This window comes from Sphingomonas aurea, from assembly GCF_030678875.1.
GTDB classification, from domain to species: Bacteria; Pseudomonadota; Alphaproteobacteria; order Sphingomonadales; family Sphingomonadaceae; genus Sphingomonas; species Sphingomonas aurea.
Map to the genome: position 1 here is coordinate 111,599 of NZ_JAUUDS010000003.1, position 57,251 is coordinate 168,849.

The following is a 57,251-nucleotide window of genomic DNA, read 5'->3' on the forward strand; positions in this document are numbered from 1 at the left end:
GCATGACATATCACCCCTTCGGCGTCGGCGTAGCCGTCGGTGCCGGAGCGGGCGCAGTACCCGCACTCGCCCGCGCGTCCTGGCCGTCGCCGGCGGGGGCGGCGACTATGTCGCGGGTGGTTGTCCCCTTGTCGACGACATTGGTACCTGGATCACCGACGGAGGAGCGGATGCCGGGATCGGCGGCGTCGCTGCCAGTCTGGTCGAGCGCGGCGTTCTCGCCGGCGCTGCGCGGTGCGGCGCCGAAGATCGCGTCGAGCGTCTGCTGCTGGCCGACCGAGTCCTGCGGGCGGGCGGCGCCGGGCTGCGGCGGGACCAGCGCATAGTCGGGCGGGATCACCAGCGGCGCCTGGCGCGCCACCGCGAACTCGTCGGGTCGCGCACGATCGAGCGCGCTGCTCGCGCAGCCGGACAGGAGCATCAGCCCCGCGGCAAGGATGACGACGTTACGCATGGGGAGTCTCCGAAGGTGACGGGGCCGAGCATGCCGACTCGGCCGGAACAGGCGGTGTCTTGTCGCGGGTCAGCAGCGCGCGCAACAGCAGCAGCACCACGCCGATCGTAATCGCCGCATCGGCGACATTGAAGACCAGAAATGGTCGCCAGTCACCGATATGCAGGTCGGCGAAGTCGACGACATAGCCGAAGCGCATCCGGTCGAGGATGTTGCCCAGCGCCCCGCCCAGCACCAGGCCGAGCGCGACCTGATCGGTCGGGTTCTTCTCGCGCGTCATCCAGACAGCGACGCCGATCGCGATCGCGCCGGTCATCGCCACCAGCGCCCAGCGGGTGCCGTCGCCATCCGCCGGCAACAGCCCCAGCGACACGCCGATATTGGGCACGAACCGCAGTGAAAAGAATCCCGTGATCTCTCGCGAGGCACCCAGATGATCGATGCCGAGCGGCCCGGTGACCGCCCATTTGCTCAGCTGGTCGATCAGGAACAGCAAGAGAGCGGCGAGGAGGCCGCGCACGGGGAGCCTCATGCCACCACCTCCGCGCAGCGCGCGCACAGGGCGCCGTCTTCGACGACCTCGGGCAGGTGCCGCCAGCAGCGGCCGCATTTGTGGCGCGCGGTGCGCGTCACGGTGATCGCGTCGGCGGACGTGACGTCGGCGACGATGAAGATCTCCGCCAGCGCCTCGGCATCCAGCGGCAGCTCGGGCACGGTCACCTCGGCCTCCAGGCTCGATCGCACCGTCTTCTCGCGGCGCAGCGGCTCGATCGCCTCGGTCACCTGCTCGCGAAGCGCCCGCACCGCCTGCCAGCGGGTACCGAGCGGCACGTCGCCGGGCACCGCCGGCAGCTCGGGCCATTCCAGCAGATGCACCGACCCGTCGTCGGACGGGTAGCGCGCCTGCCACACCTCCTCGGCGGTGAAGCAAATCACCGGCGCGGCATAGCGGACCAGCGCGTGGAACAGCGTGTCGAGCACCGTGCGATAGCTGCGCCGCTTCACGCTGTCGGCCGCGTCGCAGTAGAGCGAGTCCTTGCGCACGTCGAAGAAGAAGGCCGACAGATCCTCGTTGGCGAAGTCGGTCAGCAGTCGGAGGTAGCGGTTGAATTCATACCCCGTCGCCGCCTCGCGCAGCTCGACGTCGAGCATGCCCAGCCGGTGGAGCACATACTGCTCCAGCTCGGGCATGGCGGCGACATCGACGCGTTCGGCATCGGTAAAGCCGTCGAGCGCGCCGAGCAGGTAGCGGAACGTGTTGCGCAGCTTGCGGTAGGCGTCGGAGGCGGTGGCCAGCACCTCCTTGCCGATACGGACGTCGTCGAAATAGTCGGTCGAGGCGACCCACATGCGCAGGATGTCCGCCCCGCTCTCGCCGATCACCTTCAGCGGATCGACGACGTTGCCGAGCGACTTCGACATCTTGCGCCCCTGCCCGTCGAGCGCGAAGCCGTGGGTCAGCACCGCGTCGTACGGCGCCCGACCGCGCGTGCCGCAGCTTTCCAGCAGCGAAGACTGGAACCAGCCGCGATGCTGGTCGGAGCCTTCGAGATACAGGTTCGCGCGCACGTCCTCTCCGAACCGCGCCTCGACGGTGAAGACATGGGTGCAACCCGAATCGAACCAGACGTCGAGAATGTCCTTCTGCGGCTCGTAATCCTCGAGCGCATGGCCATCGCCCAGCAGCGCCTGGTGATCGGCGGTGAACCACGCGTCCGCCCCGCCGTCGCGGAAAGCCTGGACGATGCGGGCATTGACCGCCGGATCGTTCAGATAGGCGCCGGTCTGGCGATGGACATACAGCGCGATCGGCACGCCCCACGCCCGCTGGCGGCTGATGACCCAGTCGGGCCGGCCCTGCACCATCGAGGTGATGCGGTTCTCCGCCCGCGCGGGCACCCAGCGGGTGGCGGCGATCGCGTCGAGCGCGATCTCGCGCAGCGTCGCGCCGTTGCTCCCGGGCGTCGCTCCTGCGGCGGCAGGGGCCTCCCGCGGCTCGCCCTGCGCACCGGCCTCCCCGGATTCGCTCCGGTCCATCGGGATGAACCATTGCGGCGTCGCGCGGAAGATCACCTTGGCCTTGGAGCGCCACGAGTGCGGATAGCTGTGCGCGAAATCGTCGCTGGCGGAGAGCAGCGCGCCGGCTTCACGCAGGTCCGAACAGATCGGACCGTCGGCGGCGACGAACTTCTTGTTGATGACGCTGCCCTGCCCGCCCAGCCACGCCCAGTCGGCGCGGTAGAGGCCGGCGGCGTCGACCGCGAACACCGGGTCGAGCCCATGCTGCTTGCACAGCAGGAAATCGTCCTCGCCATGGTCGGGCGCCATGTGGACCAGCCCGGTGCCGGCATCGGTGGTGACGAAGTCGCCCGCCAGGAACGGCCGCGGCTGCGCGAAGAAGCCGCCGAGACGGTGCATCGGATGCCGCGCGGTCGCGCCGGCGAACTCGGTGCCCTTCACCAGTCCCAGGAACTCGTCCATCGCCAGCCCGGTCCGCTTGGAGAAGGCGGGGAACAGCGCTTCGGCAACGACATACCGGCGCTCGCCGCTGCGGAACAGCAGGTAATCGTGCGCGGTGCCATAGGCGACCGCCTGGTTCACCGGAATCGTCCAGGGCGTCGTCGTCCAGATCACCGCATGGGCGCCGACCAGCTGCTCCCATTCCGCCGACACGATCTCGAACGCGACGTCGATCTGGGTGGAAACGATATCCTCATACTCGACCTCCGCCTCGGCCAGCGCGGTCTTCTCGACCGGGGACCACATGACGGGCTTGGCGCCGCGATACAGCTGGCCGCTCTCGGCGAACTTCAGCAACTCGCCGACGATCGCCGCCTCGGCGCCATAGGTCATGGTCAGATAGGGATCGTCCCAGTCGCCCATGATCCCCAGCCGCTCGAACTGGCCGCGCTGTACCGCCACCCATTTCTCGGCATAGCTGCGGCACTCGGCGCGAAACTGATCAACCGGCACGTCGTCCTTGTTCAGCTTCTTGGCGCGATACGCTTCCTCGACCTTCCACTCGATCGGCAGGCCGTGGCAGTCCCAGCCGGGGACGTAGGGGGCATCCTTGCCCATCAACGTCTGGCTGCGGACGATGATGTCCTTCAGCACCTTGTTCATGGCGTGACCCATATGGATGTCGCCATTGGCATAGGGCGGGCCGTCGTGGAGGATGAACCGCTCGCGCCCCGCGCGCTCTTCGCGCAGCCGCTGGTACAGGCCGATCCGCGCCCAGCGGTCGATGATCGCGGGCTCCTTGGCGGCCAGGCCCGCCTTCATCGGAAAGTCGGTCTGCGGCAGGAACACCGTGCCGCGCCAGTCGTTCGTTTCGGTCATCGCTCCGCGCTTAGGATGTCCCTTGCGCGCGCGCAATCGGCGTCCATCTGCGCGATCAGCGCGGGCAGCCCGTCGAACATCGCTTCCGGGCGGATATATTCGACCAGATCGACCTCCAGCACCTGTCCGTACAGGTCGCCGTCGAAGTCGAAGAAGTGCGGCTCCAGCAACTCCTTCAGCGGCGTGAACTGCGGCCGGATGCCCAGATTGGCGGCACCGTCCAGCACCCGCCCACCCGCCAGCCGTCCACGCACCGCGTAGATGCCGTAGGCGGGCCGCAGATACTGCGCCATATCGAGATTGGCGGTCGGATAGCCGATCGTCCGGCCGACCTTGTCGCCGTGCTGCACCACCCCCTCGATCGCGAACGGCCGGGTCAGCAGCCGCGCCGCCGCCCGCATCTCGCCCAGCCGCAGGTGCGCGCGGATGCGGCTGGAAGAGACAGGCTCGCCGTCCAGCGCCACCGGCCCGATCGCGGTCGCGTTGAAGCCGTGGCGCAGGCCCGCCTCGCGCAGCACCGCGATGTTGCCGCCCTTGTGCCGGCCGAAGGTGAAGTCCTCGCCGGTCACCACCCCGCTGACGCGCAGGCCGGCGACCAGCCGCTCGGCGACGAACGCCTCCGCGCTCAGCTGCGCCAGCGTCCCGTCGAAGCCGAACACCACCATCGCATCCGCCCCCGCCGCCGCGAACAGCCGCTCGCGCTGGGCGAGCGTGGTGAGGCGGAACGGCGGCGTGTCGGGCTGGAAGTGGCGAACCGGATGCGGGTCGAACGTCGCGACCAGCGCCGGCCGCCCCTCGGCCCGCGCCTGTGCGACGGCCGCCCCGACCACCGCCTGATGGCCGAGATGGAATCCGTCGAAATTACCGAGCGCGACGATCCCGCCGGCCAGCTCGGGGGGGATGGGCGCGCCGCCGTCTAGCCGCTGCATTCCCGCGCCTTAGCTTCGCGCGGTGCCGATGGCGAGTGGATTGGCCATCGGACCTTTTACCAAGTGAACGCATTGTCACGAACAAGAACGCGCGACACATATCGTGGCCTGCCGTTCCCCCGGGCGGCAAGAGGACGATGACTCCATGGATGATCGCGAGCAATCGGCGATATCGCGCCGCGGCGTGCTGGTCGGTGGCGCGGCGACGGTGGCGGTGACCGCTACTCCCGCCGCCGACGCGCAGGGAGTGCGCCCTGCCCCGCAGCCGGTGACGATGCCGCTGACGCTGGAAGTCAACGGCAAGCGCCGGACGATCGAAGTCGATACCCGCACCACCCTGCTCGATGCACTGCGCGAGAAGCTGGAGCTGACCGGCACCAAGAAGGGCTGCGACCATGGTCAGTGTGGCGCCTGCACGGTGCTGGTCGATGGCAAGCGGATCAATTCCTGCCTGACGCTCGCCGTGATGCACCAGGGCGACAAGGTGACGACGATCGAGGGGCTGGGCACGCCGGACAAGCTCCATCCGATGCAGGCGGCGTTCGTCCGCCACGACGGCTATCAGTGCGGCTATTGCACCCCCGGCCAGATCTGCTCGGCGGTCGCGGTACTCGGCGAGATCAAGGCCGGCGTGCCCAGTCACGTCACCGCCGACCTGACCGCCAGGCCCGGCCCCACCAACGACGAGATGCGCGAGCGGATGAGCGGCAATATCTGCCGCTGCGGCGCCTATTCCAACATCCTGGAAGCGATGGCCGACGTCGCGGGAGTGAAGGCATGAGGCCCTTTACCTATGAGCGTGCGACCAAGCCCGCCGACGCCGCCGCAGCTGCTGTCCGCAATCCGGGCGCGAAGTTCATCGCCGGCGGCACCAACCTGCTCGACCTGATGAAGCTGGAGATCGAGGTGCCGCGCCACCTGATCGACGTGAACGGCCTCGGCCTCGACACGATCCAGCCGACCGCGGAGGGCGGGCTGCGCATCGGTGCGCTGGTCACCAACACCGACCTCGCCGCCGACCAGCGCGTGCGGCGCGATTACGGGGTGCTGTCTCGTGCGATCGTCGCGGGCGCCTCCGGCCAGCTCCGCAACAAGGCGACGACTGCGGGCAACCTGCTCCAGCGGACCCGCTGCCCCTATTTCTACGACACCAACCAGGCCTGCAACAAGCGCCGCCCGGGGTCGGGCTGCGCGGCGATCGGCGGCTATAGCCGCCAGCTGGCGGTGATCGGGTCGAGCAGCGCGTGCATCGCCACCTACCCCGGTGACATGGCGGTCGCGATGCGGGCACTCGACGCCGCGGTCGAGACGGTGGCGCCGAACGGCGCCGTCCGGACCATTCCGATCGCCGACTTCCACCGCCTGCCCGGCGACACGCCGCACATCGAGACGGCACTGGCGCCCGGCGAGTTGATTATCGCCGTCACCCTGCCCCGCCCGCTCGGCGGTACGCACGTCTATCGCAAGGTCCGCGACCGCGCCTCCTACGCCTTCGCGCTCGTATCGGTCGCCGCCGTGATCCAGCGCGACGGCAGCGGGCGGGTCGCCGTTGGCGGCATCGCGCACAAGCCGTGGCGGGTCGAGGCGGCGGAGCGTCGTCTGGCGGAGGGGTCGAAGGTGGTCGCCGCCACCCTCCTCGCCGGCGCGAAGCCGACCCAGGACAACGCGTTCAAGGTACCGTTGGTCGAACGCACGCTCGCCGCGGCGCTTCACGACGCGAGGAACATGGCATGAAGTTCGACACGCCAGCCGGCACCAATCCGATCGACCAGCTGAAAGTCGTCGGCAAGCCTACCGACCGGATCGACGGGCCGCTGAAGACCACCGGCACCGCGCCCTATGCCTATGAACGCCACGATGTCGCGTCCGGCCAGGCCTATGGCTATGTTATCGGCGCGGGCATCGCCAAGGGCCGCATCCGCGCGATCGACCTAGCCGAGGCGAAGGCGGCACCCGGCGTGCTCGCGATCGTCACCGCCGACAATGCCGGCAAGCTCGGCAAGGGCCGGATGAACACCGCCAAGCTGCTCGGCGGGCCGGACATCGACCATTATCACCAGGCGATCGCGGTCGTGGTCGCCGAGACGTTCGAGCAGGCCCGTGCCGCCGCAGCATTGGTCCGCGTCGACTATGCCCGCGCCAAGGGTCGCTTCGACCTCGACGCCGCGCTGAAGGCCGCGCCGCTGAAGGGCGACAGCAGCGGAGAGGGCAGCTCGGCCCCGCCGATCGACCGGGTCGGCGACTTCGATGCCGCTTTCGCCGCCGCGCCGGTCAAGCTCGACGCGCGCTACACCACGCCCGACCAGAGCCACATGATGATGGAGCCGCATGCCAGCATCGCGGCGTGGAACGGCGACGAGCTGACGCTGTGGACCTCCAACCAGATGATCGCCTGGGGTCGTGGCGACGTGGCGCGGACGCTCGGCATCCCCAAGGAGAAGGTGCGGCTGATCTCGCCCTATATCGGCGGCGGGTTCGGCGGAAAGCTGTTCGTCCGCGCCGACGCGATCATGGCGGCGCTCGGCGCGAAGGCGGCGGGGCGGCCGGTCAAGGTCGCGCTCACCCGGCCGCTGATGGCCAACAACACCACGCACCGCCCCGCGACGACGCAGCGCATCCGGCTGGGCTGCTCCCGCGATGGCCGGATCACCGCGATCGCGCACGAGAGCGGCTCGGGCGACCTGCCCGGCGGCGGGCCGGAGACGGCCGTGTCGCAGACCAAGCTGCTCTATGCCGGCGCCAACCGGCTGACCGCGATGCGCCTCGCCGTGCTCGACCTGCCCGAAGGGAACGCGATGCGCGCGCCGGGCGAGGCGCCGGGGATGATGGCGCTCGAGATCGCGATGGACGAGATGGCGGAAAAGCTGGGCATCGACCCGGTCGAGTTCCGCATCCTCAACGACACCCAGGTCGATCCGGCCAAGCCCGAGCGTCGCTTCTCGCAGCGCCAGCTGGTCGAGTGCCTGAGGCTCGGCGCCACGCGCTTCGGCTGGGACGCGCGGAACCCGAAACCGGCGCAGGTGCGCGACGGCCGCTGGCTGGTCGGGATGGGCGTCGCGGCGGGCTTTCGCAACAACCTGCTGATGAAGTCGGCGGCGCGGGTCGGCATCGACGCCAAGGGCATGGTCACCGTCGCCACCGACATGACCGATATCGGCACCGGCACCTACACGATCATCGCCCAGACCGCGGCGGAGACGATGGGCGTGCCGCTCGACCGGGTTATCGTGCTGCTCGGCGACAGCAGCTTTCCGGAGTCCGCTGGCTCGGGTGGACAATGGGGCGCCAACAATTCGACCGCGGGCGTCTACGCCGCCTGCATGAAGCTGCGCGACAGCGTGGCGCAGCGGCTGGGCTTCAACTCCGCCGACGTGACCTTCGCGGGCGGCAAGGTGATGAGCGGCAACCGTAGCGTGCCGCTGGCCGAGGCGGCCGGTCCTGCGGGCCTGTCGGCGGAGGACGCGATCGAGTATGGCGACCTGGACAAGCGTTACCAGCAGTCGACCTTCGCCGGCCACTTCGTCGAGGTCGGCGTCGATGCCTGGACCGGAGAGGTCCGCGTCCGCCGCATGCTGGCGGTCTGCGCGGCGGGGCGCATCCTCAATCCCAAGGCAGCGCGCAGCCAGGTGATCGGCGCGATGACCATGGGCGTGGGTGCCGCGCTGATGGAGGAACTGGCAGTCGACAAGCGCTTCGGCTTCTTCGTCAACCATGACCTCGCCAGCTACGAAGTGCCCGTCCACGCCGACATCCCGCACCAGGACGTCATCTTCCTCGACGAGGTGGACCCGATCTCATCGCCGATGAAGGCCAAGGGCGTCGGCGAACTGGGGCTGTGCGGCGTCGGCGGGGCGATTGCCAATTCCATCTACAATGCGACTGGTGTGCGTGTCCGCGACTATCCGATCACCCTCGACAAGCATCTGCAATTCCTGCCTTCCGTAGCGTAAATGCCGGTTATGCGCCGGTTTTCATGCGGGATAGTTTTAGCAGTTATCCTGTCTCAAAGTAGAACAATGCGCCATCTGCACAACAGATGTTAAAGTGTTGCATCGTAACGTCTGGGCAAGCTCTCCAACATGCATTAAGCGGGATGCATGCCGGACCCATGGTTCTTTACGGCCTACCGATTTGTAACGAAATCGGGAGGGACAGTTCATGACACCGGTTTCAAATGTGCTTACACCTCCGCCTTGCCGCTCGACGCACGCTGGCGCCCCTCGCCTCTAGCCATTCCGCGACGGCCACTGTTCGGAACGTGGACCCGTGTTCAATAGAGATAACTACCCATTCGCCGTCAGAATCCAGTGGTCTGGACGATGCGATGCCGCAGCGACCCAGGCACAATGGGCGAAGCCGCTGGTCCATCTGGTCGACGACGATGATGACGATCGCGCCGGAACCGAAGCGCTGGTCCAGTCACATGGCTATCGGCTGCGCTGCTGGCCTTCGACCGCGTCTTTCCTCGCCGAGCTCGACGACGTGGAGGCGGGCTGCGTCCTGGCCGACCTGTGCCGCCCCGAGTTCGACGGACTGGCCGCGCTCCGCCGCCTGACCGAACTGCCCTGCGCACTGCCCACCATCATCCTGACCCGTCGCAACGATGCCCGCTGTGCCACCGCGGCTATGAAGGCGGGTGCCCTCGATTTCCTCGAAAAGCCTGCCGACGCCGCCGCACTCCGCTCCGCAATCGAAATCGGCGGGCAATATCTCGCCCGGTGGCGGCAGCAGGTGGTGGCGGTGCATGAGGCGCGCGGCCTCATCGACGCGCTGACCCCGCGGGAGAGCGACGTCCTGACCCGACTGATCGCAGGCTCCTCGAACAAGGCGATCGCCCACGATCTCGCAATTTCCGCCCGGACGGTAGAAATCCACCGTGCCAAGCTAATGGCCAAACTAAACGCCCGCTCGCTGGCCGAACTGATCCGCGTCGCATTTACGGCGGGGTTTCCGGATACTTGACAGACTTGTCCAGTTAGTCGAGAAGTTGTACGACAACTATTTTAGGATATTACGCAAAGCTACGTATAGGACCGGTCCGAATCGGATGATAACGATTGCGGATGTCATACCGTATACGCATCGCGCCGGCTGCCGACATCCCGCCGGTTGTTCGCCCAGGCGCAAATCGCCTTGGCCGCTGGTCCGCCATTCCGTTGAGCGCAACCTCGCCTGCGCTCGAACCGGCCCATGGCTTCGCCCTGCTGTGGACGACCGACGCGTTGCGCATCCAGCATGCCGGCCGCGATTTCGAGCTGCGAGACGGCGACCTCGCGATCATCGACCGCTCGCTGCCACTCGCCTGCGACGGCGGCCCGGGCTGGTCGGCGCGACTGCTGGAACTCGGCGACCGGCGGATCGGTGCGCGGATCGACGACCGCCAGCGGTTCGTCGGCGTTCCCATGGATGGAGGCTCCGACCTCGCCATGGTCGTCAAGCGGCTCTGGCTGATGCTGGAGGACACCGCCCGGTTGCAACTCGGCCGTAGCGAGCCGGGCGACGATCTGGTCGAGGCGCGGCTGATCGAGATCCTGACCGACCTGGCGGCGCGGCTCGCGGCACAGGTCGTCGATATCCGCCTGACCAGCCACGATGCCGCCACCATCGAGCGGGCACAGGTGCTGATCGCCGCCCACCTGTCCGATCCCGATTTCGGCGTGGCGGAGCTTGCCGCGTTGATGCGGGTATCGGCCCGCCACCTGTCGTCGCTGTTCGCGCGAGTGAACACCACGACCTCGCACGCGATCCTCACCGCGCGATTGACCCTGGCACGCCGCCTGCTGGTCGATCCGGTCAATGCGCGCCGGCCGATTTCCAGCGTCGCCCATGCCTGCGGGTTCGACGATCAGAGCTATTTCGCCCGGTGTTTCCGCCGCGAAATCGGCATGACGCCCCGCCGGTTCCGTGCCGAAGGGCAGGATTCATAAATATTCGGCTGTCTCTTTAAGAGGAATATGCCTTTCTAATCACCCTTTCCGTCTCCTTCACCTTTTGCGCCCGAAAGCGGCCTGTCAGCGGCACAGTAGAGTTTCCTGGGTCCGCATCACGGGTAAGGAGAGACAGGACGTGATTACCTGGTTCGAGAAAGATGCACCCATCCGGGCGAAGTTCCGGGTGATGTTGTTCGGCTATACGGGGCTATCCTCGGTATCGCTGGGCGCGATCGTCGCAGCCAATGCCGGCCACGGCACCGAGGCGCTGGCGATCGGCGGTACCATGGTGGCGCTGACGGCGCTGAGCGGCATCGTCACCTCCAAGCTGGTCACCACCCCTTACGTCAACACCGTCGTTCGCATGGAGGGCCTCGCATCGGGTGACCTGACCAGCCCGGTCGGCTATTCCGACCATGGCGACTGCGTCGGCCGCATGACCAAGGCGATGAGCGTGTTCCGCGACAACGCCCAGGCGGTCGCCGCCGCCGCCGCCGCGCAGGACCTGATCGTCCGCTCGCTTGGCGAGGGCCTCGGCCGACTGGCACAGGGCGACCTGTCGAGCCAGATTCATCAGAGCTTCCCGGCCGAATATGCCCAGCTGCGCAACGACTTCAACGCCGCCGTCGACGCGCTGAGCGATGCACTGACCGCGGTCACCCGCTCGACGACCGGCATCCGCACGGCCTCGTCCGAGATCAGCGCGGCGTCGGACGATCTGTCGCACCGCACCGAGCAGCAGGCCGCCAGCCTGGAGGAAACCGCCGCATCGATGGACGAGATCACCTCGACCGTCCGCGAGACCGCGGCCGGCGCCGCCCGCGTCAATGCGGTCGTCGGCGAGGCGAAGAACGATGCCGAAGCGAGCGGCCGCGTCGTTCGCCAGGCCGTCACCGCGATGGGCGGGATCGAGCGGTCCAGCCAGGAGATTTCCGAGATCATCAGCGTGATCGACGGCATCGCCTTTCAGACCAACCTGCTGGCGCTGAACGCCGGTGTCGAGGCGGCCCGCGCCGGTGACGCGGGCAAGGGTTTCGCCGTCGTCGCCTCCGAAGTCCGCGCGCTGGCACAGCGCTCGGCCGACGCCGCCAAGGATGTGAAGACCCGCATCCTCGCCAGCTCCGAGCAGGTCGAGAACGGGGTCGAGCTGGTCGGCGAGACGGGCAAGTCGCTGGAGCGGATCGTTACCCGGATCAACGAGATCAGCACGCTGGTATCCGCCATCGCCGCCTCTGCCGAGCAGCAAGCCGCCGGCCTTCAGCAGGTCAACACCGCGGTCGGCGAGATGGACAACGTGACCCAGCAGAACGCCGCGATGGTCGAGCAGTCGACCGCCGCCGCGCGCAGCCTGGCGAGCGAGGCGGACGAACTGGCCAATCACGTCGCACGGTTCCGGCTGGCCGGCGAGAGCCGCGCCACGGCGCCGGTGTCGTTCGTGCCACAGGCTCCCCGCGCACCCGCGCCTGCCAAGCTGGTCGCCAAGCCGCGCGCGCAGACCCGCGGCGCCCTGGCCCTGGCGGTCGAGCCGGACGAGGACGACTGGTCGAAATTCTGACCGGTCCCGCGGCCGCCGCGTCGCACCTTTGCCCACCCCCGCTCCGCTTCTCCGATCCAAGGATTGATCGATGACCGCCATTGTCTTGCCAGCCGTGGTCGACCTCGCCGCCGCCGTGGCGCTCGCCGAGACGCTGCGCGCGGCGACGGGAGCGATCACGATCAACGGTGGATTGGTGGAGCGGATCGGGGCGGCCGGAATCCAGCTGCTGCTGAGCGCGCGCGCCACCGCTGCGGCGGGCGGTCACGCGCTCACCATCGCCCCGGCCAGCGCACCGCTCGCCGCCGCCGTCGCAACCGCGGGCGCGTCCGTGCTTCTCGCATCCGATCGCTAAGGAATCAGCCGATGCAACTCGACGAAATTCAGGCGATCTTCTTCCAGGAGTGCGAGGAAGGGCTGGCAACGGTCGAAGCCAACCTCGCCGAGGCGCGCGACGCCGCGCCCGACCCGGAAACGATCAACACGATCTTTCGCGCCGTCCACTCGATCAAGGGCGGCGCCGGTGCCTTCGGCTTCGATGCGCTTCAGAGCTTCTCGCACCATCTCGAAACCGTGCTCGACCTGCTGCGCACCGGCGAGCGGGCACCGACGCCCGAGCTGATCGGGCTGCTGTTCGCCGCGTTCGACGTGCTGAGCGACCATGTCGCCGCCGCGCAGTCGGGCGGCCCCGCCCCCGCGGATGCGGCGGTGCTGGAGCGGCTGGAGGCCGTCGCCCACGGCTCCGCCGACGCCGCGCCTGCCGACGCCGCCACCGCAGAGGACGCAGGCGAGCCGGCCGAGGAGCCGATGGACTTCGACCTCGACGCGCTGCTCGCCTCGATCGACCTGCCCGGCGCGCCGGCGGCGCCCCAGGCGGACTGGCGTGTCACCTTCCGCCCCGGCCGCGGCGCGTTCGACAATGGCGGCGATCCGCTGCCGCTGCTCCGCGAGATGGAAGCGATGGGCGGCCGGGTCGTCGCGCTCGATCAGACCCAGTTGCCGCTGCTCGACGCGCTCGCGGTGGACGAGTGCTGGATCGGTTGGACCTTCATGCTGCCCGCCGCCGTATCGCGCGATGATATCGAGGCGATCTTCGATTTCGTTGCCGACAGCTGTACCCTGGTCATCGCCCGTGCCGACGAGGCGGAGCCCGAACCCGTGCCCGAGCCGGTGGCAGTGGCAACCGTGCCGGTCGCGCCTGTCGCCCCGCCGCCGCCGCCCGTCGCTGCGGCACCCGTTCCCGTCGCGGTTCCGGCCACCGAAGATCGCAACGCCGCGCCGTCGCCCACCATCCGCGTCGAACTCGACAAGCTCGACCGGCTGGTCAACCTGGTCGGCGAGCTGGTCATCACCCAGGCGATGCTGGCGCAGCGGCTGTCGCTGCACGGCGTCGGCACGATCGACGAGCTGTCCGATCTCGACCACCTGACCCGCGAGTTGCAGGACAGCGCGATGTCGATCCGCGCGCAGCCGGTGAAATCGGTCTTCAACCGCGTGCCCCGCATCATCCGCGAGCTGGAGGCCGGCACCGGCAAGCGCGTCCGCCTGGAGGTGGAGGGCGAGATGACCGAGGTCGACAAGACGGTGGTCGAGCGCATCGGCGAGCCGCTGACCCACATGATCCGCAACGCCGTCGATCACGGACTGGAGATGCCCGACGAACGGGTAGCGATCGGCAAGCCGGCCGAGGGCGTCGTCCGCCTGGCCGCCGAACACCGCTCGGGACGGATCGTCATCTCGGTCGCCGACGACGGCAAGGGCATCGACCTGCCCCGCGTCCGCGCCAAGGCGGTGGAGCGCGGCATCATCGCCCCCGACGCCAACCTGTCGGACGAGGAGATCGAGAACCTGATCTTCGCCCCCGGTTTCTCGACCGCGGCGACCGTGTCGAACATCTCCGGCCGCGGCGTCGGCATGGACGTGGTCCGCCGCAACGTGCAGGCGCTGGGCGGCCGGATCGGCATCACCTCGCGCTTCGGCAAGGGATCGACCTTTACCCTCACCCTGCCGCTGACCCTGGCGATCCTCGACGGCATGGTCGTCAGCGTCGGTGGCCAGACCTATGTCATTCCGCTGGCGCACATCGTCGAGAGCCTGCGCCCGCAGTCGGGCGAGGTGCGCGGCTTCGGCCCCGATGCCGGCGTGCTCGACGTGCGCGGCGCCTATCTGCCGATCCTGTCGGTCGGGCGGCTGCTCGGCGTCGCCGAGGCGTGCGTCGAGCCGACGGAATCGGTGCTGGTCGTGGTGGAAACCGATGCCGGCCAGGCGATCCTGATGGTCGACGGCATCCAGGACCAGCGCCAGGTCGTGGTGAAGAGCCTGGAGGCGAACTACGCCCCGGTGCCCGGCCTCGCCGGCGCGACGGTGCTGGGGGACGGACGCGTCGCGCTGATCCTCGACGTCGAGACGCTGGTCCAGCGCCACCGTGGCGACAGCTACCGGGCGCTCGCGGCATGAGCGTGATGACCCATTCCGCCGCCGACTATACGCTCGATCCCGCGAGCTTCGCGACCATCGCGCGCATCACCCATGCGCACGCGGGCATCACGCTGAACGATGGCAAGCGCCAGCTGGTCTACTCTCGGCTCGCCAAGCAGATCCGCAAGCGCGGGCTGTCGGGTTTCGGCGAGTTCGTGGAGTTGATGCAGTCGGACGCGCAGGTTCGGCGCGAGGCGATCTTCGCGCTCACCACCAATCACACCAAGCTGTTCCGCGAGAACCATCATTTCGACCATTTCGCTCAGGCCCTGCGCCCGCGCCTGATCGAGGCGGCGGAGCGTGGCCGGCCGGTCCGGCTCTGGTCGTCGGCCAGTTCCAGCGGCGAGGAGCCCTATTCGCTGGCGATGACGCTGCTCGGCGACAATCGTGCCGCCGGCGCCCGGCTGGTGCAGCGCGATGTCGCCATGCTCGCCACCGACCTGGCGCCGCACGTCCTGTCGGTCGCCAAGGCGGGTCGCTATCCGGGCGAGATGGCGAAGGACGTGCCCGAGCGGTACCGCCGCGTCTGGACGACGATGGAGGGCGACCAGATGGTCATGGCGCCCGAGCTGAAGCGGATCATCGCCTATCGTCAGCTGAACCTGCTCGACCCATGGCCGATGCAGGGCAAGTTCGACGCGATCTTCTGCCGCAACGTCATGATCTATTTCGACGAACCGACCAAGGCGCGCCTGATCGAGCGGTTCGCGGAGCTGCTCGCCCCCGGCAGCTTCCTGTACATCGGCCATTCCGAACGCGTCATCGGCCCGGCCACCGACGCGTTCGAGCCGGCCGGCAACACCATCTACCGGCGGCGGGGCTGACGATGTCGGTCAAGCCCCCCGCCCCCGTTCGCGTGCTGATCGTCGACGATTCGGCGACGATGCGTGGCCTGCTCTCCGCCATCCTGCGCCGCGACCCGGCGATCGAGGTCGTCGGCGAGGCGGCCGACGCGATGGAGGCGCGCACGAAGATCAAGACGCTCGATCCCGACGTACTGACCCTCGACATCGAGATGCCGGGAATGAACGGGCTGGATTTCCTCGACAAGATCATGGCGCTTCGACCGATGCCGGTCGTCATCGTCTCGTCGATGACCGAGCGGGGTGCGGCCGCGACGGTGCGCGCGCTGGCGGCGGGGGCGTTCGAATGCTTCCCCAAGCCCGCGTCGTTGCTGACGATCCGCGAGGATACGACACTGGCGCAGATGGTGAAGGCCGCCGCCCGCTGCCCCAACCGGGGCGTGCGTACCCAGCAGCGCCGCCAGATCGCGACGGCGGCGGCGGGCGGTGCGGGGCTGATCGCGATCGGCGCCTCGACCGGCGGGGTGGAGACGCTGCTCGAGGTGATCGGCGGCTTCCCGCCCAATTGCCCGCCGACGGTGATCGTACAGCACATGCCGGCGCTGTTCACCGCCAGCTTCGCCGATCGGCTCGATCGCTTCTGCCCGCCCAAGGTCGAGGAGGCGCGCAGCGGCACCATCCTGAAACCCGGCCATGTCTATCTGGCACCGGGTGGCGAGCAGCACATGGAGATCGTCGGTACCAGTGCGCCGCGCATCCGCCTCTATGCCGGCGATACCGTCAGCGGCCATCGTCCCTCGGTCGACGTGCTGTTCCGTTCGGTCGCGCGGCTGGGTCGGCCCGCGGTCGGCATCCTCCTGACCGGCATGGGCCAGGACGGCGCCGCCGGCCTGCTCGAGATGCGCCGCGCCGGCGCCCGGACCATCGGCCAGGACGAGGCGACCAGCGTCGTCTTCGGCATGCCCGCCGCCGCCCACGCCATCGGCGCGGTCGAGCAGCAGCTGCCGATGGGTCGCGTCGCCGGTGCCGCGATGGAGATGGCGGCATGAACGCGCAGGTCGGCATCGCCGGCACGGGTGCGAAGCCGGGCGCGAAGCCGGGCGCCCTGCGCGCCGACGGCTTCCGCCACATCGGCATCATCCAGGGCGATCGCGGTGTCTCCGCCGATCCGCAGATCATGTTCTCGACCGTGCTGGGCAGCTGCGTCGCCGCCTGCCTCTACGATCCCGAGGCGAAGGTCGGCGGCATCAACCATTTCCTGCTGGGCGAGCCGCAGCCGGGGCAGGTCGTCGATCCCGCCGCGCAGCACCGCTACGGCGTCCATGCGATGGAGCTGCTCATCAACGACATGCTCCGCCACGGCGCCCGGCGCGACCGGCTGCGCGCGCACCTGTACGGCGGCGCCAACCTGCACGCCGGGATGCGCGCGATCGGCAGCGACAATGCCGCCTTCGCGGTCCGCTTCCTCCAGCAGGATCGCATCCCGCTGATCGTGCGCGACCTGGGCGGCAACTCGGCGCGGCGGATCGATTTCCAGCCCGCGCTCGGTCGCTCGCGCGCCAAGCTGGTGCGCGACGCCGTGCCGGCCGCCCCCCGCCGCCCCGCTCCCATTTCCGCCCCCGTCCACGCCGTGGCCAGCGGCGATCTCGACCTGTTCTGAAGGAAGGCACCATGACGCGAACGATCATGACCGTTGACGACTCCCCCAGCATGCGGGCGCTGCTGCGCCACGCGCTGGCGGGCGAAGGCTATCAGGTCGAAACCGCGGAGGACGGCGTCGATGCGCTGGAGCGGATCGACGATGCCGAGCCCGACCTGGTCATCACCGACATCAACATGCCCCGCATGGACGGGTTCGAACTGATCGAGGCGGTGCGCGGCCACCATCGCTGGGGCAATCTGCCGATCCTGGTGCTGTCGACCGAGTTCTCCGACGAGAAGAAGCAGCGCGCGCGCAGTGCCGGCGCGACCGGCTGGATCGTCAAGCCGTTCGACCCCGTCAAGCTCTCTGCGGCCGTCCGCCGCGTCCTCGTCTGAAAGGTAGGTCCATGTCCCGCCAGCTCATCACCTTCGAACTCGGCGACCAGTCGCTGGGCATCGACATCATGGCGATCCGCGAGATCCGCGCCTGGTCGCCGGCGACCCCGTTGCCCAATGTGCCTGCGCATATCCGTGGCGTCGTCAACCTGCGCGGCGTCGTGTTGCCGGTATTCGACCTGCGCATGCGGCTGGGCTGGGGCCTGACCGACCCGACGACGCGCCACGTCATCATCGTCGTCCGGATCGGCGAGCAGTTGCAGGGCGTGATCGTCGACGCGGTCAACGACATCGTCACCATCCGGCCCGAAGACATGCAGCCGCTGCCCGATGTCGGCTCCAGCCAGGCCGCCGCCCTGCTGGAAGGGCTGGCGACGGTCGACGACCGCATGATCCTGATCCTCGACCTCGACCGGCTCGCCCCGCCGCTCGCGGACGCTGCATGACCCTGATTTACCCAAGGAACTGATATGGCCAAGGCCAAGGTACTCGTCGTCGACGACTCACTGACCATGCGAGCGCTGGTCGCGGGCATGCTGGAAAAGGACAAGGACATCCAGGTCGTCGGCCTCGCCGACGGCGCCGACGAGGCGCGCCAGATGTGCATCGACCTGAAACCGACGGTCATGACCCTCGACGTCGAAATGCCGGGGATGAGCGGCCTCGAATATCTCGCCGAGATCATGGAGAAGAACCCCATGCCGGTGGTCATGTTCTCGACCCTGACCGCCAAGGGAGCCGAAAGCTCGATCGAGGCGCTGCGCCTGGGCGCGCTCGACTGCTATCCCAAGCCGACCCGCGCCACGCCCGACGAGGTGCAGGCCGCGATCGGCAAGCTGGCCAAGACGGTGAAGGACGCGCCCAAGCGCTTCGCCGCCCTTCACGACGGCACCGCCAAGGCCGCCAAGCCCGCGTCGACCGCGCCGTTCAAGTGGAACGGCAAGCTGGTCGCGATCGGCTGCGACGTCGCCAGCACCAAGCCGCTGTTCGACCTGCTCGCCGGCTGGCCCGCCGACGGTCCGCCGGTGATCGTCATCCAGCACATGCGCCCCGAACTGGCCGACGGCATGATCGCCAAACTGTCCGACGCGATCGCGCCCAAGGTGGTCGAGGCGACCGAGGGGCTGAAGCTGGAACAGGGCATGGTCGTCTTCGCCCGTCCCGGCCCGACCCATGTCTATGTCGACCAGTGGCCGGGCGGCACCATCCGCCTGCTCGACAAGCCGCCCTTTGCCGGCCAGCGCCCGTCGATATCGCTGATGCTGGCCACGCTGGCCAAGACCGCGGCCGACCAGACCATCGGCGTGATGCTGGCCGGCGGCGAGGATGGCGGCCAGGGAGCTGCGGCACTGCGCAGCGCGCGCGGCTATGCCGTCGCGCCGGCCGAGGATGGTTCGGACCAGCTGGAAATGGGTCGGGGCATGGCGGTCCAGCCGATCAAGCTCGGCGACATCGCCCCCACCGTGCTCGACATGTGCCGTGGCTGACGGGCCGGCGCCCTCGTTTCACGACGCGCTCGCGGGCGAGCTGGAGGCGGTGAAGGCGTCGCTGGAAGAGGCGGCGGTGTCGCTGTGCCTCGACCCGGCGGTGTTCGCGCGCCATGCGGAGCCGCTGCAATGCTTCGACCGGCTGGCGCAGGTGATCGCCGAGGTCGCCACCCTGCTGCGCAGCCGCGCCGAACCCGAGGTCGCGATGGGCGCGATCCGGCTGGACGCGCTGCGCGAACGGCTGACGGCTAGAGTGTGATCCACTCGGACTGAACCAGCCACTTCGCCTCCCCGGCGGAGGCCGGGGCCCAGTTGGGAAGGCTGTCGTGACGACGTGCAACGCGCTTCGTCACCATCCTCCCAACTGGACCCCGGCCTTCGCCGGGGAGGTGCTTCAGTCTCGGTGGATCACACTCGAATTGCGCGACTGTGCAGTAGAGGTAACATCCTCCATCCGACCGTCATCCCGGCGAAGGCCGAGACCCATGGTTGCGGGCGGGTGAGTGGATTACGCAACGTCCGATGTTCCGTATCCATGGGTCCCGGCTTTCGCCGGGATGACGACAGTGTATGTCGCGCCCCCTAGAAAAACAGCTTGCGCACCGAAACCCGCACCGTCCGCCCCAGCGGATCGAGATAGTCCGGCTGGTAGCTCACCGGCGTCGCGCCGGTCGCGTCGGTCACCCGCTGGCGCCGGTTGAACAGATTGTCGACCGACACCGACACCCGCGCGCCGCGCAGCCACGGATGCGCGCGCACCCAGTCGAGCCGCCCACCCAGATCGGCGAACAGTCGCAGGTTCGCGGTGGCCAGCGCGCCGAAGCGCAGCGCATCGGTGCTGCTCAGCCCATTCACCTCGGTCGCGGTGCGGTAATTCACCGACAGCCGCGCGCCGAGCCCGTTGTTGGTATAGCCGGCCTGCCCTTCCAGCTCATGTCGCGACTGGCCGCCCGATGCGCCGATCGCGTCGCCGTTCAGCAGGTCCAGGCTCGGCCCGCCCCGCGCGATCAGCACCCGATCGGTGAAGTGCCAGGTGTGATAGAGTGCGAACTGCAACCGTCCGCCGCCGCCACCCGGACCGCCGCCACGCCCGCCGAAGCCGCCACCGCCGAACCCGCCCGGCCCGCGGCCGCCACCGCCAGCGCCCGGCGGTCCGCCGCCACCGCCCGGCCGTCCCTCGGCGGGAGGAGGCCCGCCCTCCGGCGGGCGCTCACCGCCGGGCGGACGCAGGCCCGCGAACGGATTGGGGCCGGTGCCGGCACGATACGCCTCCAGCTCGCGCTGGATGCGCGATTTCAGCGGCTTGGAGAAGTTGATGCCCCAGCGCAGCTGCGACTCCTCGGTCCGGGCGAAGTTGACCGGCCGGGTGTCGAGCCGGATCAGCTGGCCGTCGCCATTCCGCGTGAAGCGGTCGGGGAATGCCGCCTCGATCGCGGCGATCGCCGCCGGGAAGGTCGCGGTCGGATCGTCGACCGCGGTGCGGACGAAATTGGCGGTCAGGTTCAGGTCGCGGTCGGTCCAGGGCTTCAGCGTCAACCCCAGCTTCTCGACATGGCGGTTGCTCTCGGTCAGCAGCGGATTGCCGCCGGTCACCGTCGTCACCGTGGCGGTGGTGCCGCGGACATAGTCGAACACGCGCACGCCCGGCGTCACGATCGTCGCGCCGCCCAGCTGCTGCGCGCTCGGTGCCTGATCCTCGTCGGTCACCGATCCGATCAGCCGCACGCCCTCGATCGGCGACCAGTTCAACCCATAGCCGGTGGTGATGAGCGTGCCGAAGTCCGACAGCTGCTCCACCTCCATGTTCAGGTTCGCCGATAGCGAGCCCAGCGCCTCCAGCCCGCCGCGTGTGCGGTTGGCGATCGGCAGGTCCAGATTGGCCTGGGCGCTGGCGACGTCGCGGGCGATGCCGGCGACCTGGACCACGCCGAACCGCTCCGACCGGGAGTCGAGATCGCTGGTGCTCGCGCCGATGCGGATGCTGGTCGATGCGGTCCCTGCGGGCAGCTGGAAGAGCGATCCGTTCAGCAGGAAGTCGCCGCCGCCGCGCGTCGATACCGACCGCGCCCGGTTGGTCGCCACCGCCAGCGGATCGGCCGCGCCCGCGCTCGTCTGGGTCGCGGTATCGGTGCGATCGCGGTCGTAATTGCCGGTGAACGACCAGCGCCACTGGCCGAAATTGCCATTGACCGTGCTGCCCAGATGCACGGTCAGTTCGTCGCGATCCTGCACCAGCGGCGAGGTCGACGACGGATCGAGCAGTCCGAACAGCCCCTTGGTATCGGTCGATTCCACGCGCGCGTTGAACGTCGCCGAGGTGCCGAGCAGCGGCTGCGCGTAGATCGCGTTCGCGCTCAGGTTGCGGCTGGAGGGCAACAGCGTGCGGAACCGACGCTGGTCGAAGCCGGGGTTGGCGGGATCGTCGCTGGTCGCCGCGGCGATGTTCCGCTCCGATTCGAGCAGCGCGGTCGCGCCCTCATATTCCAGGTGCAGGTTGGCGCGCCCGTCGCGCTGGATGCGCAGCAGGTCCAGGTCCGCCTCGGGCAGGTGGCGCCCGCCCTCGGTCGCGACACGGTCCTGCAACTCGCCGGTCACCGCGCGGAAACGGCGGCGCAGGACGATATTCACCACCCGGCTATCGGCGGTATAGCCATATTTCAGCGCGACCTCCTCGGGCAGGATCTCGACCCGCTGGATCGCCTCGGTCGGGATGTCGCGGATCTCCTGGAAGCCGGAGATGCGCTTGCCGTTCAGCAGCACCACCGGGGCGCCGCCGCGCCCGCTGGTGGTCTGCGGCGCGAGTTCGGTCAGCAGGTCGTTGACCGAGCTGACGCCGTAGGAGCGGATATCGGCCGGGCTCAGCGTCTGGTCGGGCGGGATGTCGCCGATCACCGACCCCGGCGGGGTGCGCGATCCGGTGACGACGATGTCGCCTGCCTCCGACGCGTCCTCCTCGTCCTCGGTGGCGGGGGCGGGCGTCGCCTGGGCCGGGGAGGCGGCCGGCGGAGACGAAGGCTGGGGCGCCTGCTGCGCCACGGCCGAGGCGGGGACCAGACCCGCCGTCATCAACCACCCGATCGCCCGCATTACGCCGTCACTCCCATGTTCGCCGGCGCCGCTATCAGCCAATTGTCGCACAATTGTGCCCGGTCATCGCCGTCGCCCCGCGACCAGCGCCAGCCCGACCACCGCGATCCCCCAGCCGCGCCCCTTGCGCAGCAGCGCCAGCCCCGCCGCCGCGACCAGCGCCGGCAGCAGCGTGCCGCCGCCCGTCCGCTTCGCCACCACCGGCGCCCGCTCGCGCGGCAGGGACACGCCTCCCGCCGGCGCATCCGCCACCGCGGCATGACGGTTGCCGCGCGGGCGTGGCGGTCCGGTCGTCGTGTCCCGCCCGGTCTGCCGCTCCAGCTCCGCGTTCAGCTCGGCACCGAGCAGGAAGACATAGGCCGACAAGGACAGCCAGGTCAGCATCACCACGATCGCCCCCAGCGAGCCATAGGTCGCGTCGTAATTGCCGAAATTGGCGACATAGAGCCCGAAGCCCGTCGTCATCGCCAGCCAGATCAGCGTCGCGCCGACCGATCCCGGCGTCAGCCATACCCAGCGCGCGTGCGCCCGGTCGGGGCCGAAGCGGTACAGGCTTGCCGCCCCCGCCGCCGCCAGCCCGGCGAGCACCAGATAGCTCGTCAACCGGATCGCTCCCCGCACAAAGCCCGGCACGCCCGGCAGCAGGTCGTCGAGCAGCGCGACCGCCGCCACCGTGGTCATCGCCGCCAGCACCAGCACCACCGCCCCCAGGGTCACTGCCAACGCGACCAGCTTCACCCGGATGAAGCCGCGATCCTCATGCTCCTCATAGGCGATATTCAGCGCGGTCACGATCGCCCCCGCCCCGCTCATCGCGCCATAGAGGGCGAGGGCCAGCGCGATCACCAGCCCGAACCCCTTCGCCCCGCCCGACGTGGTGACGACCTGCAGCAGTTGCTCGCCGATCAGCCGGGCGACCTCGCGCGGCATCACCTCGGTCAGCGCGGCGACATTGGCGCCGACCGTCGCGGTGTCGGCGACCAGCCCGTACAGCATCACCACCGCGCCCAGCAGCGGCACGATCGACAGGAACGCGTAGAAGGCGACGCCCGCGGCGATCAGCCCGATATTGTCCTCCCCCGCCTCGTTCCAGGCGCGCAGCAACACCGCCTTCCACCCCGCTGCCGGGATGCCCCAGGGGCTGTCGGCGTCGGCGCCCGCCGCCCGCCCGGCCGTCGTGTCGCCAGCCATGTCGTTGTTCCCCCTTGGTTATTCCCGTCGAACGCCGGTGCACGCAGCGGTGTTCCCACTCGCCCGAACCGTCATCCCCGCGTAGGCGGGGATCCAGACGCGCAAAGCTGTCGCCTCTAGCCTCGAACGTCAGCGTCTATGGATCCCCGCCTACGCGGGGATGACGAGGTGGAGAAGGCGTCAGAGCAACGCCACCGCCACCGTCCGCGTCCGGAACAGCGTTACCGCCCGCCGCTCCGCGCCGTCGACCATCACGGCCGTGTCACCCCACCAGCCCGGCTCGCCGCCAGCGGCCATGCGCAGCGCCACCGCGACCAGCAGCCGCGCCTCGCCATCCTCGCGCAGGAAGGCGAGGACGTGGTCCGCCCGCTCCCCCTTAACCTCCACCGGCACATAGCGCCCGACGGCGAACAGCGCCGGGCGCTCGCGGCGCAGTGCCAACAGCTCCGCGATCAATGCCAGCTTCGACTCCCGCCCGGCCGACAGCGCGGCGGCGCGCGCGTCGTAATCGACCGGCGTGCGGTTGTCGGGATCGACCAGGCTCAGGTCCGCCAGTTCGGTCCCCTGATAGGTGTCCGGCACCCCCGGCACGGTCAGCCGCAGCGCCACCTGCGCCAGCATGTTCGCGCGCGCCGGCGCGGCGGTCGCGGTGCGGAAGACCGTCAGGTCATCGAGGAAGCCGGACGCATGCGCCGGATCGAGCAGCCGCTCGACCAGCGCCTTGCACAGCGCCTCATACTCTTCCTGCGGCGCCTCCCAGGACGAGCGCAGCTTGCCCTCGCGCAGCGCCTTTTCCTGCCACGCCACGATCCGCTCGGCAAAAGCGCGCAGCGCGGGCGCGTCGGTCGTCTCCAGCCCCACCGGCCATGCGGCGTAGAGCATCTGGTAGAGCATGTACGCGTCGGCCGGATCGACTCCCTCCAGCGCGTCCGCCGCCAGCCCGTTCCACCGCGCGACATGCTCCAGCCATAGCTCGGGCACCTCGCTCAGCACCGCGAGGCGCGCGCGCACGTCCTCGCCGCGCTTGTGGTCGTGGGTCGCGGTGGCGAGCAGCGCGCGCGGCCACTCCTCCGCCCGCGCCGCCATCGCTGCGTGGAAATCCTCGGTCGACCCGGCGAAGCGGCCGGCATCGAAGCCGACATCGTTGCGCGAGAGCAGCCGGCCGTAGCGATAGAAGGCGGTGTCCTCGACTCCCTTGGCCGCGACCGGCGCGGACAGCTGCTGGAACCGCCGCACCGCCTCGGCCGCCAGCGCGGCGTCGCCCGGCCCCTCACCCGCCAGCCAGCCGAGCACCGCATCGACGACGAAGTCCTCGCCCGGCGGCACCAGGGGTGCGACCCGTTCGCGCGCCTGCGCGCGGATCGCCGCGTCGGCGGCGGGCGCGGCGTCGCCGGTGCCATAGGTGCGATAGACCGGGAAGACCCACAGCAGCCGCTCGATCCCCCGGCGCAGCATCTCGGGCGTCAGGACGTTATCGGGGTCGGACTCCGCCAGCGCAACGAAGGCGCGCACGCACGCCTTCAGCTGCCCCTCGAACTGCCACGCCAGCACGTCCTGGCGCGCCTGCAATTCCTCGGGCGCGAAGTCGGCGCTGCGCCCGCTCAACGCCGCCCATGCCTCGCCCAGCGGTGCCTCGCCCGCCGGATCGTGGAGCAAGCCTGCGACCTCTTCCATGAAGTCGTAGCCGCTGGTCCCGTCGATGCCCCAGTCGGCCGCCAGCGGCTCGCCCGCGCCCAGAATCTTCTCGACCCAGATGATCGCCGGCACGCCGTCCGCTCGCGACATCGCGTCGAACCGCGCGCGCAGGCGGCGGCAATAGGTGGCCGGATCGGTCAGCCCGTCGACATGGTCGATGCGAACCCCGTCGATCAGCCCCTCCTGCCACAGCCGGAAAAAAAGCGCGTGCGTCCGCTCGAACACCGGCTCCTGCCCGACGCGGACGCCGGCCAGCTCGTTGACCGTGAAGAAGCGCCGCCAGTTCAGCTCGTCGTCGGCGGTCCGCCACCAGGCCAACCGGTAATGCTGCCGGTCGAGCAGCGCCGCCAGATCCTCGCCCTCGACGGCGCCGACGCCATGATCCTTCGGCCGCAGCGGGAAGCGATGCTCGCCGTAAGCGACCACCTCGTCTCCCTCGATCGCGATCGCCCCGTCGGCCAGTGCCTTGGGCAGCGGATCGCCCAGCACCGGCAGCACGATCGGTCGGGAGAAGTCGATGTCGAACACGCCGGCGAACTCGCTTGCCTCCCCCCTAGCCAGCACGTCGTTCCACCACGCATTCTCGCCGCCGGCGACGCCCATATGGTTCGGCACGATGTCGATGATCGTCCCCATGCCATGTTCGCGCAGCGCCGCGACCAGTGCGCGGAACCCCTCCTCGCCGCCCAGCTCCGGGTTGATCCGGGTCGGGTCGACGACGTCGTACCCGTGGGTCGAGCCCTTTGTCGCCACGGTGATCGGCGACAGATAGGCGTGGCTGATCCCCAGATCGGCCAGATAGGGGACGATCGCGGTCGCATCGGCGAAGGTGAATTCGCTGTGCATCTGCAGGCGATAGGTAGCGCGCGGAGTCATCGGGTTCGGGCCCCATTCAATCTGGTGGCGTTGATCGTGGCGAGGTGCGTGGCGGCGGGTTCGCTCGCCAGCAGCGCGGCCGTGTCGCCGGGCATGCGCCGGCGCCAATTGGGATGTTCGTCCATCGTGCCGGGCAGGTTGGGCTGCTCGACCAGCCCCAGCACGTCCTCGATCGGCAGGATGACGATGTCGCACGGCGTCTGCCCGACAAAGCCGATCGCCGCGTCGACCACCGGCTCCGGATCGTCGACGGCCGGCTGCTCGCCGCTCGCCACGCCGGCGGCGGTGAAGCTGCGCCACCAGCCCGCCCGCTGCGCCTCGCGCTCGCGGCGGTTGGCGGCGTGGTCGGGGCGGCCGCGCCCCAGCTTCTCCGCCCAGTCCATGTCGCGCCCGCACCACCAGCCTGCCATCGTCGGCAGGTCATGGGTGCCGGTCATCGCCGCCGCCTGCGCATTGTAGCGGTCGGGCGGGATCAGGTCGTCGCCCCACATCTCGAACGGCATCACCCGCATGCCGAGCATCCCGCGCGCGTCCATGCGCGGGCGGAACCCCTCGGGCACGGTGCCCAGATCCTCGCCGATCACCACCGCGCGCGCGGCGTGGCTCTCAATCGCCAGGACGCGCAGCATGTCGTCGACCGGATAGGAGAGATACGCCCCCTCCGCCGCCGAACAGCCATCGGGCACCACCCACAGCCGCTGCAATCCCATCGCATGGTCGATGCGGATGCCGCCGGCATGGGCCAGCGCGGCGCGGATCGTCGCGCGGAATGGCGCGAACCCGCGCGCCGCCAGCGCCTGGGGCGAAAAGCCGGTGATGCCCCAGTTCTGCCCCTCTGGCCCCAGGATGTCGGGCGGCGCGCCGATCGACAGGCCGGTGATGAGGTCCTCCGGCCGGCTCCACGCATGACTGCCGCCGGCATCCATGCCGACCGCCAGATCGGCGATCAGGCCCAGCGCCATGCCGGCGTCGGTCGCCGCCTTCTGCGCCTCGGCAAGGCTGCGGTCCGCCAGCCACTGGCAGAACAGGTAGAAGTCGACCTCTTGGCGGTTCGCCCGTGCCCATTCGGCGACGGCAGCACCGGCGGGATCGTGGAATGCCTCTGGCCACGCCTGCCACCCATAGGCGCCATCGGGCAGGAAATGCGCGTGCAGCGCGTCGAAGCGCGCATGGCGCAGCAGCTCCTCGCCGCCCGTTTCCGCGAACGCCGCCACCGCGTCGCGCACCGCATCCGGCCGCGCCTCATAGGCGGCGCGCAGCTTTGCCAGCCGCTGCGGGATCGCGCTGGCCCAGTCGATCAGGTCAGGCGCGTCCTCACCCGTCACCGGCAGCCCGACGATCGCGGGATCGGCGTAGAGGATATTCAGGAACAGCCGGCTCGACGGCGCATAGGGGCTGTATCGCCCGGCATCGGCGGGGAACAGCGCGTGGACCGGGCTGACCCCGACCAGATCCGCGCCCTTTTCGCCGAAGCTTGCCGCCGTCCGCGCCAGCGTGCCGAAGTCGCCGAACGCCGTGTCGCGTGCGTCGCGCAGCCCGGCGATCTGCACCGCCGGCCCCCACACCCGCCGACCCGGCGCCGCATCGCCGACCGCGAAGCACCGCGCCGGCGCGACCGCAACCGTCACCTCGCCGTCATCGGTCAGCAGCCGGTGATAGCCGGGGCGGTCGACCGCCGGCACCACTCCGCCCGCGACGTCGATCCGCGTGCCGTCGTCCAGCACCAGCACGCCGCGCGCATCCGGCAGGTGCAGTTCAGCTCCGACATCGGTAGACACGAACGCGCCGCGCCGGCTTGCCCGCTCCTCCGCCAGCCGCGCCCGCGAGTCCGAGATGGCGCCGTCATCCCCGGCCGGGTAGCCCAGCGCGTCAAGCACGCGTACGAGCGCGTCGTCGCTTACCCGCTGCGCCTGTCCGCCGGCATCGGTCCAGTCGACCTGCAGGCCGGCCGCCTCGGCCAGCTGGTGGAGGGCGCTCATGCCGCGCGCAGCCAGGCGGTGGCGCTCGCCGGCGCACCCGGCACGCCGATCGTGGCGAGCGGCGTCTCGCCCGACACCTCGACCGTATCGTCACCCAGGTTGATCGCGATGCTCAACCGGGCGCCTTCGCCCATTCGCCAGTGGGCGCAGACCGCCTTGTCGCCGATCACATCGGCCCCGTCCGCCATCGCGCCCTTCAGCCGCGGCACCACCTCCTCGCGCCGCACCGCCAGCAGGTCGCGATAGAGCGCGGCCCAGGCCGCCGCATCCTTGCCGTCGCCCGGCCGCGACCGCTCATAGGTCTGCGCCGCATTGGGATCGGGAATCCGCTCGCGCGCGTCCGGATCGTCGAAGCCCGGCGATCCCTTGAACTCGCCCCGCCGCCCCTCGCGCACCGCGTCGGCCAGCTCGTCATGGAAGTCGGTGAAGAACAGGAACGGCGTCCGCGATCCGCCGCTGTCGCCCATGAAGATCAGCGGGATCTGCGGGCAGAGCAGCAGCAGCAGCGTCGCCGCGCGCAGCCGATCCGGATCGGTCAGCACCGTCAGCCGCTCGCCCAGCGCGCGATTGCCGATCTGGTCGTGGTTCTGCAGGAACGACACGAACGCGGTCGGTGGCAGGTGTCCGCTCGGCTTGCCCCGCGTCGTGCCGGGATGGTTCACCGACTCCTCGCCCTGGTAGATGAAGCCCTGCGACAGGCACCGCGCCAGCCGCGCCGTCGCGTCCTCCGCGAAGTCGGCGTAATAGGCGTGATCCTCGCCGGTCAGCAGGACGTGCAGGACGTTGTGGAAATCATCGTTCCACTGCGCGTCGTACTTGCCGGGCGCCAGCCGGTCGGCATCGTTCTTCTCGTTCTCCAGCACCAGATGCACCGGCCGGTCGACCGCGGCGCGCAGTTCCGCCGCCATCGCGTCGAGAAAGGGATCGTTGGCGATCGCGTGCACCGCATCAAAGCGCAGCCCGTCGATCCGGTATTCCCGCAACCACATCAGCGCATTGTCGATGAAGAAGCGGCGTGGCGCCGCTTCGTCGACCGCCACCGCTCCGCCCCAGGGCGTCTGCACCTCGGGGTGGAAGAAGGCACTGGCATATTCGCCCAGGTAATTCCCGTCCGGGCCGAAATGGTTGTAGACGACGTCGAGGAACACGCTGACCCCCAGTTCATGGGCGCGGTCGACCAGCGCCCTCAGGTCGTCGGGCGTGCCATAGCTCTCGGCCGGGGCATAGGGCAGCACCCCGTCATAGCCCCAGTTGCGCGTGCCACCGAAGGCATTGACCGGCATCAGCTGCACCGCGGTGATCCCGCAGGCGGCGAGCCCCGGCAGCCGCTCCGCCACCCCCGCAAAGCCGCCGAGCAGCCCGGCATGGACCTCCTCGATCACCGTCTCTTCCCACGGCCGGCCGCGCCAGTCGGCGCTGCGCCAGTCATAGGCGTGCGGGTCGACGACGACGCTCCATCCATTCACCCCGCCGTCCTGCGCGCGCGACGCGGGATCGGGCACGCCCATGTCGCCGATGCGGAAGCGATAGCGCGCACCCGCCCCGACCGGCGCCGTTCCCTCGAACCAGCCCTCGCCCGCCGCGTCGAGCGGCTGCGGGCCGCGCCCGTTGATCTCCAGCGTCACCGCCTGAACATCGGGTGCCCATAGCCGGAACCGCGTACCGCCTTCGACCAGCTCCGCGCCCCAACGGCTCATGCCGCCGCGATCTTCCACGCGATCAGCGCGGCGCCGTGCGCGCCCAGCCGATACTCGTCCTCCACCTCGGCATCGCGCACGGTTGGATCGGTGCTGTCGATCAGCACGATCCGCTTCGCATGTTCGGGCGGCGGCAGGCGGAAGGCGATCTCGTCCTCCGACCCGTTCAGCAGCAGCGTCACCGCCTCGACCTCGCCGGTGTCCAGCTTCACCGCGCGGCGCATCACCAAGGCCCGGCCCTCGGGGTTGTTCCAGTCGTCTGCCGACAGCTGCGCGCCCCGCTCGTCCCACCATTCGATGTCGTTGACGCCCTCACCCGGCGAATCCTGCCCGTAGAGGAACGACTTCGACCGCAGCACCGGATAGCGCCGCCGCAATTCGGTCAGCCGGCTGGTGAAGTCGAACAGCGACTTGCCCTCGGGCGTGTCCATTTTCGACCAGTCGAGCCAGCTGATCCGGTCGTCATGGCAATAGGCATTGTTGTTGCCGCCCTGCGTCCGCCCGAACTCGTCGCCCGCCACCAGCATCGGCGTGCCGAGCGAGGCGAACAGCGTCGTCAGCATCGACCGCTGCACCGTCGCGCGGGTCGCGTTGATGCCCGCGTCGTCCGTCTCGCCCTCGGCGCCCCAGTTGCGGCTGTAATTTTCCGAATGGCCGTCGCGATTGTCTTCCTTGTTCGCCTCGTTGTGGCGCTGCTCGTAGGCGACCGTGTCGTAGAGCGTATAGCCGTCATGCGCGGCGAGCAGGTTGACGCTCGCCCAGGGCCGCCGCGCGCGCCGGTCGAACAGGTCGCCCGACCCCGACAGCCGCGCCGCCAGATCGCCGCGCTGACTGGGGTCGCCGCGCCAGAACTTGCGCACCGTGTCGCGATACTTGTCGTTCCACTCGGCGAAGCCCGGCGGGAAATTGCCCAGCTGGTAGCCACCCGGGCCGATGTCCCACGGCTCGGTCGACAGCTTCAGCCGACCCAGCACCGGGTCCTGCCGCAGCACGTCGAAGAAGGCATGGCCCGGATCGAACCCCGTCTCCGTCCGGCCGAGCGTCAGGCCGAGATCGAACCGGAAGCCGTCGATGCCATAGCTGGTCGCCCAGTGGCGCAGGCTGTCCGCGATCATCTGGATGACCCGCGACTTGTCGGTGTTCAGCGTGTTGCCGGTGCCGGTGTCGTTGATCGAGTAGCGCGGATCGTCCTTCACCGCGCGGTAATAAGTGGCGTTGTCCAGCCCGCGCCACGACAGGGTCGGCCCCTTCTCCGACCCCTCGCAGGTGTGGTTGTAGACCACGTCCAGGATCACCTCGATCCCGGCAGCGTGCAGCTTGCGCACGGCGCGGCGCAGCTCGTCCTGGCTGTCGGTCGCGAAATATCGCTGCTCGGGCGCGAAATAGGACAGGGTGTTGTAGCCCCAGTAGTTCGCCAACCCCTTCTCGACCAGGAACCGATCCTGGGTAAAGGCGTGGATCGGCAGCAGCTCCAGCGCGGTCACGCCCAGCCGCTTCAGGTGATCGATCACCTTGGGATGGCCCAGCGCCTTGTAGGTGCCGCGCTCCTGCGGGGGCACCAGCTCGAACAGCTTGGTCAGGCCCTTGACGTGCGCCTCATAGACGACGGTTTCCGACCAGGGCGTGTTCGGCCGCCGGTCCTGCGACCAGTCGAAATGATCGTCGACCACCACGCCCTTGGGCATCGCCGGCGCACTGTCACGCTTGTCGAAGGACAGGTCCTCCTTCTTCGAGCGCACCTGATAGCCGTGCAGCGCGTCGGTCCACTTGATTGTCCCGTGCAGCTTCCTGGCATAGGGATCGAGCAGCAGCTTGTGCGGATTGAACCGGTGCCCGCGCTCGGGCTCATAGGGGCCATAGGCGCGGTAGCCATAGAGCAGCCCCGGCCCCGCATCGGGCAGGAAGCCGTGCCACACCTCGTCGGTGCATTCGGGCAGCGCCAGCCGGCCCAGCTCGCGCTTGCCGCCATTGTCGAACAGGCACAGCTCGATCTTCTCGGCATTGGCGGAGAAGACCGCGAAGTTCACGCCCCCCTCCACGCACGTCGCGCCCAGCGGATAGGGAGAACCGGCCTCGAGCCGGTCAGGCAATGTCGTCACGTCGGCCCCCTGATCGTGAAATGTCGGCCCCTCAACGACATGCGCGCATCGCCGTTCCCGCATCGCGGCAAGATTGCCGTCGCGGGCGCGAACCGGCTATGGGACCGGACGACCAGCGCAGAAACGGATCACAGCCGATCGTCATTCGCCTTCCTTCGCCATGCCGGCCTTCTCCCGGCATCCAGGGTCATCGAGCACGCCGCTCGCGGCTCCTGATGCCGGGACGAGGCCGGCATGACCGGAGGCGCGCTCACCCATGACCCCCGATCCCGCCGCCCACGCGGCCACCTGGATCGCGGACTACCGCGCCCGTGCGGAAGCGACCGATATGCTCTGTGCCGCCACCGACACCGCCCCCTGGCAGGCGATGTTCGAGGAGCTGGCCGCGGTGGCGCCCGAGCTGGACCATGCGCGCGAGCGGGTGCAGCGCCACGCCACTGACATCGGCACAGGCTTTCGCATCATCGGCGAAACCGACGAGCGACCCTGGCCCGTCTCTCCCGTCCCGCTGCTGATCGACGCGGCCGAGTGGGCACAGATCGCCGCTGGCGCCGTCCAGCGCGCCACGCTGCTGGAGCAGATCGTCGCCGATCTCTACGGCCCCGGCCGGCTGGTGGCGGACGGCATCATCCCCGCCGCGCTGCCCACCGGCAGCCCGTATTTCCTGCGCCCGATGGTCGGGCTGGAGCCGCCCGGCGGCCGCCACCTCCATTTCATCGCCATCGACCTCGCCCGTGGCCCGACCGGCGAGTGGCGGGTGATTGCCGATCACCTGCGCGCGCCCGCCGGTGCCGGCTATGCGCTGGAGAACCGGCTGGCGGTCGGCCGGACGCTCGGCGGACTCCAGGCCAAGCTGAACATTCAGCGTCATGCCCCCTTCTTCGCCGCGTTTCGCGCCGGGCTGGCGGCCTTGTGCCGGCGCGCCGATCCGCGCATCGGGCTGCTGACGCCGGGCCGCTACAACCCGACCTATCCCGAGCAGGCGCACCTCGCCCGCTATCTCGGCCTGCTGCTGGTCGAGGGGGCCGACCTCGCCGCGCTGGAGGGCCGCGTCTATGTCCGCACCGTCGCCGGGCTGAAGCGGGTCGACGCGCTGTGGCGGCGGCTCGATCCGCGCCTGCTCGACCCGCTCGCCTTCGACACCCACTCGCAGATCGGCGTACCCGGGCTAATCGACGCGTACGAGGCGGGCAGCGTCGTCCTTGCCAATGCGCCCGGCGCCGGAGTGGTGGAGGCGCGCGCCTTCGCCGCGTTCATGCCCGCGCTCTGCCGCCACCTCCGCGGCGAGCCGCTGAAGCTGCCAAACATCGCCACCTGGTGGTGCGGCGGCGCGGCCGAGCAGGCGCATGTCGCCGCCGCGCTCGACCGGCTGACCATCGCCCCCGCCTTCGGCCCGGCGCCGCTCGGCCTGCCGGGGGGCGCCGCCGCGGGCGCCGCCATCACCGGGGCGGCGCGCGACGCGCTCCTCGCCGACATGGCGCGCCGGCCGCAGGATTATGTCGGGCAGGAGGAGGTGCGCCTCACCACCATCCCGACCGTCATCGGCGACCGGCTGGCGCCGCGCCCCTTCACGCTGCGCGTCTTCGTCGCGCGGGGCGGCGACGGCGACTGGGTGGTGATGCCGGGCGGCTTCGGCCGGATCGGCGAGGCGCCCGACGACAGTGCCGCGGCCATCGGCGAGGGGCTGTGGTCGACCGACGTCTGCGTCCACGGCGCCGATCCGGTCGCCCCGGTGTCGCTGCTGGCGGAACCCGGCTCGCTCCACGTCCGCCGCAATCCCGGCACCTTGCCCAGCCGGGTCGCCGACAATTTCTACTGGCTCGGCCGCTATCTCGAACGCGGTGAGGCGCTGCTCGGTGCGATCCGCGTGCTGATGGGCAACTCGATCGACGCCGATGGCGGCGCGGTGCTGCCGCCGGCCACGGTCGCGCGACTGGTCGGCATGATCGCCGGTGCCGGGGCCGCGACCTATCCGCCCGACCTCGGCCGCGCCGCGCTCACCACCTTCGCCCGTGCCGCGATGGAAGACGGCGCCACCGCGTCGGTCGCCGCGCTCAACCGCCACGCCCGCGCGATCGGCGAGGCGTCGCGCGATCGCCTGTCCGCCGACATGGTCCGCCTGCTAGAGGCGCCCTTCCCCACGCAGCGCGGAATGCTGGAACGCGCCGGCTCGCTGCAACGCCGCTACGCCGCCATCGCCGGCCTGTCGGCGGAGCATATGGTGCGCAACGACAGCTGGCGCTTCCACGACCTCGGCCGCCGGATCGAGCGGGCGATCGCCATAGCCCGCGTCGTCCGCCTGTTCGGGATGGACGGACTGGGCGCCGGCGCCGCGACCGACGATCTGTCGACCCTGCTCGACCTGGCCGACAGCCAGATCAGCTATCGCCAGCGTTATCCGGGCGGCCTCACGCGTGTCGCGGTCGTCGATCTGGTCGCGCTCGATCCCAACAACCCGCGCGGCCTCGCCTTTCAGGCCGAGCGCATCGCCCAGCGGCTCGCGCGGCTGCCGGTGCTCGGCGACGACGAGATGGCCGAGCCGCAACAGGCACAGGCTACCGCGCTCAACGCCCTGATCGCCACCGCGACGGCGGCGACGCTCGATGCGGACACGCTCGGCGATATCGAGCGCCGCCTGGCGACTCTGTCCGACGCTATCGCCCGCCGCTATTTCCTCCAGGGCGCCGAGCCCCTGCGCGCCGTGGGTCTGACCCTTGCTTGAGCCAGCTCCTAAATCCTCCCCTTGCAGGGGAGGGGGACCGTTCGGCGTAGCCGAATGGTGGAGGGGTGTCCCCGCCCGTGATGGCGCGCGCGCTCACGACCGGCTACACCCCTCCGTCACTCCTACGGAGTGCCACCTCCCCTGCCAGGGGAGGACTTCCAACCGATGATCTACGACATCCGCCACGTCACCCGCTTCGATTACGGCGCGCAGGTGAAGTTCGCGCGCTGCAACCTGCGCCTGAAGCCGGTCGACTGGCCGGGCCAGCGGCTCGACCATTATGCGCTCCACGCCCGCCCGGTCGGCCGGCTCAGCGCGGCGCGGGCCGAGGCGGGGCTCGCCAACGTCACCCGCCTGGTCGTCGACACGCCGGTGCGCGAGCTGGCGATCGAGAGCGTCGCGCGCGTCACCGTCGACCGACTCGTGCCCGTTCCTGCCGCATCCGACTCGACCCTGGCGGAGATCGCCGCGCTGGCCCGCACCAGCCGCGACCTGTCGGCGGTCGGCCCGGCGGGCTATCTCTATCCCAGCCCGCTGATCCCGCTCGATCCGGCGATCGCCGAGTGGTGCGCGCCCGATCTCGACCCCGACCGCAGCGCGCTCGACGCCGCCATCGCGCTCGCCCGCCGCATCCAGCAGGAGTTCGCCTTCGACGGATCGGCCACCGTCGTCGACACGCCGCCGATCGACGCCTTTCGCCAGCGGCGCGGCGTGTGCCAGGACTTCGCGCAGATCATGATTACGGGCCTGCGCGCGCGGGGCCTGCCCGCCGCCTACGCCTCGGGCTATATCCGCACCATCCCGCCGCCCGGCCAGCCACGCCTGGTCGGCGCCGACGCCACCCATGCCTGGGTGCTGCTATGGTGCGGGCCGGCGCGCGGCTGGGTCGGCGTCGACCCCACCAACGGCATCTGGATGGCGGGCGACCATATCCTGATGGCGGTCGGCCGCGACTATGCCGAGATCGCGCCTGTCGATGGCGTCGTCCTCGGCTCCGGAGCGCAGGCGATGGACGTCAGCGTCGACGTCGCGCCCCTGGATGCCTGAGGTGCAACCCCGACCCTCGTCCCCAACCTTCGTCATTGCGAGCGTAGCGAAGCAATCCAGGGCGTCACGCGCCGGGGTCTGGATTGCTTCGCTACGCTCGCAATGACGGAGAAAGTCTTACTCCTTGTCGGTCACCGCATTGGCATTGCCGCCCGGCTGATCCTTTCCGCCCGGCCCCGAATAATCGATGTCCGTCTGTCCGCCATGGCCCATGAAGCCGCCGCCCTCCGGCGTCTTCCCGGTCTGCGGATTGGGATAGGCGCCGCCGCCGCTTTCGCCGCCGCCCTGCTTGGCGGGGGCGTCGGACACGCCATCGGACGCGCCCTTGTGCCCGTCGCCGCCGCCTGCCTGCATCTGCTGCCTGTCGGTCATGTGAAAATCTCCTCGTCCGACCCAACGCATGGGCGCCAAGCGCGTTGCGCTCCCGGAACGGCTGCCCCACATACGCGGGCAATACACCAGGGGTAATCGATGGCCGATCCGTACCAGACCCTCGGCGTCGCGCGGACCGCGACCGAGGCCGACATCAAGAAGGCATACCGCAAGCTCGCCAAGGAGCTGCATCCCGACCGCAACAAGGACAATCCCAAGGCGGCGGAACGGTTTAGCCAGGTCACCAACGCCTATGACCTGCTGTCCGACAAGGACAAGCGCGCGCGTTTCGACCGGGGCGAGATCGACGGCGACGGCAACCCCGCCGCGCCGTTCGGCTTCGGCGGCGGTGGCGGCGGCCCGCGCCCCGGCGGCGGCTTCCGCTCGGAGGGGTTCGAATTCGGTGCGGGCGAAGGCGCCGACATGAGCGATATCTTCGAGGGGCTGTTCGGCGGCGCGCAGGCGCGGCGCGGCGGCGGCGGCTTTTCGGGCGGGTTCGGCGGCTTCGGGCGCCAGCAGCCCAAGGGCGCCGACATCCAGTACAAGCTCCAGGTAGCGTTCACCGACGCCGCCACCTTGGCGGCCCAGCGGGTGACGCTGGGCGACGGCAAGTCGATCGAGCTGAAACTGCCCGCCGGCGTCGCCACCGGCACCCAGATGCGCCTCGCCGGCAAGGGCCAGCCCGGCCCCGGCGGTGCCGGCGACGCGCTGGTGACCATCGAGGTCCAGCCGCATCGCTTCTTCGTCCGCGATGGCGACGATGTCCGCATCGACCTGCCGATCACCCTGGCCGAGGCGGTGCTGGGCGCTAAGGTGAAGGCACCGACCGTCGACAGCGCGGTCATGCTCACCATCCCCGCCGGTACCAGCTCGGGCCGCACCCTGCGGCTGAAGGGCAAGGGATTCCACAAGAAGGGCGGCGGCCGCGGTGACCAGCTGGTGACGCTGATGATCGACATTCCCGCCGACGACGCCGACCTGCGCACCTTCGTCGAGGGCTGGTCGGGTGCCGGTGCCGGGAACCCGCGGGGTGCGATGGGCGTCTGACGACATCGTGGATACCCTCGATTCCCTGACGCCCGAGGCGCGCGCGCACCACCGCGCCCGTGCCCGCCTTGATCGCCAGCTCGCCAAGGTGCGGCCCGGCAGCTACGCGTTCGAGGTGATGAAGCGCGCCGCGCTCGGCGTGTTCAATGACGGGTTCACCCACGCGGGGAACCTCGCCTATCTCGCGCTGATGACGCTGTTCCCCTTCTTCATCACCGCCGCTGCGGTGCTGTCGCTGCTGGGGCAGAGCGAGGAGACGGTGCGGACTGTCGACGGCTTCCTCCGGGTCCTGCCGCCCGATGTCGCCACCCTGCTCCAGAAGCCGATCTCCGACGTGCTGACCGCGCGCACCGGCAATCTGCTGTGGCTGGGCGGGCTTGTCGGCCTGTGGACCGTCGGCGGCTTCGTCGAGACGATCCGCGATATCTTCCACCGTGCCTATGGCGTGAAGGCGACCTCGCCCTTCTGGAAATCGCGCCTGTCGTCGTCGGGGATCATCATCCTGTCGGTCGTCGTCGTGCTGCTGTCGTTCATTGCGCAGGGGCTGCTGACCGCCGCCGAGCAGTTCGTCTATCGCCTGCTGCCGTTCGCGCAGGACTGGGTCGGGCTGATCGGCCTGTCGCGGCTGGTGCCCGGCGCGATCATGTTCGGCGCGCTCTACATGCTCTTCTACTCGGTCACGCCGGCCAAGTACCGCTACAGCAACTGCCGGAAATGGCCGGGTGCGCTGTTCACCAGCCTGTGGTGGGTCGCCATGACCGCGGGACTGCCCTGGGTGCTGTCGAACCTGGGCGGTTACGACCTGACCTATGGCAGCCTGGCGGGCGTCGTCGTCATGCTGCTGTTCTTCTACCTGATCGGGCTCGGGATGGTTTTCGGCGCTCATTTCAACGCCGCACTGGCGGAACCGCCCGAACCGGCGCTACACCGCGCCGAAACGGCAACGAAAACGGCGACGGCGTAGGATATGGGCAGCACGAACGGACTGATGGCAGGCAAGCGGGGGCTCATCATGGGCCTGGCGAACGACAAGTCGCTGGCCTGGGGAATCGCGAAGCAGCTGAGCGAGGCGGGGGCGGAACTGGCCTTTAGCTATCAGGGAGAGGCGATGGCCAAGCGGGTCCGCCCGCTCGCCGAGCAGCTCGGCACCGCGCGCCTGTTCGACTGCGACGTGTCCGACATGGCGGCACTCGACGCGACCTTCGACGCGCTGGCGGCGGAGTGGCCGACGATCGACTTCGTCGTCCACGCGATCGGCTTCTCCGACAAGTCGCAGCTGCGCGGACGCTACTACGACACCACGCTCGACAATTTCCTGATGACGATGAACATCTCGGCGTACAGCCTGGTCGCGGTCGCCCAGCGCGCGCGCCGGCTGATGCCCGACGGCGGGTCGATCCTGACCCTGACCTATTACGGCGCCGAGAAGGTCATCCCCCACTACAACGTCATGGGCGTCGCTAAGGCTGCGCTGGAAACCAGCGTGAAGTACCTCGCCGTTGACCTTGGGCCGGAGAACATCCGCATCAACGCAATCTCCGCCGGCCCAATCCAGACGCTGGCAGCACGTGGTATCGGCGACTTCAACTACATCCTGAAATGGAACGAACTGAACTCGCCGCTCCGCCGCACCGTGTCGATCGACGAGGTCGGCGGCGGCGCCCTCTACCTGCTCTCCGACCTGGCGAGCGGCGTGACCGGCGAGATCCACCATGTCGACGCCGGCTACAACGTCATTGGCATGAAGGCAGAGGACGCGCCGGATATCGCGTTGGCTTGAGGGGAACCGGCTGGTGACCATCGCCATCCGCCCGGCCGGCGCCGATCATGTCGCCGCGATCGACGCGTTGCTGCGCAGTTGCTTCCCGCGCGGCGAAGAAGCCGATCTGGTGCGCAACCTGTGCATCGCAGGCGACATGGTGCTGGTCCTCGCCGCCATCGACGAAGACGAGGGCGCGGTCGTCGGAACGGTCGCCTTCAGTCGCATGGCGGTGGAAATCGGCGGCCGGTCGATCCCCGCCGTCGCGCTCGCACCCATCGCCGTCGCCTCCACCCACCGCCACCAGGGCGTCGCCGAGGCGCTGGTCCATGCCGGCATCGAACAGCTTGAGACAGCCGGCATCATTCTGTGCTTCGTGCTCGGCGACCCAGGCTACTACACACGCTTCGGCTTCGCAGCCGATGTCGCCAGTGGCTTTTCCAGTCCCTATGCCGGCGAGTACCTGATGGCGCTGCCCCTGCAAGGCGGCCTGATCCCCTGTGGCGTACGTGGTAATGCCAGCCACGCTGCTGCCTTTGCGATGCTGTCGGCCAAATAGCCTGCCTGCTGGGTGAAGCGATGCCTGTGACAAGCTGGGGACTCTGACATTACCGGCCTAGGGCCGATCGACATCCAGCGCGGCAGGCTATGTTTCGTCATCCCCGCGGAGGCGGGGATCCAGAATCTCTGACGTCGCGGCTCTACAAACAGCCTCCGCTCGTCTGCATTTCCGGCTTCGCGGGAATGACGACAGTAAGTCTCAACAGTCGGCGATGCTGAACGTCGATCGGCACTAGATCAACCCCTAGGCCATAGCTGGTGCCCGTCTCGACGCCGGGCAGCGCAAGCATAGCGGCAACCACGGCGGCCAGTCGTGCAACGCGCAGCCCTCCCTATGTCCTCGCTCGCCGCAATCTGCCATGGCGGCTTGGCTTCCACAAACATCGCGCATCGGCGCAGGACGATCCCGCATGAGCTACAACAGTTTCGGCCGCATGTTCCGCTTCACCACCTGGGGCGAATCGCATGGGCCTGCGCTCGGTGCGGTGGTCGACGGGTGCCCGCCGGGGATCGCACTGTCGGAAAGCGACATCCAGCCCTGGCTCGACCGGCGCCGCCCCGGCACGTCGCGCTTCACCACCCAGCGGCGCGAGCCCGATGCTGTGCGGATCCTGTCCGGCGTGTTCGAGGGGCGCACCACCGGCACGCCGATCAGCCTGATGATCGAGAATGTCGACCAGCGCTCGAAGGATTATGGCGACGTCGCCAAGGCCTATCGCCCCGGCCACGCCGATTACGCCTATGACGCCAAATATGGCTTTCGCGACTATCGCGGCGGCGGCCGATCGTCGGCGCGCGAGACGGCGGCGCGGGTCGCCGCCGGCGCGGTTGCGCGGCTCGTGGTTCCGCAGGTCCGCATCCGCGCATGGGTCGAATCGATCGGCGGCGACGCGATCGATCCCGCCGCGTTCGACGCCGAACAGATCGACGCCAACCCCTTCTTCTGCCCCGACGCCGCCGCGGCGCTCCGCTGGGAAGCGCTGGTCGATGCGGCGCGCAAGGCCGGCTCGTCACTCGGCGCGGTCGTCGCGTGCGAGGCGACGGGGGTGCCCGCCGGCTGGGGCGCGCCGCTCTATGCCAAGCTCGATTCGGAACTGGCGAGCGGCATCATGTCGATCAATGCGGTGAAGGGCATCGAGATCGGCGACGGCTTCGCCGCGGCGGCGCTGTCCGGCGAAGCCAATGCCGATCCGATGCGGCCCGGCGCGGATGGGCCGGAATTCCTGGCCAACCATGCCGGCGGGATCGCAGGCGGGATCGCTACCGGCCAGCCGATCCGCCTGCGCGCGGCGTTCAAGCCGACCAGCTCGATCCTGACGCCCGTTCCCACCATTACCCGCGACGGCGAAGCGACCGACATCGCCACCAAGGGCCGCCACGACCCGTGCGTCGGTATCCGCGGCGTGCCCGTCGTGGAGGCGATGATGGCGCTGGTTTTAGCCGACCAGGCGTTGCTCCACCGGGCTCAGTGCGGCTGAACGACCGTACCGAAACGGAACGTTTCAAACTGCTTGGCCGTTGTCGGCGGTGTTCCAAGCAGGAGAGAATGTCATGCGCAAGACTCTGATGATCGCCGCGCTGGCGCTACCGGCGATGGCCATGGCCCAGACCGGCACGAGTGTCGGTGGCGGTGTCGGCGGTGGCGTCGGCACCGGTACGATGGGCACCGGCACCACCATGGGTACGCAGGGTACCGGCACGATGGGCACCGGTATCGGCACCCCCGGCACCGGCACCACGATGACCGACCAGACCGGCACCGGTACCAGCACCACCACGACCCGCAGCGGGTCGAAGGCCCGCTCGAAGAACCGCGGAACGACCAGCTCGACCACGACGGGCGTCGGCGGCACCGCCGGCACGCAGGGCACCGGCACCACCGGTCGGGTCGGCACCACCACAACGACCAGCCCTGGCATGGACGGGACCGAGGCCGGCACCAATGCCGGCGTCAACGGCGGCACCGCCACCACGCCGGGCGCGACGGTCGATCCGGGCAGCAGCGCCCCGGTTCCCACGCCCTGATGCGTCAGAAGGGCCGCTCCACAGAGGAGCGGCCCTTTTTCGTCAATCGGCGAACGGGTCGCGAACCAGGATCGTGTCGGCCCGCTCCGGGCTGGTCGATACCAGCGTTACCGGGCAGCGGATCAGTTCCTCTACACGGCGGATATACTTGATCGCCTGTGCCGGCAGCTCGGCCCAGCTGCGCGCGCCCGCGGTCGACTGCGACCAGCCTTCCATCACCTCGTACACCGGTTCGACCGCCGCCTGATCGGCCGCGTGCGCCGGGAAATAGTCGATAGTCTCGCCGCGCAGGCGATATCCGGTGCAGATCTTCACCTCCTCGAACCCGTCGAGCACGTCGATCTTGGTCAGGGCGATGCCGGTGATCCCGCCGACCGCCGCCGACTGGCGCAGCAGCACCGTGTCGATCCAGCCGCAGCGCCGCTTGCGCCCGGTGACGGTGCCGAACTCATGCCCGCGCACGCCCAGCCGCTCGCCAGTCGCATCCTCCAGTTCCGTCGGGAACGGCCCCGATCCGACGCGCGTGGTGTAAGCCTTGGCGATCCCGAGCACGAAGCCGACCGCTGCCGGCCCCAACCCCGATCCGCCGGCCGCTGTGCCCGCGATCGTGTTGGACGACGTGACGAAGGGATAGGTGCCGTGGTCGACGTCGAGCAGCACGCCCTGCGCACCTTCGAACAGGATGCGCTTGCCGCCCGCCCGCGCCGCGTTCAGATCGCGCCACACCGGCTTGGCGAAGGACAGGACGAAGCCGGCGATGGCGCGCAGCTCCTCGACCAGCGCCGCCCGGTCGATCGGCGCCACGCCGAAGCCAGCGCGCAGCGCGTCATGGTGCGCGCACAGCCGGTCGAGCTGCGGCCCCAGCGCGTCGAGATGCGCCAGATCGCACACCCGGATCGCGCGCCGGCCCACCTTGTCCTCGTAGGCCGGGCCGATGCCGCGGCGCGTGGTGCCGATCTTGCCGGCACCGGACGCATCCTCGCGCAGCCCGTCGAGGTCGCGGTGAACCGGCAGGATAAGCGCGCAGGTGTCGGCGATGCGCAGCGTCTCGGGCGTGGCGGACACGCCCTGCTCCGCCAGCCGCTCGATCTCCGCCTTCAACGCCCAGGGGTCGAGCACCACGCCGTTGCCGATCACGCTCGGCGTACCGCGCACCACGCCCGAGGGGAGAAGCGACAGCTTGTAGGTCTTGTCGCCGACGACCAGCGTGTGGCCGGCATTGTGGCCGCCCTGGAAGCGCACGACCATGTCGGCCCGCTCGGCCAGCCAGTCGACGATCTTGCCCTTGCCTTCGTCGCCCCACTGCGCGCCGATGACCGCTACATTCGCCATGATACAGGCATCCCCCTGCCGGGAGAACCCGACGCGCCCTTCGACAGGACTCGGTGCGCCGGGGGTGCCGATGATGCGGGGCGCGGGTAGCGGGACCGGTGATGCGGGTCAACCGGCAAGCGGCAGATTGCGGGAGTGGCATCGATACGCTATGTATGGCTTCGCCAAACGACATGGCTCTGGCCATTGGATGAACCCCCGTCATTGCCGTGATGGGGTCCAACCGTCGAAATGCCCCTGTTATGCCGGGCTCGTCTCGACATCCACGGCACTGCGAGGGCAGCGGCCTATGCGCCTGCGGATCGGTGGATGCCGGGACTAGCCCGGCATGACGGATAATCTCACGCGAAGGGGTGGCGAGAAGAAGTTCGTTCGCGCGAAGACGCGGAGGTGTTGCGCCCAGCCGCGCGGCAGCTGTTCATCATCGGCCAGAGATCGTGCGAGTACGCTGCCGCGCACGAGACCTCTTCGCGTCTCCGCGTCTCCGCGCGAACAAACTTCTTCCTGAAAACCTAGACCGCCCGGACCGCCCCGTCCCGCCAGACATGCGTCGCCAGCTGCGCTTCGGGCGTGTCGTCCGCCTCGAGCGCCCGCACCGTCACCCAGCCCTCTTGCCGCAGCGCCACGCCGTCGGCGACCGGCGTACCGTGCGGCAGGAAGATCCGCCGTCGCGCCGCAGCACCCCCAGGTAGTCCCAGCGCATCGGCGTAGAGCGAGAACCCCGTCGCCGCCTCCTCGCGCCCATCGGCATGGACGATGACATAGGTCCCGCCGCGCCCCAGCTCGCGTGCCGCCCCGGCCGCGAACAGCGAGAAGCCCAGCCACGACTGATACTCGAACCCGTGTCGCTCGGTCGGGTCCAGCGTCAGCGCCGCCGCGTCGCCCAGCGTCGCCGCGATCGCCTCCAGCGCATCGAGCCGGCTGGTCAGCACGCCCGCCCCGTCGAACGCCCGCAGCCGCGCCACCGCCGGCGCGAACGGTCCGGCCGCCGCGATCAGCGGCAGATAACCGGATGCGATCGCCGCGACGCCGCCGGCATCCTTCGCATCCAGCCGCTCGCGCAGCGCCTCGATCGCGTCGGGTGCCACCGGCAGCGGCCCGGCAGCGAGCGTGTCGACCAGGTCGGGCAGGGTGAAGTCGATCGAGATGTCCGCGACGCCCGCCGCCGCCAGCCCCTCGACCGCGACGCCGACCACCTCGCTCGCGGCATCCACCGTATCGAGCCCGATCAGTTCGGCACCGACCTGCCGCCGCTCGCGGGCGGGCGCCAGTTGCGAGGCGCGCAGACTCAGCACCGATCCGGCATAGGACAGCCGGACGGGGCGCGGATGATGCCCCATCCGCGTCGCCGCGATCCGCGCCACCTGTGCGGTCAGGTCCGGCCGGATCGCCAGCGTCGCCTGCCCGACGGGATCGACGAAGCGCACCGCATTGCCGAGCCCGCCGGCCTTCAGCCGCGTCGCAAGCTCGTCGGCGAACTCGGCGAGCGGCGGGTCGACCCGCTCATAGCCATGCAGCCGCGCCGCCTCCAGCACCCGCGCCTCCAGCCCGGCGGCAACGTCGGCGAAGGGCGGCAGGCGGTCGTGGAAACCCTCGGGGAGCAGGCCAGGCTTGGTCATGCCGCGCGCGATAGCGGCCGGGCGCGGGTGTGGCGAGGGGTGTTTCGCCATGGCACCCTCCGCTTCAAATCACGCCGGTCCGCGCCAGCGTAAACAGCACCACCGGCCACAGCACCGAGTTGACGATATCCTGCGTGGTGTCCGCAACGCGCCACGATCCGGTGCGTACCCGGTCGAACACCTCGTTCACCAGCTCGGCGGCGATGCACAGCGCCAGCGGCCAGATCGCGCCGACATCGCCCGCGACCGCGACGCCCACGACCCATATCAGCATGCCGACATGGACGTGGAGCGTCGCGTGGTCGAGCCCGGTGGCGTTCGCCAGCCAGACCTTGGCGCGGTTGTGGAGGGAGCCCTCCCCTTCGTTGCTCAGAACGACAGCCCCATCGCCGTCCGCACGCCGGGCAGCGCCTTCACCCGCGCCAGCAGTTCCGCCGTCACCGGCTCGTCGACCGACAGCAGCAGCACCGCCTCGCCGCCCGCCTGACGCCGGCCGAGGTGGAAGGTGCCGATATTCACCCCCGCCTCGCCCAGCGCGGTGCCGAGCCGGCCGATGAAGCCCGGCGCATCCTCGTTGACGACGTACAGCATCGATCCGACCAGATCGGCCTCGACCTTGATGCCGAACAGCTCGACCAGCCGCGGCGCCTGGTCGCCGAACAGCGTCCCCGCCACCGAGCGCTCACCGTCGGCGGTACGCACCGACACGCGGACCAGCGTGTGATAGTCGCCCTCGCGCTCCGAGCGGATCTCGCGCACCTCGACGCCGCGATCGCGCGCCAGCAGCGGCGCGTTGACCATGTTGACCGTCGCGGTCTGCGTGCCCAGGAACCCGGCGAGCACCGCGCTGGTGATCGGCTTCTGGTTCAGCTCCGCCGCCGCGCCCTCGGTATGGACCGAGATGCGGTCGATCGCGCCGGTCGACAGCTGCCCGACGAGCGAGCCCAGCTTCTCGGCCAGCGCCATGTACGGCTTCAGCTTGGGTGCCTCCTCGGCCGACAGGCTCGGCATGTTGAGCGCGTTGGTGACCCCGCCCGAGACGAGGAAGTCGGCCATCTGCTCGGCGACCTGGATCGCGACATTGACCTGCGCCTCGGTGGTGGACGCGCCCAGATGCGGGGTGGACACGAAGTTCGGCGTGCCGAACAGCGGCGATTCCTTGGCCGGCTCGGTCACGAACACGTCGAGCGCGGCGCCGCCGATATGCCCCGAATCGAGCCCCGCCTTCAGCGCCGCCTCGTCGATCAGGCCGCCGCGCGCGCAGTTGATGATCCGCACGCCCTTCTTCGTCTTCGCCAAATTCTCCGCCGACAGGATGTTGCGGGTCTGGTCGGTCAGCGGCGTGTGCAGCGTGATGAAGTCGGCGCGCGCCAGCAGCTCGTCCAGCGTCACCTTCTCCACGCCCATCTCGACCGCGCGCTCGGGCGTCAGGAACGGGTCGAACGCGACCACCTTCATCTTCAGCCCGCGCGCCCGGTCGGCGACGATCGAGCCGATATTGCCCGCGCCGATCAGGCCCAGCGTTTTGGACGTCAGCTCGACGCCCATGAAGCGGTTCTTCTCCCACTTGCCTGCCTGGGTCGAGGCATCCGCCTCGGGCAGCTGGCGGGCGAGCGCGAACATCAGAGCGATGGCGTGTTCGGCGGTGGTGATCGAGTTGCCGAACGGCGTGTTCATCACGACAACGCCCTTGGCCGACGCGGCGGGGATATCGACATTGTCGACGCCGATACCGGCGCGGCCGACGACCTTCAGGTTGGTCGCGTGCTCGAGGATCTCCTTCGTCACCTTGGTCGAGGAGCGGATGGCGAGGCCGTCATACTGGCCGATCATCGCCTTCAGCTCGTCCGGCGTCTTGCCGGTGATCTCGTCCACCTCGACCCCGCGCTCGCGGAAGATCTTGGCGGCCTGGGGGTCCATCTTGTCGGAAATCAGTACCTTGGGCATGTGGGGTTCCTTAAGATACCAGCCGTCATCCCCGCGGACGCGGGGATCCATAGCCGCTGACGTGGCGGCTCATTCGACAGCCTTGCGCGTATGGATTCCCGCCTTCGCGGGAATGACGAATTGGGTGTGAGTTAAGCAGCCTTCGCGGTCGCATAGGCCCAGTCGAGCCACGGCCCGAGCGCCTCGATGTCGGCGGTATCCACTGTCGCCCCGCACCAGATCCGCAGGCCGGCAGGCGCGTCGCGATAGCCGGCGACGTCGTACGCCGCGCCTTCCTTCTCGAGCAGCCCGGCCATCGTCTTGATGAACGCCTCGTCGGCGCCCTCGACCGTCAGGCAGACGCTCGTCTTCGACCGCGTCGCCGGATCGGCCGCCAGATGGCCCAGCCAGTCGCGGCTCTCGACGATCGCGTCGAGTGCGGCGGCATTGGCATCGGAGCGTGCGATCAGCCCGCCCTCGCCCAGCGACTTGCCCCATTCCAGCGCGAAGATCGCGTCTTCCACCGCCAGCATCGACGGGGTGTTGATCGTCTCGCCCTTGAACACGCCCTCGGCCAGCTTGCCCTTCGACACCAGGCGGAACACTTTGGGCAGCGGCCAGGCGGGGGTGTAGCTCTCCAGCCGCTCGACCGCGCGCGGGCCCAGGATCAGGACGCCGTGTGCGCCCTCCCCGCCCAGCACCTTCTGCCAGCTGAACGTCGCCACATCGATCTTCGCCCAGTCGATGTCATAGGCGAACACGCCCGACGTCGCGTCGGCGAAGCTCAGCCCCTCGCGGGTTTCCGGGATGAAGCCGGCGTTCGGCACGCGCACGCCGCTGGTGGTGCCGTTCCAGGTGAACAGCACGTCGTTCGACCAGTCGATCGCGCCCAGGTCGGGCAGTTGCCCATAATCGGCGCGGATCACGGTCGGGTCGATCTTCAGCTGCTTGACCGCATCCGTCACCCAGCCTTCGCCGAAGCTCTCCCACGCCAGCGCCGTCACCGGCCGCGCGCCGAGCATCGTCCACATCGCCATTTCGAACGCGCCGGTGTCGGAGCCCGGCACGATGCCGATCCGGTGCGTATCGGGCAGCTTCAGCACCTCACGCATCAGGTCGATGCAATGTTGCAGCCGCTGCTTGCCGATCTTCGAGCGGTGCGAGCGCCCCAGCGACGCCGTCGCGAGCTTCGCCGCATCCCAGCCGGGAGGCTTCGCACAGGGGCCGGAGCTGAAAAAGGGTCGAGCCGGCTTCGTAGCGGGCTTCTGCGCACCCCGAACGTCGGGGGCGGTGGCGGTATCCGTCAATGTATCTCTCCTTACAGAGAGCACGCGCCGCGTTGGGGCGGCGTGGCCCGTCGACGGCCCTAGAGGCGCCGCACCGGGCTGGCAAGCGCGCGTTGGGATAAACCGGTTCTTTCACCGGACGCGCCGGCTTGCGGGCGCCGCCCGGTCCGGGGCAAGAGCGGACCGTGGGGTGGCGGCGGCACAGCATCAATCTGGCGGGACTGGCGCTTCTCGCCGCGTGCGGCCGGTCGCAGGCGCCGCATCCGCCGCTCATCACGCGCGAGCCGATGAAGCCGCCCGCCGGCGAGACGGCGCAGTGCCACGCGGACCTGCGCCGAGAGGGCGTCGATTTCCGCATCCTGCCCGCACAGGATTTCGGCCAGGGCTGCGGCCTATACGGCGCGGTTCAGCTGACCGATATCGGCGTGCCGGTCACCGGGGTCACTGCGATGCGCTGCGGCAACGCGCGCGCCTTTGCCGCCTGGGTCCGCAACGCGGTCGCGCCGGCGGCGTGGCAGCTGCTCGGCTCGCCGCTCGCCAAGGTGGAGGGGATGGGCACCTATGCCTGCCGCAACATCATCGGCACCCGCGGCATGGGCGACCGCCGCTCCGGCCATGCGCTCGCCAACGCGGTTGATATCGGCGGCTTCGTGCTGAAAGACGGGCGGCGGATCACCATCCTGAACGACTGGAACACCGCCGACCCGCAGGTAAACCGCTTCCTGCGCACCATCCGCGCCTCGGCCTGCAAGCGCTACGGCACGGTCCTGTCGCCCGACTATAACGCCGCGCACCGCAACCACCTCCACCTCGAGGACGATGCTGCGCATTTCTGCCGCTAGCCTGTCACGGAAACTTGCTCTAACTCCCTCGGATGACTGATACCCGAGTACCCGCCCGCGTCTTTCCCCGCGCCAGCCAGGACGCCGAGAGCGCCAAGACCGTTATCTCCACCCCCCAGACCGAGAGCCCGGCCTACAAGATGGCGTTCCAGGACATGGACTTCCTGCTGCGCGAGGACCTGCGCCCGGTCCGTTTCCAGCTGGAGCTGCTGAAGGCGCAGCTGACGCTGAGCGAAGCGAAGATCGCCTCCACCTTCGTCTTCTACGGCTCGGCCCGCATTCCAGAGCCCGAGAAGGCGCATGCGCTCCTCGAGATGGCCAGCGACGACACGTCCCGCCGCATCGCCGAGCGGCTGGTCGCCAAGAGCAAATATTACGAGGTCGCCCGCGAGCTTGCCCGCATCACCAGCCGCCTGCCGCGCGATCACGAGGGCAATCGCCAGTTCGTCGTCTGCTCCGGCGGCGGCCCGTCGATCATGGAGGCGGCCAATCGCGGCGCGCACGATGTCGGCGCCGAATCGGTCGGGCTGAACATCGTCCTGCCGCACGAGCAGGCGCCCAATCCCTATGTCACCCCGTCTTTGTCGCTGCAGTTCCACTATTTCGCGCTGCGCAAGATGCACTTCCTCCTCCACGCCCGCGCGCTGGCGGCGTTTCCGGGCGGGTTCGGCACGTTCGACGAGCTGTTCGAGCTCCTCACCCTGATCCAGACCGGCAAGATCGCGCCGATCCCGGTGCTGCTGTTCGGCCGCGAGTTCTGGGAGAAGGTCGTCAATTTCGAGGCGCTGGTCGAAGAGGGCGTGGTGTCCGAGCGCGATCTCGGCATCTTCACCTATGTCGAAACCGCCGAGGAAGCGTGGGACGTCGTCCGCGCCTTCTACGACGACCGCGCCAAGCAGGACGGCTGAGCCCGGTTCATGGTCTTCTGCTCCCCTCCCAGGACACGGGAGGGGTTTGGTGGGCCGGCCCGCGAGAAGGTGCCTTCCCGGCCCCGCGTTCTGCCGCCTTGTCCGGGAGCTAGACCGCGTACGATCACCGGCTGATCCCGCGCGGCAGCCCTCGCCCTGAAATCGTCGACGCAGAGGACTGGTTACCCCGCGCGGAACACCTCGGTGTTTCCGCGCCCGCAACCAACCTCATTTCAGCGCCCCACTTGCGCCACCACGGCAGCCCTAGGTGCCGCCATCGCTGCCGCACGGCTGCGCTCCGCCCAGCGGCGCTGCTCCAGCAACTCCACGGTCCGCGCCGCCAGTGCCGACAGGTGCCGCCGCTCGCGGTCGCTGGTGCCGCTGCGCGGCTCGGTATCGAACACGCACACCGTCCCTACCCGCTGGCGGTTCAGTGCCTTGATCGGCGCGGCGGCATAGAAGCGGATATGCGGCTCGCCGATCACGAAGGGATTGGCCAGGAAGCGCGCATCCTTGCGCGTGTCGGCGACCACGGTCACGTCGTCGCTGTCCAGGATGTGCGTGCAGAACGAGATGGCGCGCGGGACGAAGCTGGCCTCGACGCCGAAGCGCGCCTTGTACCACTGGCGGTCCTCGTCGATGAACGACACGACCGCACTGGGAACGTGGAGGGCGCGGGCCGCTTCGAATGCGATCGCATCGAAAGCGGCCTCTGCCGGGGTATCAAGGACGCCGTAGCTTTTCAGCGTCGCTAATCGCAGCGTCTCTACCATCCGTCCCAGCCTCTATCGGTCTGGAATACGGACCTATTCTCGATCGGTTAACAAAAAGTAAAATATGACTTTTGCCGATCCGGTCTGGATCATTCGGTCCGGGCGCCCTTGCGCTGTGCTTCCGGATCGACCGAGGGCGCGCCGCTGGCCGGGGTGCCGGTGTTGGCGATGTCGCCCGTCTCGGCCTTGTTGTCCGCATCGACCGCATTGGCCGCCGCTGCGACATTGCCGCCGGCATCGGCCGCGGGCGCCTCGCCAGCAGCCGGGGCGGCGGGCAGCGGCAGGTTCGAGCCCTGGCTGTTGATATAGGCGATCACGTTCGCGCGGTCCTGCGGATTGGACAGGCCGGCGAAGGTCATCTTGGTGCCGTTGGCGAACTTGCGCGGCGAGGTCAGCCAGGCGTTCATCGCGTCGAACGTCCAGGTGCCGCCGACCGCCTTCAGCGCGTCGGAGAAGGCAAAGCCCGCCTTGCCCTGCGCGATCGCCTCGCCCAGCGTCCCGTACAGGTTCGGGCCGATGCCATTGGCGCCGCCCTGGTTGATCGTGTGGCAGGCCGCGCACTTCTTGAACACCTCGGCGCCCTTGGCCGGGTCCGCGGTACCGAGCAGCGAGGCGATCGGCACTTCGGCCGCGCCGCCGCCGGCGCCCTCTTCCTCGACGCCCTCGATCGGATAGCCCATCTTCTCGGGCCGGTGCCCGTCGAAGATCATGGTGCCGACGATCGCCGAGCCCAGCGCCACCATCCCCGCGCCCAGCGCCCATCCGGCGATCGTGTTGGTCTTCAGGTCCATCATTTGCCCCAGTATGCCCGGATTGCGCCGGAATGCTTTGCCGTCCCTTAGGAAAGCGTGGAGCCAACCGCAAGCCGCGCTTGATCGTTCCGGATCGGCCGTCCACAGGCGCAGGGCCATGCAGAACTTCGCCGCCCCCGCGCAAACCCTGGTCGCCGAGATGACCGCCGCCGCCGCCGCCGAGCCGCAGCGCGCCGTCGCCTTTCAGGGTGCGCCCGGCGCCAACAGCCACGTCGCCGCGCGTGAGGCGTTTCCGGACGGCCTGCCGCTCCCGTGTTTCGACTTCGTCGACGCGATCGACGCGGTGAAGGACGGGCGGGCCGACTGTGCGGTGATCCCGATCGAAAATTCGCTCCACGGCCGCGTCGCCGACATGCATTTCCTGCTTCCCGAATCGGGGCTGGCCATCACCGGCGAGCATTTCCTGCCGATCCGCCACGCGCTGATCGGCCGGGGTCCGGTGTCTGAAATCCGCCAGGCGATGAGCCACCCCCAGGCGCTCGGCCAGTGCCGCCACTGGCTGCGCGCGCACGGAATCGAGCCGGTCACCTATCCCGACACCGCCGGCGCCGCCGCGATGGTCGCCGAACTCGCCGACCCCGCGATCGCCGCCCTCGCTCCACCCGGCGCCGCCGCGCTCTATGGCCTGGACCTGCTCGCGACCGACATCGCCGACGCCGACCACAACATGACCCGCTTCGTCACGCTGGCGCGCGGCAGCCGTCCGGCGGTCGGCGAGGGTCCGTGGATGACGACGCTGATCTTCGAGGTGAAGAACATACCCGCCGCGCTCTACAAGGCGATGGGTGGCTTCGCGACCAATGGCGTCAACATGACCAAGCTGGAAAGCTACCAGCGCGGCGGCAGCTTCGCCGCGACCGAATTCTACGCCGATGTCGAGGGTAAGACCGGCGACCCCGGCTTCGACCGGGCGGTGGAGGAACTGGGGTTCCATTCGAAATGGGTCCGCCTGCTCGGAACGTACCGGCAGGCGCGGGCACGGGGGTGACCGGTCACCGCGGTGGAACCGGACACTACGTACCCGCTCGCGTGTCCGGTTCCGACGCTGCCACGCGCCGGTCGGAGCGGTTCGGGTGGCGCGGCGGATGATCGGCATGCGGGTGGCATAACAGGTGGGGGCGGGTGTAGGACATCGGGGGCAAGCCCATGCTGACCCTCCTCGCCCTTCTCCTCACCGCGCCGCCGATCTGCACGACGGTAAAGCAACCCTGCCGCGCCTGCACCGAGGTGAGGGGTAAGCGGGTGTGCTCCACCCTCGGCATCGCGTGCCAGCCGAAGGTGCGGGTGTGCAAGCCGGCTGCGGGCAAGGCGCCGGCGACAGACCCCGCGAAGGTGACGACGCGCGACCGCTAGGAGCACCTTGCGCAAGACGCCTGTCAGACCTATGTCTGCGACAAGGATTGGGCTTTCCCGGTCGACGTCAGGGCTTCGGATAACCGGAGCCCTTTCGTTTATGCGGCGTTCCCGATCAGGGGAAAATCTTAAACGCGCAGATGCGATCGGCAATGACATCATGGGCGCGGTTCGGCTGATCGGGCCTAATCGCGCGCAACGCCAAGGGGCGTGCGATCAGGTCGCTGAGTTGATGACCCGCCAGATTCGCTGCCTTGGAAACGAACAGCGGCTCCAGCGGTGTCCGCCCGAAGTCGACGGATCGCCAACCCCACCGCTTGTCGTTCGACGCCACGCGACGAAACTCCAATTCCAGCTGTCGATCCTCCTCCCGTCCACGCGCCTCGAACAGAACATGGGTCAGGCGTTCGCATTGACCATCGGCCACCAGCCGGTCGCTCAACTTCTCCATGCAGAAATGCATGGCGATCTCGTACGGGTTCCAAGGATCGGCGTACCGCGCCTTGTGCCTCACCTTATCGATGACCGCGCAATACGCATGAAATCGCGCGCCCGCCACGATTGCGTTCAAGTCTGCCATGAACGCCTCGCGCAGTGCGGCATCCTGCCGCAGAAAGGCGAAGGGGGGCGCCTGCTTGCGAATATCTCGTTCATGGAGAATCGCCGCGTCATGCCCGAAATACTTAAACTTCAGCCGTCGAAATGCGGGCTCGATCTCGGCAGCATAGGCGACCTTCTCGAAGACGCAGAATACGAGCGCGAAGACAGGAAATTGGGGGTCGATCGAGACAAGGCCATGGTGCCACTCTCATCCGCAAAGACGATGAAGTCACCGAACTCCTTTATCAAACCCTCGCTTATCGATCGGCTTACCCCGCCCACACGCCCAGCAACGTCCGCGCGATCGCATAGGGCGGTGGCGCCAGGAACGGCCCCGGCTCACCGGCCAGCACGGCGCGGACCTCGTCGCGCGTTACCCACATCGCGTCCTCCAGCTCGTTCGTATCCACCGTCAGCGTGTCGCTGTCGGCGGTGGCGATGCAGGCGATCATCAGTTGCGACGGGAACGGCCAAGGCTGGCTGGCGATGTAGCGCACGCCCGTGACGTGCACCCCCGCCTCCTCGGCGATCTCGCGCGCCACGGCTTCCTCGATCGCCTCGGCCGGCTCGACGAAGCCGGCGAGTGCCGAGTAGCGGCCCTCCGGCCAGCCCTTGCCGCGGCCGAGCAGCGCGCGGCCGTCATGCTCGGCGATCATGATGACGACCGGGTCGACGCGCGGGAAATGCTCGGTGCCGCACGCCGCGCAGCGCCGTCCCCAGCCCGCCCGGAACGGGGCGGTCGCCTGCCCGCAATTGGCGCAGAAGCCGTGGCGCGCATGCCAGTCGAGCAAACTCCGCGCCGCCGCATAGGTCGCCGCCTCGCCCGGCTGCAACCCGGACAGGACCGCCATCAGCGCCGGGCTGCGGATGGCCGGCACGTCACCCCGACCGCTCGCCGGCAGCAGCGCCGCGACATGCGCCCGCCCGCCGTCCATCCCCAGCAGCACCGGCTCCGCCCCCGGCGGCGCATCGGCATAATCGCCCCAGGCGAGCAGCCCCTCGCCGGTCACCTGCGGCGTCAGTCCGTCGAGCAGCAGCATCCGCGCCCCCGACAGCGCCGCCGCCAGCGCCTCGGGATCGTGCCGCAACCGGTCCGCCCGGTCGAGCCGCCCGCCGGTGAACCCGATCGTCGTCCCACTCATCGGGGCGACGTCGTCCCGTGCAGCCGCATCGCATCCTGCATCAGCGCGGCGGTGACGTCGCGGCGCAGCGGATACTGGTCGGCCGGGAAATAGTTGACCATCACCGTGCCACGCACCTTCTTGACCGGGTCGACCCAGGCGATCGTCCCCGCCGCGCCGCCCCAGCCATAGGTGCCCTTGCCCGGAAACCCGCCCGGTCCGTCGGCGAGGTAGACCGATCCGCCCGCGCCGAATCCCATCGGCGCCGCCGCCTGCGTGCCACCGGTGCCGCCGCCGACCTCGCCGAAGGTCACGCCATCGGGCAGCAGGTTCGACATGCCCAGCCGCACCGTTTCCGGCTTCATCACCCGCACGCCGTCCAGCGTCCCCTCGTCCAACAGCATGTGCAGAAACCGGTCGTAGTCGCGCGCCGACATCACCAGCCCGGCGCCGCCATAGGGAAAGCTCGGCGGCTGCAGCCACACCGAGGTCGCGCCCGGATCGAGCGGCGCGCGCGAACCGAGGGTGAAGGCATAGTTGGTCGCCAGCCGCCCAGCCGCCGACGCCGGCACCGTCCAGTAGCTCGACCGCATCTTCAAGGGGTCGAACAGCCGTGTCTGGACGAAGCGCTCGAACGGCATACCGCTCGCCTTCTCGATCACCGCGGCCAGCACGTCGAGCCCGATCGAGTAGCTCCACTTCGTCCCCGGCTCGGCGATCAGCGGCATGGTCGCGACCCGCTCGGCAAAGGCGGCGAGCGTCGCCGGCCGGGTGGCGCGCGCCTTTGCCTCGACCTCGGCATTGACGGTGGCGGGTACCAGGCCGAGCCGCTCATATTCCTTCAGCAGCGGCCCCTTGGTCACGATCGTATAGCCCAGACCAGCGGTATGGGTCAGCAGATGGCGCACCGTGATCGCCGTCTTCGCCGGCACCGAATCGAGGCTGGTATCGGGGCTGGTCAGCACCCGCATCTTGGCAAAGCCCGGAAAGAAGTCGCTGATCGGCTGGTCCAGCTTCAGCCTGCCATCCTCGATCATGATCATCGCCGCCATGCCGGTGATCGGCTTGGTCATCGAATAGACCCGCCACAGGCTGTCGGGTCCCGCCGCCGCCGCGCCCCGATCGTCGGAGATACGGCCCGCCGCCGGGAACAGCGTCGGCGCGTCGCCCACGCCGAACGCCCCGACGATCCCCGGCATCTTGCCGTCGCGGACATACCCATCGAACAGCGCCTGCGTGTGCGGCAGATATGCCACGGCCGTCGGGGCCTGAGCGGCCGGACGTGGTTGCGGCTGCGGCGCCTGCGCCACCAGCGGCGCGGCGAGGAGCGACAGGATCAGCGGTGCGGCAGCGAGCGTCTTCATCGGTCACTCTCCAATATGGCCCGAACGGCCTTGGCGAACAGCGTCGGCAACCCCGCCGATTCGACATCGGCGACCGGCCACCACTCCCCCTCGCCCTGCGGCGTTCCGCGCCCGATCGCAAGGGATAGCGTCAGGTCGAAATGGGTGAAGCCGTGCGCCACCGTGACGGGCAGGACGCGCCAGTCGGTGGCGGCGGGTGCGTCGGCGAGCAGCGGCGGCTCTTCGCTCCACGACCCGGTCGGCAGCGCCCGCATCCCGCCGAGCAGGCCCTTGGGCGGGCGGCGGACGAGCCACACCGAACCCGTCATGCCGGGACCGTCCCCCTCCAGCCAGAACACCGTCCCGAACCGCGCCGGTCGCGCCTTCTTCTTCGCCTTCACGGGCAGCCGCTCCGGCTCTCCCTCCGCGAAGCCGCGACACTCCTCCCGCAACGGACACAGCAGGCAGCGGGGCCGCTTCGGCGAGCATATCGTCGCCCCCAGATCCATCATCGCCTGTGCGAAGTCCCCGGCCCGCAGTGTCGGCGTGATCGAATCCGCCGCCGCCCGGATCGCCCCGCGGGCGCCCGGCAGCGGTGCGTCGATGGCGAACAGCCGCGCCACCACCCGCTCGACATTGGCGTCGACCACCACCGCCCGCTCACCGAACGCGATCGCCGCCACCGCGGCCGCCGTGTACGCCCCCAGCCCCGGCAGCGCCCGCAACTCCGCCTCGGTCGTTGGAAATGCGCCGCGATGGTCATCAACGACCGCGCGCGCCGCCTTCACCAGGTTGCGCGCCCGGGCATAGTAACCCAGCCCCGCCCAGGCGGCCATCACCTCGCCCTCGTCCGCCGCCGCCAGGCTGGCCACGTCCGGCCAGCGCGCGACCCAGTTCTCGAACCGGGGTCGCACCGCCGCGACGGTGGTCTGCTGCAGCATCACCTCCGACAGCCACACGCGGTACGGATCGGCCGTCTCGCCCGGCCGCGCCCGCCAGGGCAGCACCCGCCCATGCGCGTCGTACCAGGCGAGCAGTTCGGCACCGATGGAAGATCGCTTGGCGTCCACCCGCCCGCTATGGCATGGGGACCGGCATGAGCAAGCGCGACGGCGCCACCCCCACGATCAGGCGCCCCGCCCCGCGCGCCAAGCCACCAGCCGAGCCGGTGCGCTCCAACCGCGCGCGCGCCGTGTCGGAGCTGCTGCCGGCGATCGGCGGCGCCGCATTCCGGCGTTTCGGCTTCGTGCAGTCCGCGCTGGTCAGCCGCTGGCCGGAGATCGTCGGCGAGAAGCTGGCGCGCGCCTCCGCCCCCGAATCGATCCGCTTCCCCGTGGGTCAGAAGGCGGACGGCACGCTGACCCTGACCGTCCACGGCGCCTATGCGGTGATGATCCAGCACGTCGTGCCGGAGATCGTCGAGCGGGTGAACCGCTTCTTCGGCTACACCGCCGTCGCCCGCATCCAGATCCGCCAGGGCGAGATTGCCGCCACCGCCGGTGCGATCCGCCGCGCGCCCGCGGGCATCCGTGCCGTGCCCGAGGAAATGGGCGAGGGCCTGAAATCGATCGCCGACCCGGAACTGCGGGCGGTGCTGGAATCGCTGGCCGCGGGCGTCGCGGCGACCCGCGGGCTTCCCAAGGTATCCTGATGCGTCTGAAATTCGGCTTGCTCGCCCTGCTCCTCCTCGCCCCGACCCTGACCACGGCCGCGCCGCCGCGCGACTGGTCGGCGGTCGCGACGATGAAGCCTGACGGCGCCTATGTCCTCGGCAGTCCCGCGGCGAAGGTAAAGCTGGTCGAATGGGCCAGCTATACCTGCCCGCACTGCGGCCACTTCGCCACCGAATCGGCACCGGTGCTGAAGGACCGGATGATCCGCTCCGGCTCGACCAGCCTCGAGGTGCGGCACCTGGTCCGCGATCCCGTCGACCTCGCCGCCGCGATCGTGGTGCGCTGCACCGGCGCGCGTGGCTTTGCCGCCACCAACCTTGCCGTCTTCGCGCAGCAGGAGAAGTGGATGACGCAGGCCAACACCTTCCTCCAGGCCAATGGCGAGCGGCTCGACAAGCTCCCCCGCGCCGCCGCGTTGCGCCAGGTCGCCGACGGCACCGGCCTGACCGCAATCGGCAAGGCGCATGGGCTGACCGAGCCGCAGGTCGCCGCCTGCTTCGCCGACCAGGCCGCGA

At 69.5% G+C, this 57,251-nt stretch carries 51 protein-coding genes (1 of these 51 cut by a window edge); 29 read left to right on the plus strand and 22 right to left on the minus strand.

The annotated features are described in order from the left end of the window. Positions 1–10 precede the first annotated feature (10 nt). From Q5H91_RS08505 to Q5H91_RS08520, 4 genes are read right to left on the minus strand one after another with little or no spacing between them, the layout of a single operon-like run. Positions 11–454 (minus strand): DUF3035 domain-containing protein, encoded by a 444-nt coding sequence (locus Q5H91_RS08505; RefSeq protein WP_305172961.1) that lies wholly within the window; start codon positions 452–454, stop codon positions 11–13. Further along, the gene (gene lspA / locus Q5H91_RS08510; protein WP_305172962.1) at positions 447–986 is read right to left on the minus strand and encodes a signal peptidase II; all 540 of its coding nucleotides are present in this window, start codon (positions 984–986) and stop codon (positions 447–449) included. Before lspA ends, Q5H91_RS08505 begins: the two co-directional genes overlap by 8 nt. Further along, on the minus strand, positions 983–3,793 hold the full coding sequence (gene ileS, locus Q5H91_RS08515; protein WP_305172963.1) for an isoleucine--tRNA ligase: 2,811 nt from the start codon (positions 3,791–3,793) through the stop codon (positions 983–985). Before ileS ends, lspA begins: the two co-directional genes overlap by 4 nt. Continuing rightward, complete coding sequence (locus tag Q5H91_RS08520; RefSeq protein ID WP_305172964.1) at positions 3,790–4,722, minus strand: bifunctional riboflavin kinase/FAD synthetase; 933 nt, start codon at positions 4,720–4,722, stop codon at positions 3,790–3,792. Before Q5H91_RS08520 ends, ileS begins: the two co-directional genes overlap by 4 nt. Before the next feature lie 145 nt (positions 4,723–4,867). Between Q5H91_RS08520 and paoA the strand changes: the two genes are divergently transcribed. The 15 genes from paoA to Q5H91_RS08595 all read left to right on the plus strand — a co-directional run bounded on the left by paoA (position 4,868) and on the right by Q5H91_RS08595 (position 19,250). Beyond that, on the plus strand, positions 4,868–5,503 hold the full coding sequence (paoA, locus tag Q5H91_RS08525) for an aldehyde dehydrogenase iron-sulfur subunit PaoA (RefSeq protein ID WP_305172965.1): 636 nt from the start codon (positions 4,868–4,870) through the stop codon (positions 5,501–5,503). After that, complete coding sequence (locus Q5H91_RS08530) at positions 5,500–6,456, plus strand: FAD binding domain-containing protein (protein ID WP_305172966.1); 957 nt, start codon at positions 5,500–5,502, stop codon at positions 6,454–6,456. The genes paoA and Q5H91_RS08530 overlap by 4 nt, the downstream gene beginning before the upstream one ends. Then, on the plus strand, positions 6,453–8,672 hold the full coding sequence (gene paoC / locus Q5H91_RS08535) for an aldehyde oxidoreductase molybdenum-binding subunit PaoC (protein ID WP_305172967.1): 2,220 nt from the start codon (positions 6,453–6,455) through the stop codon (positions 8,670–8,672). Before Q5H91_RS08530 ends, paoC begins: the two co-directional genes overlap by 4 nt. Positions 8,673–8,988: 316 nt before the next feature. Continuing rightward, the gene (locus Q5H91_RS08540) at positions 8,989–9,684 is read left to right on the plus strand and encodes a response regulator transcription factor (protein WP_305172968.1); all 696 of its coding nucleotides are present in this window, start codon (positions 8,989–8,991) and stop codon (positions 9,682–9,684) included. A gap of 194 nt (positions 9,685–9,878) precedes the next feature. Then, positions 9,879–10,649: a helix-turn-helix transcriptional regulator gene (locus Q5H91_RS08545; RefSeq protein ID WP_305172969.1), complete on the plus strand. Its 771-nt coding sequence runs from the start codon at positions 9,879–9,881 to the stop codon at positions 10,647–10,649. A 139-nt stretch (positions 10,650–10,788) separates the two neighbouring features. Beyond that, positions 10,789–12,207, plus strand: coding sequence for a methyl-accepting chemotaxis protein (locus Q5H91_RS08550; protein WP_305172970.1), 1,419 nt, complete (start codon positions 10,789–10,791; stop codon positions 12,205–12,207). Between the two features lie 70 nt (positions 12,208–12,277). Next, the gene (locus Q5H91_RS08555; protein ID WP_305172971.1) at positions 12,278–12,541 is read left to right on the plus strand and encodes an STAS domain-containing protein; all 264 of its coding nucleotides are present in this window, start codon (positions 12,278–12,280) and stop codon (positions 12,539–12,541) included. An 11-nt stretch (positions 12,542–12,552) separates the two neighbouring features. Then, positions 12,553–14,643, plus strand: coding sequence for a chemotaxis protein CheA (locus Q5H91_RS08560; RefSeq protein ID WP_305172972.1), 2,091 nt, complete (start codon positions 12,553–12,555; stop codon positions 14,641–14,643). Next, positions 14,640–15,488, plus strand: a complete 849-nt coding sequence (locus Q5H91_RS08565) for a CheR family methyltransferase (protein ID WP_305172973.1) — start codon at positions 14,640–14,642, stop codon at positions 15,486–15,488. The genes Q5H91_RS08560 and Q5H91_RS08565 overlap by 4 nt, the downstream gene beginning before the upstream one ends. Positions 15,489–15,490: 2 nt before the next feature. After that, positions 15,491–16,516: a protein-glutamate methylesterase/protein-glutamine glutaminase gene (locus Q5H91_RS08570; protein WP_305172974.1), complete on the plus strand. Its 1,026-nt coding sequence runs from the start codon at positions 15,491–15,493 to the stop codon at positions 16,514–16,516. Beyond that, complete coding sequence (locus tag Q5H91_RS08575) at positions 16,513–17,127, plus strand: chemotaxis protein CheD (protein WP_305172975.1); 615 nt, start codon at positions 16,513–16,515, stop codon at positions 17,125–17,127. The genes Q5H91_RS08570 and Q5H91_RS08575 overlap by 4 nt, the downstream gene beginning before the upstream one ends. Positions 17,128–17,138: 11 nt before the next feature. Further along, positions 17,139–17,504, plus strand: coding sequence for a response regulator (locus Q5H91_RS08580; RefSeq protein ID WP_305172976.1), 366 nt, complete (start codon positions 17,139–17,141; stop codon positions 17,502–17,504). Positions 17,505–17,515: 11 nt separating this feature from the next. After that, positions 17,516–17,950: a chemotaxis protein CheW gene (locus Q5H91_RS08585; RefSeq protein WP_305172977.1), complete on the plus strand. Its 435-nt coding sequence runs from the start codon at positions 17,516–17,518 to the stop codon at positions 17,948–17,950. A 24-nt stretch (positions 17,951–17,974) separates the two neighbouring features. After that, positions 17,975–18,991: a chemotaxis protein CheB gene (locus Q5H91_RS08590; protein WP_305172978.1), complete on the plus strand. Its 1,017-nt coding sequence runs from the start codon at positions 17,975–17,977 to the stop codon at positions 18,989–18,991. Continuing rightward, the gene (locus Q5H91_RS08595) at positions 18,984–19,250 is read left to right on the plus strand and encodes a hypothetical protein (RefSeq protein WP_305172979.1); all 267 of its coding nucleotides are present in this window, start codon (positions 18,984–18,986) and stop codon (positions 19,248–19,250) included. Before Q5H91_RS08590 ends, Q5H91_RS08595 begins: the two co-directional genes overlap by 8 nt. A 323-nt stretch (positions 19,251–19,573) precedes the next feature. Here the strand turns inward: Q5H91_RS08595 and Q5H91_RS08600 are convergent, their stop codons facing one another. The 6 genes from Q5H91_RS08600 to glgX form a co-directional block, all read right to left on the minus strand. Further along, the gene (locus Q5H91_RS08600; RefSeq protein ID WP_305172980.1) at positions 19,574–22,057 is read right to left on the minus strand and encodes a TonB-dependent receptor; all 2,484 of its coding nucleotides are present in this window, start codon (positions 22,055–22,057) and stop codon (positions 19,574–19,576) included. Between the two features lie 84 nt (positions 22,058–22,141). Further along, positions 22,142–23,269 (minus strand): YihY/virulence factor BrkB family protein, encoded by a 1,128-nt coding sequence (locus Q5H91_RS08605; RefSeq protein WP_305172981.1) that lies wholly within the window; start codon positions 23,267–23,269, stop codon positions 22,142–22,144. Positions 23,270–23,449: 180 nt separating this feature from the next. Then, the gene (gene treY, locus Q5H91_RS08610; RefSeq protein WP_305172982.1) at positions 23,450–25,840 is read right to left on the minus strand and encodes a malto-oligosyltrehalose synthase; all 2,391 of its coding nucleotides are present in this window, start codon (positions 25,838–25,840) and stop codon (positions 23,450–23,452) included. Beyond that, on the minus strand, positions 25,837–27,819 hold the full coding sequence (gene malQ / locus Q5H91_RS08615) for a 4-alpha-glucanotransferase (protein ID WP_305172983.1): 1,983 nt from the start codon (positions 27,817–27,819) through the stop codon (positions 25,837–25,839). Before malQ ends, treY begins: the two co-directional genes overlap by 4 nt. Then, complete coding sequence (treZ, locus tag Q5H91_RS08620; RefSeq protein ID WP_305172984.1) at positions 27,816–29,516, minus strand: malto-oligosyltrehalose trehalohydrolase; 1,701 nt, start codon at positions 29,514–29,516, stop codon at positions 27,816–27,818. The genes malQ and treZ overlap by 4 nt, the downstream gene beginning before the upstream one ends. Further along, the gene (gene glgX, locus Q5H91_RS08625) at positions 29,513–31,615 is read right to left on the minus strand and encodes a glycogen debranching protein GlgX (RefSeq protein WP_305172985.1); all 2,103 of its coding nucleotides are present in this window, start codon (positions 31,613–31,615) and stop codon (positions 29,513–29,515) included. Before glgX ends, treZ begins: the two co-directional genes overlap by 4 nt. Positions 31,616–31,871: 256 nt before the next feature. On the opposite strand from glgX, the gene Q5H91_RS08630 reads away from it, so the two are divergent. Next, entirely contained in the window at positions 31,872–34,337 is a 2,466-nt protein-coding gene (locus Q5H91_RS08630; protein ID WP_305172986.1) for a circularly permuted type 2 ATP-grasp protein, read from the plus strand. Positions 34,338–34,502: 165 nt separating this feature from the next. Continuing rightward, positions 34,503–35,384 carry a transglutaminase family protein gene (locus tag Q5H91_RS08635; RefSeq protein ID WP_305172987.1) on the plus strand — a complete coding sequence of 294 codons (882 nt, stop codon included), beginning with the start codon at positions 34,503–34,505 and terminating at the stop codon, positions 35,382–35,384. A gap of 117 nt (positions 35,385–35,501) precedes the next feature. Here Q5H91_RS08635 and Q5H91_RS08640 read toward each other — a convergent pair whose 3' ends face one another. Then, the gene (locus tag Q5H91_RS08640; RefSeq protein ID WP_305172988.1) at positions 35,502–35,756 is read right to left on the minus strand and encodes a hypothetical protein; all 255 of its coding nucleotides are present in this window, start codon (positions 35,754–35,756) and stop codon (positions 35,502–35,504) included. 99 nt (positions 35,757–35,855) lie between these two features. On the opposite strand from Q5H91_RS08640, the gene Q5H91_RS08645 reads away from it, so the two are divergent. From Q5H91_RS08645 to Q5H91_RS08670, 6 genes are all read left to right on the plus strand, one after another. Continuing rightward, on the plus strand, positions 35,856–36,803 hold the full coding sequence (locus Q5H91_RS08645) for a DnaJ C-terminal domain-containing protein (RefSeq protein WP_305172989.1): 948 nt from the start codon (positions 35,856–35,858) through the stop codon (positions 36,801–36,803). A 7-nt stretch (positions 36,804–36,810) separates the two neighbouring features. Beyond that, positions 36,811–37,767, plus strand: coding sequence for a YihY/virulence factor BrkB family protein (locus tag Q5H91_RS08650; protein ID WP_305172990.1), 957 nt, complete (start codon positions 36,811–36,813; stop codon positions 37,765–37,767). Positions 37,768–37,770: 3 nt separating this feature from the next. Continuing rightward, positions 37,771–38,583, plus strand: coding sequence for an enoyl-ACP reductase FabI (gene fabI / locus Q5H91_RS08655; protein ID WP_305172991.1), 813 nt, complete (start codon positions 37,771–37,773; stop codon positions 38,581–38,583). A 13-nt stretch (positions 38,584–38,596) separates the two neighbouring features. Continuing rightward, a complete protein-coding gene (locus Q5H91_RS08660) occupies positions 38,597–39,121 on the plus strand; it encodes a GNAT family N-acetyltransferase (protein ID WP_305172992.1) in 525 nt (174 codons plus the stop codon). Between the two features lie 412 nt (positions 39,122–39,533). Next, on the plus strand, positions 39,534–40,601 hold the full coding sequence (aroC, locus tag Q5H91_RS08665; protein WP_305172993.1) for a chorismate synthase: 1,068 nt from the start codon (positions 39,534–39,536) through the stop codon (positions 40,599–40,601). A gap of 73 nt (positions 40,602–40,674) precedes the next feature. Beyond that, positions 40,675–41,148, plus strand: coding sequence for a hypothetical protein (locus Q5H91_RS08670; protein WP_305172994.1), 474 nt, complete (start codon positions 40,675–40,677; stop codon positions 41,146–41,148). A 42-nt stretch (positions 41,149–41,190) separates the two neighbouring features. On the opposite strand, the gene Q5H91_RS08675 is transcribed toward Q5H91_RS08670, so the two are convergent. From Q5H91_RS08675 to Q5H91_RS08695, 5 genes are all read right to left on the minus strand, one after another. Then, positions 41,191–42,480: an adenylosuccinate synthase gene (locus Q5H91_RS08675; protein WP_305172995.1), complete on the minus strand. Its 1,290-nt coding sequence runs from the start codon at positions 42,478–42,480 to the stop codon at positions 41,191–41,193. A gap of 512 nt (positions 42,481–42,992) precedes the next feature. After that, a complete protein-coding gene (locus Q5H91_RS08680; protein ID WP_305172996.1) occupies positions 42,993–44,099 on the minus strand; it encodes an ATP phosphoribosyltransferase regulatory subunit in 1,107 nt (368 codons plus the stop codon). Between the two features lie 64 nt (positions 44,100–44,163). Continuing rightward, positions 44,164–44,373, minus strand: a complete 210-nt coding sequence (locus Q5H91_RS08685; RefSeq protein WP_305172997.1) for a hypothetical protein — start codon at positions 44,371–44,373, stop codon at positions 44,164–44,166. Between the two features lie 95 nt (positions 44,374–44,468). Further along, positions 44,469–46,046, minus strand: a complete 1,578-nt coding sequence (gene serA / locus Q5H91_RS08690; RefSeq protein WP_305172998.1) for a phosphoglycerate dehydrogenase — start codon at positions 46,044–46,046, stop codon at positions 44,469–44,471. Positions 46,047–46,177: 131 nt separating this feature from the next. Next, positions 46,178–47,332, minus strand: a complete 1,155-nt coding sequence (locus Q5H91_RS08695) for a phosphoserine transaminase (protein WP_305172999.1) — start codon at positions 47,330–47,332, stop codon at positions 46,178–46,180. Positions 47,333–47,496: 164 nt separating this feature from the next. Between Q5H91_RS08695 and Q5H91_RS08700 the strand changes: the two genes are divergently transcribed. Then, the gene (locus Q5H91_RS08700; RefSeq protein WP_370655247.1) at positions 47,497–48,153 is read left to right on the plus strand and encodes an extensin family protein; all 657 of its coding nucleotides are present in this window, start codon (positions 47,497–47,499) and stop codon (positions 48,151–48,153) included. 32 nt (positions 48,154–48,185) lie between these two features. Next, complete coding sequence (locus Q5H91_RS08705) at positions 48,186–49,061, plus strand: LOG family protein (RefSeq protein ID WP_305173000.1); 876 nt, start codon at positions 48,186–48,188, stop codon at positions 49,059–49,061. 233 nt (positions 49,062–49,294) lie between these two features. Here Q5H91_RS08705 and Q5H91_RS08710 read toward each other — a convergent pair whose 3' ends face one another. Together Q5H91_RS08710 and Q5H91_RS08715 are read right to left on the minus strand one after the other, a co-directional pair. After that, a complete protein-coding gene (locus Q5H91_RS08710; protein WP_305173001.1) occupies positions 49,295–49,834 on the minus strand; it encodes a GAF domain-containing protein in 540 nt (179 codons plus the stop codon). Positions 49,835–49,923: 89 nt separating this feature from the next. Beyond that, entirely contained in the window at positions 49,924–50,625 is a 702-nt protein-coding gene (locus tag Q5H91_RS08715) for a c-type cytochrome (RefSeq protein ID WP_305173139.1), read from the minus strand. A 118-nt stretch (positions 50,626–50,743) separates the two neighbouring features. On the opposite strand from Q5H91_RS08715, the gene Q5H91_RS08720 reads away from it, so the two are divergent. Together Q5H91_RS08720 and Q5H91_RS08725 are read left to right on the plus strand one after the other, a co-directional pair. Further along, positions 50,744–51,634: a prephenate dehydratase gene (locus Q5H91_RS08720; RefSeq protein WP_305173002.1), complete on the plus strand. Its 891-nt coding sequence runs from the start codon at positions 50,744–50,746 to the stop codon at positions 51,632–51,634. A 158-nt stretch (positions 51,635–51,792) separates the two neighbouring features. Then, positions 51,793–51,999, plus strand: coding sequence for a hypothetical protein (locus Q5H91_RS08725; protein ID WP_305173003.1), 207 nt, complete (start codon positions 51,793–51,795; stop codon positions 51,997–51,999). 115 nt (positions 52,000–52,114) lie between these two features. On the opposite strand, the gene Q5H91_RS08730 is transcribed toward Q5H91_RS08725, so the two are convergent. The 4 genes from Q5H91_RS08730 to Q5H91_RS08745 all read right to left on the minus strand — a co-directional run bounded on the left by Q5H91_RS08730 (position 52,115) and on the right by Q5H91_RS08745 (position 56,133). Beyond that, a complete protein-coding gene (locus Q5H91_RS08730; protein ID WP_370655252.1) occupies positions 52,115–52,783 on the minus strand; it encodes a DUF3800 domain-containing protein in 669 nt (222 codons plus the stop codon). A gap of 85 nt (positions 52,784–52,868) precedes the next feature. Beyond that, positions 52,869–53,741 carry an NAD(+) diphosphatase gene (gene nudC / locus Q5H91_RS08735; RefSeq protein WP_305173005.1) on the minus strand — a complete coding sequence of 291 codons (873 nt, stop codon included), beginning with the start codon at positions 53,739–53,741 and terminating at the stop codon, positions 52,869–52,871. Beyond that, positions 53,738–55,084 (minus strand): serine hydrolase domain-containing protein, encoded by a 1,347-nt coding sequence (locus tag Q5H91_RS08740; protein ID WP_305173006.1) that lies wholly within the window; start codon positions 55,082–55,084, stop codon positions 53,738–53,740. The genes nudC and Q5H91_RS08740 overlap by 4 nt, the downstream gene beginning before the upstream one ends. Continuing rightward, positions 55,081–56,133, minus strand: a complete 1,053-nt coding sequence (locus Q5H91_RS08745; RefSeq protein ID WP_305173007.1) for an A/G-specific adenine glycosylase — start codon at positions 56,131–56,133, stop codon at positions 55,081–55,083. Before Q5H91_RS08745 ends, Q5H91_RS08740 begins: the two co-directional genes overlap by 4 nt. Before the next feature lie 26 nt (positions 56,134–56,159). On the opposite strand from Q5H91_RS08745, the gene Q5H91_RS08750 reads away from it, so the two are divergent. After that, complete coding sequence (locus Q5H91_RS08750) at positions 56,160–56,714, plus strand: DUF721 domain-containing protein (protein ID WP_370655248.1); 555 nt, start codon at positions 56,160–56,162, stop codon at positions 56,712–56,714. Beyond that, a protein-coding gene (locus Q5H91_RS08755) for a DsbA family protein (RefSeq protein ID WP_305173009.1) crosses the window boundary here: on the plus strand, positions 56,714–57,251 show its 5' portion. 140 nt of this gene lie beyond the right edge of the window; only the first 538 of its 678 coding nucleotides appear in the window; the start codon lies at positions 56,714–56,716; its stop codon lies beyond the right edge, outside the window. Before Q5H91_RS08750 ends, Q5H91_RS08755 begins: the two co-directional genes overlap by 1 nt.

Excerpts from the sequence above, each read along its gene's own strand:
- Q5H91_RS08565 (WP_305172973.1), top strand. The coding sequence starts at position 14,640 with ATGAGCGTGATGACCCATTCCGCCGCCGACTATACGCTCGATCCCGCG.
- Q5H91_RS08640 (WP_305172988.1), bottom strand. The coding sequence starts at position 35,756 with ATGACCGACAGGCAGCAGATGCAGGCAGGCGGCGGCGACGGGCACAAG.
- Q5H91_RS08570 (WP_305172974.1), top strand. The coding sequence starts at position 15,491 with ATGTCGGTCAAGCCCCCCGCCCCCGTTCGCGTGCTGATCGTCGACGAT.
- Q5H91_RS08580 (WP_305172976.1), top strand. The coding sequence starts at position 17,139 with ATGACGCGAACGATCATGACCGTTGACGACTCCCCCAGCATGCGGGCG.
- treY (WP_305172982.1), bottom strand. The coding sequence starts at position 25,840 with ATGACTCCGCGCGCTACCTATCGCCTGCAGATGCACAGCGAATTCACC.
- Q5H91_RS08670 (WP_305172994.1), top strand. The coding sequence starts at position 40,675 with ATGCGCAAGACTCTGATGATCGCCGCGCTGGCGCTACCGGCGATGGCC.
- Q5H91_RS08520 (WP_305172964.1), bottom strand. The coding sequence starts at position 4,722 with ATGCAGCGGCTAGACGGCGGCGCGCCCATCCCCCCCGAGCTGGCCGGC.
- Q5H91_RS08505 (WP_305172961.1), bottom strand. The coding sequence starts at position 454 with ATGCGTAACGTCGTCATCCTTGCCGCGGGGCTGATGCTCCTGTCCGGC.
- Q5H91_RS08555 (WP_305172971.1), top strand. The coding sequence starts at position 12,278 with ATGACCGCCATTGTCTTGCCAGCCGTGGTCGACCTCGCCGCCGCCGTG.
- Q5H91_RS08635 (WP_305172987.1), top strand. The coding sequence starts at position 34,503 with ATGATCTACGACATCCGCCACGTCACCCGCTTCGATTACGGCGCGCAG.
- Q5H91_RS08530 (WP_305172966.1), top strand. The coding sequence starts at position 5,500 with ATGAGGCCCTTTACCTATGAGCGTGCGACCAAGCCCGCCGACGCCGCC.
- Q5H91_RS08720 (WP_305173002.1), top strand. The coding sequence starts at position 50,744 with ATGCAGAACTTCGCCGCCCCCGCGCAAACCCTGGTCGCCGAGATGACC.
- paoA (WP_305172965.1), top strand. The coding sequence starts at position 4,868 with ATGGATGATCGCGAGCAATCGGCGATATCGCGCCGCGGCGTGCTGGTC.
- aroC (WP_305172993.1), top strand. The coding sequence starts at position 39,534 with ATGAGCTACAACAGTTTCGGCCGCATGTTCCGCTTCACCACCTGGGGC.
- Q5H91_RS08705 (WP_305173000.1), top strand. The coding sequence starts at position 48,186 with ATGACTGATACCCGAGTACCCGCCCGCGTCTTTCCCCGCGCCAGCCAG.
- malQ (WP_305172983.1), bottom strand. The coding sequence starts at position 27,819 with ATGAGCGCCCTCCACCAGCTGGCCGAGGCGGCCGGCCTGCAGGTCGAC.
- Q5H91_RS08600 (WP_305172980.1), bottom strand. The coding sequence starts at position 22,057 with ATGACGGCGGGTCTGGTCCCCGCCTCGGCCGTGGCGCAGCAGGCGCCC.
- fabI (WP_305172991.1), top strand. The coding sequence starts at position 37,771 with ATGGGCAGCACGAACGGACTGATGGCAGGCAAGCGGGGGCTCATCATG.
- Q5H91_RS08575 (WP_305172975.1), top strand. The coding sequence starts at position 16,513 with ATGAACGCGCAGGTCGGCATCGCCGGCACGGGTGCGAAGCCGGGCGCG.
- serA (WP_305172998.1), bottom strand. The coding sequence starts at position 46,046 with ATGCCCAAGGTACTGATTTCCGACAAGATGGACCCCCAGGCCGCCAAG.
- ileS (WP_305172963.1), bottom strand. The coding sequence starts at position 3,793 with ATGACCGAAACGAACGACTGGCGCGGCACGGTGTTCCTGCCGCAGACC.
- nudC (WP_305173005.1), bottom strand. The coding sequence starts at position 53,741 with ATGAGTGGGACGACGATCGGGTTCACCGGCGGGCGGCTCGACCGGGCG.
- Q5H91_RS08680 (WP_305172996.1), bottom strand. The coding sequence starts at position 44,099 with ATGACCAAGCCTGGCCTGCTCCCCGAGGGTTTCCACGACCGCCTGCCG.
- Q5H91_RS08645 (WP_305172989.1), top strand. The coding sequence starts at position 35,856 with ATGGCCGATCCGTACCAGACCCTCGGCGTCGCGCGGACCGCGACCGAG.
- Q5H91_RS08725 (WP_305173003.1), top strand. The coding sequence starts at position 51,793 with ATGCTGACCCTCCTCGCCCTTCTCCTCACCGCGCCGCCGATCTGCACG.
- Q5H91_RS08560 (WP_305172972.1), top strand. The coding sequence starts at position 12,553 with ATGCAACTCGACGAAATTCAGGCGATCTTCTTCCAGGAGTGCGAGGAA.
- Q5H91_RS08585 (WP_305172977.1), top strand. The coding sequence starts at position 17,516 with ATGTCCCGCCAGCTCATCACCTTCGAACTCGGCGACCAGTCGCTGGGC.
- lspA (WP_305172962.1), bottom strand. The coding sequence starts at position 986 with ATGAGGCTCCCCGTGCGCGGCCTCCTCGCCGCTCTCTTGCTGTTCCTG.
- Q5H91_RS08605 (WP_305172981.1), bottom strand. The coding sequence starts at position 23,269 with ATGGCTGGCGACACGACGGCCGGGCGGGCGGCGGGCGCCGACGCCGAC.
- Q5H91_RS08710 (WP_305173001.1), bottom strand. The coding sequence starts at position 49,834 with ATGGTAGAGACGCTGCGATTAGCGACGCTGAAAAGCTACGGCGTCCTT.
- Q5H91_RS08630 (WP_305172986.1), top strand. The coding sequence starts at position 31,872 with ATGACCCCCGATCCCGCCGCCCACGCGGCCACCTGGATCGCGGACTAC.
- Q5H91_RS08685 (WP_305172997.1), bottom strand. The coding sequence starts at position 44,373 with ATGCTGATATGGGTCGTGGGCGTCGCGGTCGCGGGCGATGTCGGCGCG.
- treZ (WP_305172984.1), bottom strand. The coding sequence starts at position 29,516 with ATGAGCCGTTGGGGCGCGGAGCTGGTCGAAGGCGGTACGCGGTTCCGG.
- Q5H91_RS08590 (WP_305172978.1), top strand. The coding sequence starts at position 17,975 with ATGGCCAAGGCCAAGGTACTCGTCGTCGACGACTCACTGACCATGCGA.
- Q5H91_RS08740 (WP_305173006.1), bottom strand. The coding sequence starts at position 55,084 with ATGAAGACGCTCGCTGCCGCACCGCTGATCCTGTCGCTCCTCGCCGCG.
- paoC (WP_305172967.1), top strand. The coding sequence starts at position 6,453 with ATGAAGTTCGACACGCCAGCCGGCACCAATCCGATCGACCAGCTGAAA.
- Q5H91_RS08675 (WP_305172995.1), bottom strand. The coding sequence starts at position 42,480 with ATGGCGAATGTAGCGGTCATCGGCGCGCAGTGGGGCGACGAAGGCAAG.
- Q5H91_RS08750 (WP_370655248.1), top strand. The coding sequence starts at position 56,160 with ATGAGCAAGCGCGACGGCGCCACCCCCACGATCAGGCGCCCCGCCCCG.
- Q5H91_RS08715 (WP_305173139.1), bottom strand. The coding sequence starts at position 50,625 with ATGGACCTGAAGACCAACACGATCGCCGGATGGGCGCTGGGCGCGGGG.